Annotated in this window: 27 protein-coding genes and 13 tRNA genes (1 of these 40 only partly in view); 8 read left to right on the top strand and 32 right to left on the bottom strand. The window is 52.0% G+C overall.

Features of this window, described 5'->3' with window-relative positions; all coding sequences use genetic code 11:
- From ACN0YN_RS27680 to ACN0YN_RS27665, 4 genes are all read right to left on the bottom strand, one after another.
- The coding region (locus ACN0YN_RS27680) for a LamG-like jellyroll fold domain-containing protein (protein ID WP_417388188.1) at positions 1-8,829 on the bottom strand (8,829 nt) is incomplete at its 3' end.
- A gap of 418 nt (positions 8,830-9,247) precedes the next feature.
- Positions 9,248-9,736, bottom strand: a complete 489-nt coding sequence (locus ACN0YN_RS27675) for a sialidase family protein (RefSeq protein WP_417388187.1) — start codon at positions 9,734-9,736, stop codon at positions 9,248-9,250.
- Positions 9,737-9,967: 231 nt separating this feature from the next.
- A complete protein-coding gene (locus ACN0YN_RS27670; protein ID WP_417388186.1) occupies positions 9,968-11,767 on the bottom strand; it encodes a cation:proton antiporter in 1,800 nt (599 codons plus the stop codon).
- 176 nt (positions 11,768-11,943) lie between these two features.
- Positions 11,944-13,752 (bottom strand): hypothetical protein, encoded by a 1,809-nt coding sequence (locus tag ACN0YN_RS27665; protein WP_417388185.1) that lies wholly within the window; start codon positions 13,750-13,752, stop codon positions 11,944-11,946.
- A 347-nt stretch (positions 13,753-14,099) separates the two neighbouring features.
- On the opposite strand from ACN0YN_RS27665, the gene cls reads away from it, so the two are divergent.
- Positions 14,100-15,539, top strand: a complete 1,440-nt coding sequence (gene cls / locus ACN0YN_RS27660) for a cardiolipin synthase (protein ID WP_417388184.1) — start codon at positions 14,100-14,102, stop codon at positions 15,537-15,539.
- Between the two features lie 42 nt (positions 15,540-15,581).
- On the opposite strand, the gene ACN0YN_RS27655 is transcribed toward cls, so the two are convergent.
- From ACN0YN_RS27655 to ACN0YN_RS27615, 9 genes are all read right to left on the bottom strand, one after another.
- Positions 15,582-16,796, bottom strand: coding sequence for an anion transporter (locus ACN0YN_RS27655; RefSeq protein WP_417388183.1), 1,215 nt, complete (start codon positions 16,794-16,796; stop codon positions 15,582-15,584).
- A 107-nt stretch (positions 16,797-16,903) separates the two neighbouring features.
- The gene (locus tag ACN0YN_RS27650) at positions 16,904-18,328 is read right to left on the bottom strand and encodes a DUF1501 domain-containing protein (RefSeq protein ID WP_417388182.1); all 1,425 of its coding nucleotides are present in this window, start codon (positions 18,326-18,328) and stop codon (positions 16,904-16,906) included.
- A 2-nt stretch (positions 18,329-18,330) separates the two neighbouring features.
- Positions 18,331-20,568: a serine protease gene (locus ACN0YN_RS27645; protein ID WP_417388181.1), complete on the bottom strand. Its 2,238-nt coding sequence runs from the start codon at positions 20,566-20,568 to the stop codon at positions 18,331-18,333.
- Positions 20,569-20,659: 91 nt separating this feature from the next.
- Positions 20,660-22,906, bottom strand: a complete 2,247-nt coding sequence (locus tag ACN0YN_RS27640) for a DUF1549 and DUF1553 domain-containing protein (RefSeq protein WP_417388180.1) — start codon at positions 22,904-22,906, stop codon at positions 20,660-20,662.
- A gap of 452 nt (positions 22,907-23,358) precedes the next feature.
- Positions 23,359-24,462, bottom strand: a complete 1,104-nt coding sequence (locus tag ACN0YN_RS27635; protein ID WP_417388179.1) for a type III polyketide synthase — start codon at positions 24,460-24,462, stop codon at positions 23,359-23,361.
- Between the two features lie 29 nt (positions 24,463-24,491).
- Complete coding sequence (locus ACN0YN_RS27630) at positions 24,492-25,655, bottom strand: NAD(P)/FAD-dependent oxidoreductase (RefSeq protein ID WP_417388178.1); 1,164 nt, start codon at positions 25,653-25,655, stop codon at positions 24,492-24,494.
- Positions 25,652-26,359, bottom strand: coding sequence for a methyltransferase domain-containing protein (locus ACN0YN_RS27625; RefSeq protein ID WP_417388177.1), 708 nt, complete (start codon positions 26,357-26,359; stop codon positions 25,652-25,654). The genes ACN0YN_RS27630 and ACN0YN_RS27625 overlap by 4 nt, the downstream gene beginning before the upstream one ends.
- A 180-nt stretch (positions 26,360-26,539) precedes the next feature.
- A complete protein-coding gene (locus ACN0YN_RS27620) occupies positions 26,540-27,979 on the bottom strand; it encodes a DUF1501 domain-containing protein (RefSeq protein WP_417388176.1) in 1,440 nt (479 codons plus the stop codon).
- A gap of 72 nt (positions 27,980-28,051) precedes the next feature.
- Positions 28,052-31,198: a PSD1 and planctomycete cytochrome C domain-containing protein gene (locus ACN0YN_RS27615; RefSeq protein ID WP_417388175.1), complete on the bottom strand. Its 3,147-nt coding sequence runs from the start codon at positions 31,196-31,198 to the stop codon at positions 28,052-28,054.
- 319 nt (positions 31,199-31,517) lie between these two features.
- Here ACN0YN_RS27615 and ACN0YN_RS27610 point away from each other — a divergent pair, with 319 nt between their 5' ends.
- Together ACN0YN_RS27610 and ACN0YN_RS27605 are read left to right on the top strand one after the other, a co-directional pair.
- Positions 31,518-32,411 (top strand): LysR family transcriptional regulator, encoded by an 894-nt coding sequence (locus tag ACN0YN_RS27610; protein WP_417388174.1) that lies wholly within the window; start codon positions 31,518-31,520, stop codon positions 32,409-32,411.
- A gap of 167 nt (positions 32,412-32,578) precedes the next feature.
- Positions 32,579-34,018: a catalase gene (locus ACN0YN_RS27605; protein WP_417388173.1), complete on the top strand. Its 1,440-nt coding sequence runs from the start codon at positions 32,579-32,581 to the stop codon at positions 34,016-34,018.
- Between the two features lie 72 nt (positions 34,019-34,090).
- On the opposite strand, the gene ACN0YN_RS27600 is transcribed toward ACN0YN_RS27605, so the two are convergent.
- The 15 genes from ACN0YN_RS27600 to ACN0YN_RS27530 form a co-directional block, all read right to left on the bottom strand.
- Positions 34,091-34,867 (bottom strand): RNA ligase family protein, encoded by a 777-nt coding sequence (locus ACN0YN_RS27600; RefSeq protein ID WP_417388172.1) that lies wholly within the window; start codon positions 34,865-34,867, stop codon positions 34,091-34,093.
- Between the two features lie 28 nt (positions 34,868-34,895).
- Positions 34,896-35,459: a 2OG-Fe(II) oxygenase gene (locus tag ACN0YN_RS27595; RefSeq protein ID WP_417388171.1), complete on the bottom strand. Its 564-nt coding sequence runs from the start codon at positions 35,457-35,459 to the stop codon at positions 34,896-34,898.
- A 56-nt stretch (positions 35,460-35,515) separates the two neighbouring features.
- A tRNA-Ala gene (locus ACN0YN_RS27590) sits at positions 35,516-35,588 on the bottom strand.
- Positions 35,589-35,677: 89 nt separating this feature from the next.
- A tRNA-Leu gene (locus tag ACN0YN_RS27585) sits at positions 35,678-35,760 on the bottom strand.
- Between the two features lie 11 nt (positions 35,761-35,771).
- Positions 35,772-35,852: transfer RNA gene (locus ACN0YN_RS27580), tRNA-Tyr, on the bottom strand.
- 17 nt (positions 35,853-35,869) lie between these two features.
- Positions 35,870-35,947: transfer RNA gene (locus ACN0YN_RS27575), tRNA-Leu, on the bottom strand.
- 10 nt (positions 35,948-35,957) lie between these two features.
- Positions 35,958-36,032, bottom strand: a tRNA-Asp gene (locus tag ACN0YN_RS27570).
- 14 nt (positions 36,033-36,046) lie between these two features.
- Positions 36,047-36,120: transfer RNA gene (locus tag ACN0YN_RS27565), tRNA-Leu, on the bottom strand.
- A 42-nt stretch (positions 36,121-36,162) separates the two neighbouring features.
- Positions 36,163-36,233, bottom strand: a tRNA-Trp gene (locus ACN0YN_RS27560).
- Positions 36,234-36,269: 36 nt separating this feature from the next.
- Positions 36,270-36,344: transfer RNA gene (locus ACN0YN_RS27555), tRNA-Asn, on the bottom strand.
- A 36-nt stretch (positions 36,345-36,380) separates the two neighbouring features.
- Positions 36,381-36,456, bottom strand: a tRNA-Pro gene (locus ACN0YN_RS27550).
- A 9-nt stretch (positions 36,457-36,465) separates the two neighbouring features.
- A tRNA-Gly gene (locus ACN0YN_RS27545) sits at positions 36,466-36,536 on the bottom strand.
- A gap of 32 nt (positions 36,537-36,568) precedes the next feature.
- A tRNA-Thr gene (locus ACN0YN_RS27540) sits at positions 36,569-36,641 on the bottom strand.
- Between the two features lie 113 nt (positions 36,642-36,754).
- Positions 36,755-36,826: transfer RNA gene (locus ACN0YN_RS27535), tRNA-Lys, on the bottom strand.
- A gap of 71 nt (positions 36,827-36,897) precedes the next feature.
- Positions 36,898-36,970, bottom strand: a tRNA-Glu gene (locus ACN0YN_RS27530).
- Between the two features lie 497 nt (positions 36,971-37,467).
- Between ACN0YN_RS27530 and ACN0YN_RS27525 the strand changes: the two genes are divergently transcribed.
- Together ACN0YN_RS27525 and ACN0YN_RS27520 are read left to right on the top strand one after the other, a co-directional pair.
- Positions 37,468-38,826 (top strand): right-handed parallel beta-helix repeat-containing protein, encoded by a 1,359-nt coding sequence (locus ACN0YN_RS27525; RefSeq protein WP_417388170.1) that lies wholly within the window; start codon positions 37,468-37,470, stop codon positions 38,824-38,826.
- 267 nt (positions 38,827-39,093) lie between these two features.
- On the top strand, positions 39,094-39,420 hold the full coding sequence (locus tag ACN0YN_RS27520) for a hypothetical protein (RefSeq protein ID WP_417388169.1): 327 nt from the start codon (positions 39,094-39,096) through the stop codon (positions 39,418-39,420).
- 24 nt (positions 39,421-39,444) lie between these two features.
- Here ACN0YN_RS27520 and ACN0YN_RS27515 read toward each other — a convergent pair whose 3' ends face one another.
- From ACN0YN_RS27515 to ACN0YN_RS27505, 3 genes are all read right to left on the bottom strand, one after another.
- Positions 39,445-39,750, bottom strand: coding sequence for a hypothetical protein (locus ACN0YN_RS27515; RefSeq protein WP_417388168.1), 306 nt, complete (start codon positions 39,748-39,750; stop codon positions 39,445-39,447).
- Positions 39,751-39,778: 28 nt separating this feature from the next.
- Positions 39,779-40,111 carry a hypothetical protein gene (locus ACN0YN_RS27510; protein ID WP_417388167.1) on the bottom strand — a complete coding sequence of 111 codons (333 nt, stop codon included), beginning with the start codon at positions 40,109-40,111 and terminating at the stop codon, positions 39,779-39,781.
- 117 nt (positions 40,112-40,228) lie between these two features.
- The gene (locus ACN0YN_RS27505) at positions 40,229-40,870 is read right to left on the bottom strand and encodes a hypothetical protein (RefSeq protein WP_417388166.1); all 642 of its coding nucleotides are present in this window, start codon (positions 40,868-40,870) and stop codon (positions 40,229-40,231) included.
- A gap of 137 nt (positions 40,871-41,007) precedes the next feature.
- Between ACN0YN_RS27505 and ACN0YN_RS27500 the strand changes: the two genes are divergently transcribed.
- Entirely contained in the window at positions 41,008-41,310 is a 303-nt protein-coding gene (locus tag ACN0YN_RS27500) for a hypothetical protein (protein ID WP_417388165.1), read from the top strand.
- A 7-nt stretch (positions 41,311-41,317) separates the two neighbouring features.
- Here the strand turns inward: ACN0YN_RS27500 and ACN0YN_RS27495 are convergent, their stop codons facing one another.
- Positions 41,318-41,710, bottom strand: a complete 393-nt coding sequence (locus tag ACN0YN_RS27495) for a hypothetical protein (RefSeq protein ID WP_417388164.1) — start codon at positions 41,708-41,710, stop codon at positions 41,318-41,320.
- 244 nt (positions 41,711-41,954) lie between these two features.
- Between ACN0YN_RS27495 and ACN0YN_RS27490 the strand changes: the two genes are divergently transcribed.
- Positions 41,955-42,305, top strand: a complete 351-nt coding sequence (locus ACN0YN_RS27490) for a hypothetical protein (RefSeq protein ID WP_417388163.1) — start codon at positions 41,955-41,957, stop codon at positions 42,303-42,305.
- Between the two features lie 50 nt (positions 42,306-42,355).
- Positions 42,356-42,611, top strand: partial view of a hypothetical protein gene (locus ACN0YN_RS27485; protein WP_417388162.1) — the 5' portion only. It continues 134 nt past the right edge of the window; 256 of the gene's 390 nt are visible here — the first part of the coding sequence; its start codon is at positions 42,356-42,358; its stop codon lies off the right edge, out of view.

Genomic DNA, 42,611 nt, shown 5'->3' with positions numbered 1-42,611 from the left:
GCTGGTGTCACTGTCGGCTGTCAACGTCACCACTGCTGCAATGGTAGTATCGATGAGAGAAGTCGCCCCCAGATTCAAATCATTATCAGCCAGCAGGTCGATGGCTCCACCGTTAGTCTGGACGGTGCTGTTGACGTTGATATCGGAATCAGAATCCAGCGTGATGAAAGACCCGGTAGACTCCACAGTTTCCTCAACATCGATATCAGAACTTGAAAGCACGATGATTTCGCCGGCAGCTGTAATTCCTCCACCGAATGAGCCGCCACCGAGATTGACACTCAAATCACTATCAATGTAGAAACCGCCGGCGGCACTTCCACCGACAATGGTTCCTGCGAAGGTCTCCAGAAAATTCCCGCCGGTACCTACTCCCAAAAACCCACGAAATCGTGCGTTGGTGGTGACTGCATTATAACCCCCACCGTTGTTATCCAGAATCTCATCTGTGGTGGAAAGCACATCGATGGTGCCAACTGAGGCAATCAAAGAGGCCAGGAGAATAGATCCACTGGCAGTGATTGCGATATTTCCGTTGTTCGCATTCACTGTAGCCGTCTGGGTAATGGAATCCGCAGATTCTATTGAGATGAGATTATTTAAATTCTCAATCGCCTCAGCAATTATTAACTGTCCAGTTGCATAGAGGTCGATTCCGTTGTCTGCCTCAAGACCGACAACAGGACCAATTCCACCGATGGTCAGTGGTGTAGCGCCAGTGCTGTTGATCGTAATGATTCCGCCTGCATCGGCTTCGAGATTATTGACATTGATATCCAACGCATCGCCGGCTCCACCTACGTCAGCTGTTGCCGTCATAACTGCGGTCGCTGCGGACAGTTCATCGGCGGCACTCGATCCACCATCGGTAATTGAACCTCCAGTCGCGTTGATCACCGCATTACCGGTTGTGGTCACATCCTGATCAAAGACAACATTGCCACTATTGACAGCCAGATTCCCAGCGCCAATGTTGGTGGCGTTCGTCTGAAATGTCGTCGTGTCGTCAATACCTGCATTAACAGTCAGATTTGCATTAAATGTGCTGTCCAGCCCCTGGATATTCACGGCATCAATTCCACTGCCCCCCAGCAACTCGGTGTTAATCGTCACAGTGCCGCTCGGATGAGTAAACGTGACCGATTCACCCAGGGTGGAACCAATGGTCGATTTACCATTACCCGCAAAGCCATCGTCAGACAGGGTGATGACTTCAGCTCCTCCCAGGAAGCTGAAAATACGATCGGTAGCAGTAATATCATCCTGAATCGGTTCCAGACCGGTATAGGTAATGGTCGCAGTACCAGCACCATCAATGTAGATGCTGCCGTCATTCGCGCTGGTGAAGCGGTGCTCTACCGTCGTCGCATCGCCACCCAGAATCTGCAGACTGTCGCCTCCAGCGGTATTACCTTCTCCGTTGAAGAAGATACCGCCTGACGGATTGAACAGATCGGTTCCGGGAGTGGACGCAATATTGAAGTTGTCGATAATCAACGTGTCGTTGCCGTCACCACCATTGAAGGTGAAGTCGGTGATGGAATTGATGTTAATCACCGGACCAGGTACGCCACCGGAGACAATCTGGTACGTTCCGGCATTGAAAGAAGTCGCAGTGATCGTCAGCACGTCATCGGCAGCAGTACCCGTTACAGTGACACTGCCTCCCAGAGTCACCGTTTCGATTTCATCAAATGTGACAGCCTGGAAACCACCTGTGGCGGTGATCGTACCACTGTCGGTCCCCGTTGGCGTGTAATTGGAACCTTGCCCTGAAGGAGTGAGATAAATCAGTGAGTCGCCGGGAGACGCAGGTGCCGTCGGATCTCCCCCGTTAATGTCGATCGCAATATTCAGATCGGGAGAGACTTCAATCACATCTTCGCCGTCATCTGTATCGACAGCCAGCACATCGATATTCTGTACGCCGATCGTGACCAGCGTCGGATCGATTTCTGTCAGCAGCACAGGACCACTGGGGCCGATGGTCGTGGTATCAATGCCCGCTGTTCCGAATACAGTCACCAGATCCGTTGTAGCGGAACCACGACCGTCAATCAGGATCGGTCCTGTGATTCCGTCAAAGTCAATGGTTTTGGGGAAGCCGAGATCCAGAATCGTACCACTGCCTGTCCCCACTGCACCGGGAGTTGCTACCAGCAGATCATCGCCGGAAGCACGTCCTAATACGGTCAGCGAATCCGTACCTCCTGCGGAAGTGATATTCACATCGGGAGAACCATTACCCAGTTCCACACTGATAACGTCGGTATCTGTTCCCGTATTCAGAGTGATGGTTGAAGGGCTGTTGAAGTTAAAGCCCAAAGCTGCCAGTCCTGCACCAGCTACCGCACCCAATCCGGGACCAGTGCTGGAGATGGAAATCACATCCCCACTTGAGTCTCCTGAATCATCCAGAATCAGCTGATCCGCACCACCAGAACCGACGAAATTAAAGAGGGCCTGAACACCCTCGACGTTACCACCATCACTGGCAGTACCGCCATTACTGTCGATGATGACCTGATCAGCCTGAGTTCCACCATTCACGGTGATGTTTGATCCCGCTTGCAGAATTCCATTCAGGTTGGCCACACCACCCGCCGCATCTGGAGTACCACCTAATGTACTATCAATGGAGATAATCATAAATGCCGCAGAATTTAATGTAACTCCGGTTGCCAGATTCAAATTATCACCGGCTTGTAAATTGAGATCTCCACTTGTAGTGGTGATCCCTGCATTGACGTTGATATCCTGCCCTGCACTGACAGCATCAACGGCTCTCAGGTAACCAATTGTTTCTGCAGAAACAGCCTGAGTGACGGTCAACGCGCCGGTAGCAGTCACAAAAATGGTACTGCTGTTCGCTGTAATACCATCCAGACTATCCACGGAGCCAATTTCCAGATCACCAGTGTTGTCGAAGTTAAAGCCTCCATCTGTTGCACTGGCAGCCAGAGTATTGACAGTGGTCGCGATGTCGGTAATGCCACCAGTTCCAGCACGTAAGGCGACCCGATCAGCCGTAATCTGTGCATTCCCAGTCAAGTCATTAATGCCACCAGCAGAAGCAGTGACCCGCACCTCAGTGGTGGTGGTCACATTTAATGAGTTCACATTGGAAGCGGCGGTTAAGTCAATCTCACTGGTACCGGCGTCGATGGACCCGGCTGCTGCAAAGTGAATATTACCGAATGTTGAGTCAATATCCACACTACCCGTGGTCGTGAAAGCACCATTCACATTGACCTGACCACCAGTCAGGTCGAGCGCTCCCGATCCAATATCAACTGTTCCCGTGTTGATCGTATCATCAGTTCCCGCGGTTACTGTCAGGTTAGAGCTGAAGTTGCCATCAACACTATTGATATTCACGGTATCAGCGCCGCTGCCGTCGGTCGTTATGATGGTGATGCTGGTCAGGGTATTGTGATTAAAATTGACTGCTTCACCCAGGGTCGAACTGATCACAGACACATCGTCATTCGCGCCACCAAAGTCGCTGAGTGTAATGGCCTCTGCACCGCCGAGATAGCTGAAGGTCCGATTGCCTGCCGCGATCGTATCTGAAATTGGTTCCAGACCAGTATAAGTAATGGTTGCAGTAGTTTCACCGTTAAAGGATACGCTGCCGTCGTTGGCATTCTCAAAAGTATGTAAGACCGAAGTTGCGACTCCGCCCAGAATTTCCAGAGTGTCACCCGTTGTTTGACCACCTGTACCGCCATGATAGGTAATACCATTTACGGGGTTGACCAGTCCGCCTCCCGGGTTGGTAATGCGGAGGGTATCGTCGCCTTCCAGACCGTAGAACGTAAAGGAAGTGATTCCCGTCAGGATAACAGGACCTTCAGTGAATTCCCCTGGGCCACCTACATCACGAGTGAAGGTGAATGTCGCTTCATTCGCAGTATTGAAGGTGATATCCAGTAGATCGTTGTCATTGGTTCCATAGATCAGAATATCGCCAGTACCATAGTAACCGGGGAAGCCCTGGTATGCTCCGATATGGGGGAATGGGGTTGCCGGATCAATGGCAATATCAGAGGACAGGTAAGCAGCAGGCGAACCAAAGCCGATGCGATACTGTTCTGCCAGGGACTCAGTGGATATATAGAGAGGATCGCTGTCTTTGGCATACAGCAGATCCAGAGTCCCTGTCTGATTGCTGGGATCCAGAGTGAGGTTGGAATCCAGATCATTGCCGGTAAAGATGTTATTTGTCAGGTTGACACCGGAAGGAGCGATCACGCCAACTCCCTGAACCGGTGGCAATGCCGGTTTCTGTTGAAGCAGCAGATCAATGTTCGTTCCACCATCACCACTGACGACAGTCGTTCCAGCAGTATCATCCAGGTTCCAGTATGCAACCAGTCTGGGATCACCGTTCAGAGCAGAACCACCAACGCTGTTGCTTCTAATGAGATCCCGTTCTGTCTGACTCAGTACATCATCAAACCAGGCGATATCGTCCATCAGACCATCAAAATTCCGTCCGCCGCCCGCATCCTGCCCAACAGTGATCATCTGGCTGACGGTACTGACAGTTGTCTGCCAGAGTTCCATGCTCGAGTCAAAACCTGACCGATAAGCAACCTCAGTTCCATCTAAATAGATGTGCATTTCGGGACTGACACCACCATTGTAATTCCAGGTGTACTGCAGGTTTTGCCAGACACCAGTTGTACCACTCGCATTCCCCGACTGAATGACAAAGTTGTAATCAGGATTAGTGATTCGTTCCATTGTTCCAAAGAACTGTCCGCCACTGTTTTCCCGATACTGAAATTCAAACCCAACGCCATCCAGCCCTTCAAAGAACTGGTTACGGCGGCTCTGGTCATCCATATTCACCCAGAAGTTGAGAGTTCCGGTTTCTCCTACGTCGAAGTTCTCACTCTGGAACGTGGCAAAGTCATCGACGCCATCGAACTCAAGCGCTCCGCCAAACTTCCCGCCAGTTTCCTGAAATTCGGGACCAAACGGAGGAATTCCATCGGCAACAATATGCATGACGATGCCGTTTTTATTATCAACGGCTGTTGTACCGGAAGTCTCATCAAAGTCCCAGTGGGCAACCAGACGAGGATCAGCCGCAAGAGCAGCAACTCCGTTATTACGGATATTGTCCCGAGCTGTACTATCCAGTACAGCATTGAACCAGCCGATATCGTCCATCTTACCATCGAAGTATTTACCGGTACCGGCATCTTTCCCAACGGTGATCAGTTGGCTCACCGTACTGACGGTAGTCTCCCACAGTTCCATGCTCGAATCATAACCTGGCAGATAGGCAACCTCAGATCCATCGATGTAGATGTGCATTTCAGGGCTGACACCACCGTTGAAGTTCCAGGTGTACTGCAGGTTCTGCCAGACACCTGTTGTGCCATTCGCATTCCCCAACTGAATTGTAAAGTTGTCATCAGGATCGGTAACTCGTTCCAGAGTTCCAAAAAACTGTCCGTTACTATTTTCCCGATACTGGAATTCAAACCCCAGACCATCCAGTCCCTCAAAGAACTGATTGCGTCGGCTCTGGTCATCCATATTCACCCAGAAGTTAAGCGTACCGGTTGTACCAACATCAAACAGAGCACTCTCAAAGAAGCCGTAATCATCGACGCCGTCAAACTCGAGAGCCGTTCCAAAAACACCAGTTGCCCCCCAGAGAGGGTCGGTGGAAGGCTGTGGCCCCTCGTAAGTAAAACCGGTAAAGATGTTGTCAGTGATATTGACGGGACCTGAAATCGACAGGTCCGGGTCAATATAAACGCCTGCAGACTGCGCGTAATTTCCAGCCCCGTTTACGGTCGAGGCATCCTGCCAGTCAAATGTGTTGTGAATAATATTCAGGCCATCTGCCGTCATACCCTGGTTGGTAATTGTGACTGTGTAGTTTTGATCGCCGTCTCCCTGGAAATTCCCTGCCTGCAGACCATTGGCAAAGTAGTTGAAAGAGATTTCCCCACTGAAGGCAAAGTTATTGGGATCACCATCCGTTCCCTGTGGCCCAATCGCGATGGGCCCCCAGCGATAGTGATCTTCCCGGAATTCGTTGCGGGTAATCAGGAAATGCTCACCGCTGCCCCCATTTCCATCACGAATCGCTGCACGTGAAAAGAAACCTGCAAAGATGGAATCAGAGACTTCGAGATAGTCCGCATTCTGAAAGACAACCGCACTGCGGTAATTATCATCAAAGTACAGATTGTTTAAGGTTGTATGGTCAGCAGTCGTCGTGACTACATATCCCTGATAGTCAGTCGCTGATGTATGAATTTCCCAACCAAGCTGTGCGCCGGAAATAGTCACGTTGTTTGCAGTAATCGAAATCGCTTCGTCATAGTTGCCGGTAGGCGCGCCTGATTTACGAATCTCGACGACATCGCTGCCTTCCCCGATAATGGAAACTTCTTCGTTTACCAGCAGAGAACCATTTGTCAGATAGGTGCCCGCGGAAACGTAGATATTGCTACCAGTACCGGCAATGTTAACAGCATCCTGCAGATCTGCACCGCCGGCTGAGCCGAACACAACCACGGTATTAGAATCACCGGAAACGGCACCGATCAGATCACCGTCCAGGTCTACGGTTTCCGCATTGAATTCAATGCCAGCGGCAGTCACAGTGAAGCCAGTCTTCACTGCCACTCTTTCAGAATTGACTGTCAGCGATCGCCCGGCATTGAATGAAATTGAGGAGTTCAGATTGACAACATCATCAACTCCGGCTTCTCCATTGATTACCAGATTACCACTGAAATTAGCTGCCAGTGAATTGATATCAATGATGTCAGTACCATCGCCGGCATTGATTGTCAGGGTGCCTGTAGGATTATCAAATGTAATGGTTTCCCCGGAAGTGGATGTCACTGTCGTCTGTCCGCTGCCGGCGTCAGTGACTGTAATGGTTTCGCCAACACCGCTGTAGCTGAGGGTCACATTGGTGGCGTTGAGGGGAGAAGCAATCGGTTCCAGACCGGTATAGGTAATGAAATTGTTTCCGGATCCGTTCAGACGAACTTTTCCATCATGCAGATTATCAAACACATACTCGACATCGGTGGCTGAACCGGTCACTTCCAGACTGTCGAATCCACCACCACTTCCACCATCGTAGACAACGGAAATCCCAGCCAGCGCCAATGACGAATCGACGATCAGGTTGTCGTCTCCCGTACCACCATTAATGTAAATGGTACCTCCGGGTATGTCGCCCAGTGTAAAAGTAAAGGTGTGTTCGTCAACCTGCGTCGCACCGGCGGGCGCTTGCAGATAGGCTCCCGGATCGGTGATTGTGATCACGCCGCCTGCTTCGGAAATGGTGATGTTCGTATTGGAATTCGTGGACGAGTTAAGAGTGAAATCACTCCCGTCGAAGCTACCCACATTGTCAGGATCATTGAGAAGAGCATAGGCAAATGCACCACCCGTGTTCGTGTCCCCATGATCATGAGCAATCGCCCCCACAATGACTGAAGCATCACTGATATCAACTGACCAGCCAAATTGATCCCCAGAAGTATTATGCTGAGAGTCGATTCTGGCAACCGCCCCTGCCCAGCCTTCCTCACGGTCGAACAGGTAAGCAGCACCACTGCCTACTGAAGTAGAATCATCCAACCAACTCCCGACAATGATCCGGTCTCCACTGATGGCGACAGCATGACCAAAGTAATCAAATTCAGCAGGACTGGGTGAATTTAGCTCACCCACAATTCCCCAGTCTGCGGAATGATCTAACACATAGGCGACACCAACATCTTCGAGATTTTCAGTTGATTCCAGGTCGAAACCTTGAACTCCAACGACAGCGATACCTCCGTCAATATCAACAGAGATACCAAAAGCAGAACCGGCTTGAATTCCAGAAACTTTTTTCACTTCATCCCAGGTATCATCAGCTATACCAGCTCCATTTTCGACCCGCTCAAACAGATACACCGCACCTCGGTCGAGATCGACATGAGCCCCGATAATGATCGTGCTTGCATCGCCATCGATGGCGACTGAGTGACCGAATAGAGCATTGTCATCCTGAATCTCGGCCTTCAATTTATTGACTGAATAGTCATTCCAATCATTCTCTGTAGAAAACACATAAACAGCACCGGAATTGTCTAAGCCACCCAAATCATCAGTAGATGCGCCTACGACCGCGGTATCACCACTAATCGCGACAGAATAGCCAAACTGTTGATTAAAAGAATTTGCTAAATCAGCTGGTCGGGAAAGTGTTTTTCGAAAGTTCCAGACATCATCACTCAGGTCTTCCGGTGTACTGTTGGGATCCTCTTTCGTGAAAATATAAGCAGAACCAGGTGTTTCCCCATCAGCTGCTCCTACGGCTCCGACAATCAGTGTATCTCCATCGATATCCACAGTGAAGCCAAAGACATCATTCTCGACTGAAGGGTCTATGATCAACGGGGAGGTCAAGGTGGAGTGAAAGTCCCAGGTATCATCGCTTTGATCGAGAGGAGTACTACTATCATTACGGCTGTAAAGATAAACAGCTCCTGCATTATGGCGACTGATCGGATCTGCTAAACGTGCTCCTACTACCATCCAGTCTCCATCGACGGCAACATCATGACCTGCTTCATCATAATCATGAGGTGCTGTCCCTGCGGGTGCCAACAGTTCCCCCTGATCAAATACCGTCGTCAGCAGCGTGCGGTCTTCGAGCGCTTCTGTTGTAGAGATCTGATTCTTGACGATTGACTGCCAGCGTCTGCGGATGTCGCGGCGATCACGGGAACGAAAAACTCGACGTTTGCGGATACGGGAAGTGAGTGTGTTGAGCCAGTTCGTCAGTAGCATCCTGTCATTCCTTCGTAAGTGAATCAAAAGTCCCTGGGGATGAGATTATTTCGCCTCAGTCACTATTATTTTCCAACTGTCTAACGCACCGGAGTGACGTTTACAGTCCTGAACATCTCTGCTGATTTCTTCTAAACCACTGATAGCTCTCTATCTTCGTAGTCAACCTATTTTCAGTTAAAATAATAGAATTACCCAATCTGTGGAATAATTTCCACTACAATTTGGGGGCTATAGCATAATTTTAACAATTTGGGGGTTTTTACCAATAAATCCAGAATGTTGCCTTTTTTTAACATCTTACCTATACAGAACCGGGTAATTTCCAAGCCGTTTCAGAACGAAAAACACACAAAACCGGGACCGAAGCCGATCGTCAGGGTGCCATAACTTCCATGCCGAACATTCTTAAAAGACCTCATCCGTCATAAAACTGCCTGACCTGATACGTTCTAAGCGTAATTTCGGAGTCACGTTTCCAGCGTATGGAGCGTGAATAACAAGCGATCAAAGCCTCGTCTTTGAAAAATGTGAGAGAAGGATAAGCGGCATCAAAATCCGGTCGCGCATCAATGTCTTTGAAATGTCCCCAGGTATTGCCTTCATCCTGAGAAATCGCAGCCATCAAAGGTGTGCGAGACCAGTTCGAGGGAGATGCTGCATTATTCCAAAAAAACAGCAGACGTCGCTCATCCAGGGGAAAGATCAACTGGTGATCGTGCCGGGGATGCTCGGGTTGCCAGGGGCAGACGATCTGATCATGAGCGGGCTTCAGCAGACGACAATTGTCACCACGCGACTCCCCCTTCGCAGACAAATGCGATGGAACCAGCATCCCTGAAAAAGCCATTATCAGGGATGCGGTTGACAGGGATGATGTTAAAAAATCACGTCGTCGCATCGTCATGTTAGCCCGATTCCGTTACTGATGATGTACGCGAAAGTGATTCGATTGTAGCGGTGGGTTTTTCCAAGAGCGAGCAGGCTTTCCGCCTGGAATGATCAAGATTAATGAATTTTATTTTCACTATTTTTCGCCAGGCTGGCGAATGGTGAAAAGATGCATCTGGTTCAAAAAGACCATAAAATCAAGGAAATCTGCAACTTGTGACTGATGAGAAACCTAAGGCCCCCTGGCTTAAGCATCTTTCCTGGCGGCCAGTGCCATGATTTTCCAACCGGCTTTCGGTACAAAGTCGTGCTCGGCTGTAAAGACATGGACGGCTTCGTTGGGATCAATCGCAAACAGGGAAACGCGCGCCGCGCCCTGCTGTTCCTGATAGTCTTCATAAGTGAATTCATCTGTCAGCAGAGTGGTCTTCATCTCTGCCCCCTGATGCAGTAAATGCTCCAGTTCCTGATAGGTGACTGATTCCCCGAACAGAACCCGCCCACTGTACTTGAATGCCGTCTTCGCTTCTGCTTTGCCTGCAGTGGGCTGTGAATTGCGAATGGTAAAGATGTTCGCAGGGGCAAACTCCAGTCGATAATACTGGGCCGCCAATGCATTCAATTCGACCTGAGGCGACATTGCCAGCAGATTTCCGATGCCCATCAGATTCAGATTCCGCTCTGCATGTTCTGAAACCGGATTCCCCCAGTACGCAGCCAGACCTTTCAGCTTGGCTTCAGTGACAGAGGACCAGTTCTGATCCGTCAACAGTGTATGGATACCGTTTTTCTTTAACTCTTCGGCAATCACTTGAGCGACGGCATTGGCACCGACAATCAGGAAACCTTTGTTTTCCGGTTCAGCGACTTTGAGAAATCGAGCCAGCGGACCGGCGGTGGTACTCTGCAGCAGGACCGTTCCGATGATCACAATAAAAGTCAAAGGCACCATACGGGCCGCATCCTGATATCCCAGGTATTCCAGGCGAATCGAAAACAGTGCGGAGATGGCAGCAGCCACAATCCCGCGAGGTGCAATCCAGGACAGCAGATGCCGTTCATTCATACTCAACTTGGAACCCAGAGCACAGAGATGCACACTCACAGGACGGATCACAAATTGAATCACGGCAAAAACGGCCAGCGCAGGCCAGCCCAGATCAACGAACGCACTCAGGTCCATTCGGGCTGCCAGAATGATAAACAGCATGGAGATCAGCAGGATACTCAGGCTTTCCTTGAAGTCCAGGATGTCATCCAGTTCCAGCCCTTTCATATTTGCCAGCCAGATTCCCATGATGGTCACCGACAGCAGTCCCGACTCGGCTTCGAAGGCATTGGAAACCGCAAAGACCACACAAACCAGTGCCAGCGCAGAGATGTTATGCAGATAATGCGGGATCCAGTATTTCTTCAGGAAAAAGCCAAACAACAGGCCCCCCGCTGCGCCAAACAGCATGCCAATCAGCAGCATCTTTCCGAAGATCAAAAGGCCCGCAGCAAAGCCACCTTCGACTCCACCGGAGACAATAAATTCAAAGACCAGCACTGCCAGGATCGCCCCCAGGGGATCAATCAGAATTCCCTCCCATTGCAGAATACTGGCCACATTTTCTTTCGGGCGTACGGTTCGCAGGAGAGGCATAATCACCGTCGGTCCGGTCACGACCATCAGCGCACCAAACAGGAAGGAAACACTCCAGGAAAAGTCCAACAGCGTGCGGGTCGCCAGCGCAGTAATCATCCAGGTGATGAAGGCACCGATCGTAATCAGATTCCGGATGACCCGTTCCAGGCCGGGAATATTCTGAATTTTTAAGGTCAGACTCCCCTCAAACAGAATCACGGCAACCGCCAGAGACACAAAAGGAAACAGCAGGTCACCGAATAACTGATCCGGATTTAACCATTGCATCACCGGTCCAGCGATAATGCCGGCGGCCAGCAGGAAAATAATCGCGGGATATTTCACACGCCAGGCAACCCACTGGCACAGCATGCCTGCAAATAAGATAAATGACAGGGAAATAATTGCGTGTTCGCTCATGAAAATTCCAGCTGTTCTATGTTAAATCGGCCCCATTGCAGCAGGCCGTTTGTTTCATCTGTTTCTGACTCGGGGAACTGGTCGCGTCCATTAAATCTCATTTAGCCAGCGCAACATCGCTTGAATGAAGCGCCATCCTGGCTGAATCATTACAAACGCGACTCAAAATGCAAGGGTCAGTTCTTCTGATCAGGTTCGACACTGATCGCGGTTCCAATACCTGTTTTCCCGTAACCGTTCCCGCAGTAAAACAGTCGTAACCGCTCGCCTTCCCGAATGACGGAAGGGTATTCCACCATCTGACTCTCCCAGCCGGAACCGGTGGGCGTGAGCTGCAGATTATCCCCCGATTTTTCACCCCGGGTCCAATAGATGCCGTCATCCGATTCCGCGTAGCAGATACTATAATAGCCCCAGCGGGAACCAATTGCGGAATACCACATCTGAAAGCTGCCATCATCTCGCTGTAGAACAACCGGACCGGCGACCCCCACATTCTCATAGTCCCGCTCGGGATCACGCAGCATGATGGTCCCCTGCTTTTTCCAGTGGATGCCATCTTCAGAGACAGCCAGACAGATTGTTTTCTGCTGATTCAACGGATGCGGTTTACCAACAGTAGGACATCCTGTGTAATAAAAACGCCATTCTGTCGCACCATCACTTCGCGTCACCTGAATCACCGAACCACCGGCTATGCCGATTGCATCGGGAGTTCCCGGTTCACCACTCCGTGCCAGGACCGGCTGCTGACTGAAACGGGACCAGTTTTTACCATCGGCACTGGTTGCCAGACCAATTCCGGGGAAGGAACTGAGGCCTGTCCCCTGCCCGCTGTTTCCGGTGTAGTATAAATGCCAGCGATCCTTCGCCATTCGAATCGCATGGGGAAGAACACACCAGCGTGCATCAAAACTGCCTGGCTGACCGGTCTCAAATAAGGGTCCCCTCCGTTCCCAGTTTGTGATGTCATCCACGTTCGCTGTCGCAATATCAATTCGATGCAGACCTTTATCATCACCGCCTGCATAGAACATCTGGTACTGGTTTTCCTGTCGGACGACCCAGGGGTTCATACAGCGTGTGGAATCAAAATTTCCCGCAGCCCGTGGGGGGAGAATTGGATTTTGTGCCTCACGTTTCCATTGAATGCGATCCCGCAGTGCACTGAATTCCGCTGAATGGGTCAGCCTGAGTTTTACAACCTCTTTAGAACGACGGATGATGCCAAAGAAAGTTCCAATGTCGCTCTGATCCCAGGCAATGCCCTGCCCGGCGATCGGGGCAGATATTGTTTCCACGTGCTCCAGAATTCCATGAGCCTCCGGAACTTTCAGGACGTAGACTTCCCCATGATCGTGGCCTGTCGCATATAACAGCCCATTGGGTCCAAAGGCCCCGCCCGAATTGCTGTTGGGCAGAAACCGTTTTACGACGGAATCGGGAAATGTCCATTCCGCTTCTGGCTGCCAGTTGTCATCGTAGCAAACCAGGCGGGTCTTGCGGACGTTTTCGATCTGACCATAAAACGCATAGCAGACCCACCACTTGCCGGCTCGTCGATCGACCCAGTTGATGGCTCCTGCTGTCTCCGGAAACGTCAATGTTTCCAGATGCTCCAGTGTCTCCGGTTTGAAAACTTCGATCGTATTCTTGAGCGGACTTTTCGGCCAGTTGGAATGGGCACAATACAGTTTCCCCCCCGTCACAATCCCACTGTTTAAATGACGTATATGGGAGTCTTGCGGCCCCTTCCATTTTGTGAGTTGCTTGCCAGTCGCTTTATCATAACGGGCCACATCCCGACTCGAGATGGCATAGAATGAAGTTTCATCAACGGCAACCGCCTGATGCGCTTCGGAAGCTTTAAATCGGTTCAGTTCCCGAAACCCGCGTACCGGTTTCTCATTTGCCTGGATCGATGATATCTGACAAAGGAGAATGAACGTAAATATCCAGAAAGCTGGTAGGGGAAATTTTCGCAAGAGATCTTCAACCTGTTCAATGTGACACGAGACGCAAATTCGTTCGATTAGAATTCAAGGCTGGAATTCCCCACCCGAAATCAATCGCTTCACGGTTTTCCTATGATATCCGGCATCACCGGTATTGTCTAAGTTCAGCTGCCTTGATCCCGAAAACATCGCGCATGGATTTTGCTGAATTGATCAATATCGTCCGACTCTGCATACAAGCAGTTTTCAGATAGTCGCTTCCGTAAGAATCCGTATCTTGAACTGAAACTGTCAATGCGGTAAGTTGACCTTTTCTGATCCTGATTCTTCAAGACTCTCACTCGCTGGACCCGATCCGCTTTTGCAGGGAACATTCAATGGACGTCGCCACAATAGCGGTACTGATTCATATTTCGATCGAAATTCTGGTCATTATGCGCGTCATTTTAAGGCCGCATCGTCAACCAGCATCGCGATTGGCCTGGATCGTTGTCGTCGTCACACTGCCTGTACTGGGTATTCTCGCCTACCTGCTGCTGGGAGAAGTCAATATTGGACGCCGCCGCGTTGCCCGCATGCAGAAAGTATTCGAACGCCTGCCAAAACTAAGCTGCACAGTTTGCCCTGAAGAAGATTTTCATACTCAAATCCCAGAGAAATATGATCATCTCTTCCGCGTTGGCTGTTCCATCAGTGGCTATTCACCCGTGGACGGGAATATGGCACAACTGATGGCGGATTCGAATTCCACGATCGACAGGATGGTCGCAGATATTGATGCAGCTCAGGAACACGTGCATCTGTTGTTCTATATCTGGTTACCGGATAATAACGGATGCAAGATCATGGAAGCATTGAAACGTGCGGCTGCCCGGGGTGTCCAATGCCGTGCCATGGCCGATGATCTGGGTTCCCGGCTCCTGATTAAGTCTTCCCACTGGAATGATTTGAAAGCTGCCGGAGTAAAAACCGCAGTCGCCCTGCCCATTGGAAACCCTCTGCTCCGTCCCTTTGTAGGGCGAATTGATCTGCGTAATCACCGTAAAATTGTGGTGATTGATCACAGCATCACCTATTGTGGCAGCCAGAACTGTTCCGACCCGGAATTTCGCGTCAAACCCAGATATGCCCCCTGGGTCGATGCCGTCATACGGTTTGAAGGACCAGTGGCGCGTCAGAACCAGCATCTGTTTGTCAGTGACTGGATGACGCAGGTTGACGAAGATCTGTCACATCTTTTAGACATTCCCATCCCCCCTCGTGAGACCGGATTTCCAGCACAGGTCGTTGGTACCGGCCCGACGGTTCGCTTTTCTGCGATGCCCGAGATGTTCGAATCTCTGATCCATTCTGCCCGCAGAGAACTGGTGATAACCACCCCCTATTATGTTCCAGATGAATCGATGCAGGATGCCCTCTGTGCCACAGCATATCGTGGCGTTGATACGAAAATCATTTTTCCGGCCCGCAATGACTCCCGGATTGTCGGCGCAGCGAGCCACAGCTATTACGAAGAACTGCTGGAAGCGGGTGTGAAAATCTATGAATACGAAAAAGGCCTGCTGCATACCAAGTCACTGACGCTGGACGGTGAAATCACCCTGATCGGTTCTGCAAACATGGATCGACGCAGCTTTGACCTGAACTATGAAAACAATATCCTGTTTTTTAACCCTGTCTTGACAGAAAATGTCCGGGAACGTCAGCAGGAATATCTGGCATCATCCAGAGAAATCACAGCGGAAGCTGTCGCGAACTGGAGCATCGCCCGCCGCTTCTGGAATAATACCATTGCGATGCTGGGACCGGTTCTGTAACCCGCATGAACGACGTTCTCTGGTTTCGTACCTGTTTTCAAATCAAGAGAACAGTTGAAGCCAGAACCAGGCCACCAACAAACTGATGATTGTCACAGGCACCCCGACGCGGGCATGCGTGCGGAAGTCGATCTTGACGCCTGCCAGTCGCGCTGATTCAACGACAATGATATTGGCCACACTTCCCACAATAATGAAGTTCCCCGCCAGCGTACTGCTGATCGCCAGCAAAGGTCCCATCTCACTGCCCTCTGTCATCGGCAACAGCAGCATAATCGCGGGCACGTTCGAAACCAGGTTACTCAAAATCGCAGTTGAGAGAAACAGCGTCCCAGGATCCTCCAGGGAGATTCCAGCCGCATGAGTTCGCGCCATAATCCAGTCCATCCCTCCAGCCAGTTGAAAGGCCTGATTCACAATAAACAGGCTGATAAACAACACCAGTAGTGGCCAGTCCACCAGCCCCATGACGTTGCGCGAATAAAAGGTCCGGCTGAACAGCAGAATCCCAGCCGCTCCCAGAGCCAGTAATTCACGAGGCCAGGGAGCCAGCATGAACCCCAGTACCAGCAGAGTTAATACGATCAGTCCTTTTCCCGTCTGCCAGGAACTAAACGCATTCTCGCCATCATCTGCAGCGGCTTCCGACTCAAGGGACCATTGCCTCTGATACTGGAAGACGAGTACCCCCCAGACAACGATCAGGCCCAGCAGACAGATCGGAAGCGCAATCAGCAGATAACCATTGAAGGATATATGTAAAGATTCGCCAATCAGGATATTCTGCGGGTTCCCGATCAGGGTCGCTGCACTTCCGATATTGGCAGCACATGCCAGCGCGATCAGAAAGGGAACCGGATTCAGCTTTTTTCGCAAACAGAGTTGAGTCAGGCTCGGCGTCACCGCCAGGCAGACGACATCATTGGTCAGAAAGGCACTCAAAGCACCGCCAAAACCGATTACAGACGCCAGCAGTAAAGAGGGAGACAGATCGTGATTCACAATGCGATTGGTAATGCGACCATAAAAGCCGCCCAGCCGGAGCTGTGCCGATATCACCATCATGCCAAACAGCAGAGCCAGCGTAGGCACATCGATTGATTCCAGAGCCTGCTGCTCAGTCAGGCATCGTCCTGCCAGCAAAATGATAGCGCCCAGTAAGGCTGCTCCCGTCCGATCCACTTTTAATCCAGGAATTCCCCCCAGCAGCATACTGAGATAGACGCAGATATAAATCGCGATAATCAACGCATTCATTGCAACGGTGGGACTCTGTCCGGGATCAGGGATACGGGGCGCAAAACAGGCGCAGATTATAAGCCAGTTGTACAACCGCGATCAACTGGCTTACATCGCAGCCCCGCTTATCCCATCAGTTCCGGAATCGGTTTGCCCTGATCGGCAATGATCGGAGTGGGACGACCGTTGAAGTCTTCGATAAACACACTCGACGAATCAATGCCCAGATGATGATAAATGGTCGCCAGGAAATCACCCGCACCACAGATCCGTTCAATGGAATCTTCGCCCAGCTTGTCACTCGCACCGATAAAGCGACCGGTCTCGATACCACCACCGGCCCAGATATTAGAAAATGCACGTGGCCAGTGATCTCGGCCCGGCTGTTTAGTGCCGGCAGGTGCACTCGCATTGCCTGCGCCGGTACTGGGCTGGTAATTGACTTTCGGAGTACGACCGAATTCACCGGTGACCACCACCAGCACTCGTTCATCCAGTCCACGGTCGTAAATATCTTCAATCAAAGCAGAGACAGCCTGATCGTATGCCTGTGAACGGAACCGCATGGCATCGAAGACATGGTGGTTTACGGCATGATCGTCCCAGTTTGACACGCGGCCACAAAGCGGACCACTCAGGCTGGTCGAAATCACATCCACGCCCGCCTCTACCAGTCGACGTGCCATCAGCAATTGCTGGCCCCAGGTATTGCGACCGTAACGATCACGGGTGCGGTCATCTTCCTGACTCAGGTCAAAAGCATCTTTTGCTTTGGGATTCGTCAACAGAGTCATGGCCTGGGTTTCGAATTCGTCCAGCGCCTGCAGTTCCCCCGCCTGATCGAACGAACGTTCCAGGGTATCAAGCTTCTCACGCAGAGTGGCCCGACGATCGAGCTGTTTCACTTCAGCCTGATTCGACAGTCCGATATTGGGGACCGTAAAGTTCGGTTTGTTCGGATCACCTGAAACAGTAAAGGGACCGTAGGCATCTCCCAGGTAGGCACCGCCTACACGCTGTGAAGAAAAGTTGATGCCCACGTACGGCGGAAGCGGATTTTTACGCGGACCTTCTTTGGAACGCAGATAATTGGTAACGGACATCCAGTCAGGATACTTGGGAATTTCCTTGTCGCGACGATCGGTATCGCCGGTCAGCATTCGCAGTGTTCCCGCCGGGTGCCCGGGGCTGTCATGGCGCATCGAACGCAGAACAGTGAACTTGTCTGCAATTTTCGCCTGCATCGGCAGCAGTTCTGTGAAATTCATTCCCGGAATTTTCGTCGGGATCATGCCGAAAGGACCACGGTATTCAATCGGCGCAGCGGGCTTGGGATCGTACGTATCGATGTGTGAACAGCCACCTGGTTGCCAGACCATAATTACAGCGGTCTTTTTCTTTTGATTGGGCAGAGGACTCGCTGCCTGCAATCGCAGAATTCCAGGAAGACTGAGCGAAGCAAAACCCGCCAGGCCCATTTTGAGGAAGCCACGGCGTGTTTCAGGACCCGGACACGGATGAACGGTAGATGCGTGAAAAGGATCTGTCATCACTATTTCGCCTTCTTAGCTGGATTAACACGAATGGTAATGGGCTTGGAAAAAATAATATCAACGATGTCTTTGGGTTTTGCTTTGGCAGTCGCCTGCTTTAATTCTTTATCGGCTTTTGCCACAGCAGCCTGAGCAGTTTTTACTTTCGCAGCCGCCTCTTTTGCCGCCGCATCTCCCTGCTTCTGCAGTTTTTCTGCTTCGGCAGATAAGGTCGCTGCTTCCTGCTGTGCCTGCTTCAGTTCTGTTTCAGCCAATGCAACCGCATTCGGGTTTTCTTTATACTTCACGACGGCATAGCCGCCGAATGCAATTTTGTATTCGCCGGGAGGAGTTTTCAGAGTCGCCAGATCCAGCACTGCTTCGGACGCATCCGCTTTTAGCGGTGCATCAAAGGCTTTATTTCGATCAAAGCCTTCTCCGTAAGTTTTAAGAGTTATATTGGCTCCCGAGAATTCGCTGCGGCGAGCATGCTTGAGCGGAATTGTCAGCTTTTCACCTTCCGTCACTTCCCAGACTTTTTCTTCTGCAGGAGCGATGGTGATCGGTGCCTGTTCTGAAGTGCTGACCGAGACGGGAACATCCGCCATCAGACGCGGACTGGGAACCTCACTCCAGGCATTTTTCACAGGCCACTGCATGGATGCCAGAGCACACGGACGAGTGACCACCTGATCGTTGATCGTTGCCCGTCCGAAGAATTTCGCACTGGTTAAACCACGCGGAGCACCTTCCGCTGCTGAGATCAGCATTGTGCCCCGTGATTTTCCCTTACCAATTTTCAGTCCGGTGGCAGTCACTCCCTCTGGCAGGTTTTCCATGAACAGTTCAATTTCGCCGTCGAAACCATCACGTCTGACAACGACCACTTCCAGAGGCATCGTGGCTCCGCCTCGCAGAGCGATTGGTTTGGAAAGGGCATTCCGGTCGCCGTTCCGCAGATTCATATGCAGCGCCCAGCCCACCAGAGCAAAATCAGGAGCCGCTTTGCGAATAATCAGTCGATAAATATTTTTCGCATCATTACGTGTTCCACCAAACAGATCACGGATCTGCAGATGATGCACGCCGTCCTGCTTAATCTCGACTTTGCCGATGATATCTGAGGAACCGGCATTGTAAGGAGGGCCATCGTACGAGTAGCCGTTACTGGATACTTTCACGGGACTGGCAATGTCACTCAGTTCAACCAGGTCGGTAATTTTCGCATCTGCCCTTGTTCCACTGACATGCTGCACAACAATGGATGGATCGGTCGGACGTCCCAATCGCTCTGATGCGACTTCGACCCACCAGACTTCCCCTTTCTTAGCGGTAAATTCGAACGTATCAACGTCTGCTGCAGGAAAGAAGCTGCCGCTGATATCGCAAGGCAGAGTGATTTTCTGTGCTTCCGCGTGTGCATTATTTGGTTCTACTTCCGGCTTGAGCGATTCGTTAGTGAGCCCGGCAGGAGGCCATGAGAAAGCGCTGACTTTTTTGATGGAAGGCATGCGGGGCACAATCTCATCCCGGGCCACGTTCTTCAAGGCCAGTCGATAAAAATGATAAGGGCCGCCATCATAAGTCAGGCCGTGCACCTTAACCACGTATTTGCCCGTTTCAGGAACTTTAAAATCTAGCATGCCCCCGCGTCGTTCCACGACCAGATCCATGCCACGCTCATCGGCGATGATGACGACGGGATTGAGTTTGGAATCGATGCCTTTTGCGGCACAGTCCACAATCACCCGTTGATCCTTGCCGGCTTCGAATGTGTAGTAATCGATCTTCTGGCGAGACATCACTGCATTGCAGATCGAATTCAGTTCCAGCTTCTTTGCCGTTTCCAGTGTCGTATTTGCGGCGGTCTGTGAAACTTCCGGCAGGCGACCGACATTAAACGCACGACTGGAGGAAACACCAAGACGTGTCATGACGCGGGCTTCGTGAACTCCAACGGGACAGTCTTTGCCGATAGTCACAGTATATTTATTGGGAACCGGCAGTCCGTCTTTTCCCAGTGTTGGGGTGGCAGTGATTTCCGGATGTGAGAAGCTGAGTTCATCGGCATCATCGATATCTTCACCGGTGATCGTCACCTCAAACGTGGTCCCCGCCTGACCGCCCATCGGCATGGTCGTCAATAACCGGGGTGCAGGTAGACAGACCAGTTGTGCCTGTGCGGTTGCAGAAACCAGGCAACTCAATGCCAGGCAGACCCCCATCATCAACGAGAACTGCAGTCGAAAACTCTTCATTTTTCCCGGCCTCTATTTTTTACTGGTTATGGTTTCGATTTCGTGAGAGAACCTGCTATTCAGCAGCGTGACGAATCTTCGTCTCGATTCATTAGTGATTAAACAAAAACTCTTTGGTATTCATCAGAGCCCAGATCAGGTCCTGATAGTCTTTGGAAGTCGGTGTTTTCTTCGTATCCGGTTTCACTTTCGCTTCAGGATCTGGTGTCGTTAGAAACTGCACCGCTGTCTGTAATTCTTCAGGTCGCGGCTTACGCGCAAATGCGGTCAGATACAGCTCATTCACTTTCTCTTCAACAGACTTATCTTTCGCTTTGGCTAATTCCGCAGCCCGCCCATTCGCATTTGCCAGTTTGGATTTCATCTCCGAGGAGTTAATCAGATGCAGGCTCTGAGCCAGACTGGAAGACTGCACCCGCTCACATTCGCAGACACTGGCACTGTTGGGACGACCAAAGACTTTCAGAAAAGCCGATGCGTTGGTGTAACTGTTGTCCGGTAAGGCAATCGCACGGGTCCCTGGCGGCAAATTGGCAAACGCCGTTGTTGAGCCAGCCAGTTGATCGACTGAATCCAACAGGACTTCAGCCTGCAGACGACGTGGATAGAACCGCGAGTAATTCTGGCGATCCTGCAGATTGTATTCGTTCGGCATCGAACTCAGTTGATAAGTGTGTGACTGAGTAATCAGCTTAATCAGTGCTTTCAGATCAAAGCCTGACTGGATAAAGTGTTCTTCCAATGCAGCCATCAGTTCCGGATTGGAAGGAGGATTCGTATCCCGGATATCATCTTCCGGTTCAATCAGGGCCTGTTTGAAAAAGTGTTTCCAGTAACGGTTCACCAGTGCTTTGGCAAAAAAGGGATTGTCTTTGGAGCTCATCCAGTTGCCTAACCGCAGACGGGGATCTTCATCGGCTGAGATCTCGCCAATATCATCCCCCAGCGCTACTGGTTTCAGCATCTCGCCAGATTTCACATTCTTGGCCTGCGCGACACCCCGCTGATGAAAGATCAGGTCTTCTCCCTGCGTTCCGGTTGGCTTGCGACCAATCTGTGAGAAGAATGCCGCCAGACTGTAATAATCGTCCTGGCTCCAGCGTTCGAATGGATGGTGATGGCATTGAGCACATTGCATCCGTACTCCCAGAAACAGCTGAGCAATATCTTCCAGCTGATCTTTGGGATCTTTGACACGTTTATACCACGCAACAGGCGGATTGCTGACGACGGTTCCTGTCGCTCCCAGCAGTTCGCGCACGAGTTGATCATAGGGGACATTCGCCAGCAGACTGTCTCGAATCCAGGCATGAAAGGCAAAGTTCGAAGTAATATCATTGGCGGCATCGCGGCGGTTCTTCAGCAGCGGTGTCCACTTGGAGGCAAAGTAGTCCGCATAGTTGGGACTTCGCAGCAGACGCTCCACAAGCTCATCCCGTTTTTTCGGATCAGTGCTCGCCAGGAAGGTTTCGGTTTCTTCCTGTGTCGGAAAGCGACCACAGATATCGAGAGTCACGCGGCGCAGGAATGTCTGGTCATCACAGACCGGTGAGGGAGGAATGCCCAGTTCCTTCAGGTTGGCAAAAACATGACGGTCAATCATGTTCTTTTCCGAAGGCACTTCCTGAATGGGGGCTCCCAGTGGAATTGCTGCTGTGAAAACCGCGATCTTGCCCTGATAGCGAACCATCACTGCTACTTTGCCGGGAATGTCATGAACTTTGACGACCCCTTCCTCGGTCGCTTCCGCCATGGATTTAATGTTTGACTCATATAATGCGACCTCGGTCACATCGCGAACGCTTCCATCCGAATATTTAGCGATCGCCTTCAGCTGTTGGGTTTCCCCCATATTCACCACGCCACGTTCCGGCTGAACTTCGACTGATTCCAGCGTTGGCTCATTTCCGGTTGAATAGCGGGCACCTTCTTCAATCCAGCGACGGATGACTTGATACCCTTCCGAATCGCGCGGGAGACGGATTCCGCCCCCATGGGGATTTTCATTGGAAGCTTTGGTCAGCAGCAGGCTTTTGGAAGGTACCGAAGGGAACAGTCGACGCCCCTGGGCTTCCTTCACCAGGCTTTCATAATCATCCAGAGGTTCAAAACCGAGCAGGGATAACTGAAAACCATTCTGTCCCCCACCGGCCTTGGCGTGACAGACCCCCATGTTACACCCTGCTTTTGTCAGGACGGGTACCACATCATTGACGAAACTGACGGGAGAGGTTTTTTCTTCCGCCTGTAAGAGCCCTGCAGAGTTGCTGAGAAAAATCACAGGCAGGAAGCAGAGAACGAATAGACGTGTTGAAGCAGCGTAATGCAATGTATTCATGTCGATTCTGATTGAGGTGGGAAGGTTTTGTGGTGGGCATACTAAAATAGCGCTATCTCTATATATAATATATATAAAACCATACAGATGCGATTCGCAATTGTCAATAATTAAGTTTCATTTAGCATGAACAGACATATTCACACGAACACCAGTCAGGTCGTAAGATACTACAACTTAACTCTAAGTCACTCTTCAGTCGTGTCAGCATGGTTTTTTGCATTTCACGCGCAAATTGTGCGTTTTAATTATTTCTGATCCCCTTGCTTCAGGCTTGGTAAGCTAGAGCGCATCACATTTAACCATAGCGTCTCTCAATCTAATATACTCGGTCCAAAAGGACCTGGAGACGCTACAGTAAAACTGGACACAGGCTAAGATTGCGCTGCTAAAACAACGGATCGCCATAAGTTCAGGTATCTTGTTTTCCCGTCTGCTGCAGTCCAAAACAGCTATTTCACCAGAGCTGCTTCGATCGTCAGACCGGGACCAAAGCCGAGCATCACACAGGGACGTGCTGCCTGAGCTGCCTGCAAACGCTGCAGAATAAACAGCACCGTAGGCGAAGACATGTTTCCGAACTCGGAGAGGATCTCGCGCGAAGGTGCCAGCTTTTCTTCCTCGAAACCCACGGCTTCTGCCACCGCGGTTAGAATTCTTGGACCTCCCGGGTGAATGGCCCAGCTGCCAATCGCTTCAATACTCGTTCCCTGTGAGGCCAGCCACTTCTCCAGCCAGGGGCGTAAGCGGGATTTGATCAGATCCGGAATCAGTGGCGACAGCGTCATTTCAAATCCATGGTCTCCAATCCGCCAGCTCATCATCGCTTCAGAATCCGGGACGACCGTCGAGCCTGACGCGACTAATTCCCAATGGTCGCCTGTCTGATTTCGAGACTGCTTACCAACGACTGCCGCTGCTCCATCTGCAAACAGGGCATTGGCCACGATCTTATCAGGACACCAGCCATACTGCTGATGCAGGCTGCAGAGCTCGACCGCACAGACCACCACACAGGCATTCGGATCGTTATCGGTAAACGACTTCGCCACGCGCAGACCGTTCAAAGCGCCGTGGCAGCCCATAAAGCCGATATGCGTCCGTGAAACATCAGGCGAAAAACCAGGTTGCTTTAAGACATGCAGATCAAAACCCGGGGCACTGAAACCGCTGCAGGAAACAGTCACCAGTTGAGTCACTTTCTCAGGATCAACGTTGGCCGAATCCAATGCAGCCTGGACGGCTTGCGTCGCCAGTACAGCCGCATGCTTTTCATATTCCTGCATGCGAATCGATGTCGCCGGTCCCAGATCAGCGGGAGACTCGGCAGGCTGATAAAACGTCTGTCTGACCGCTTCTGCACCCGAGCTGTTTTCCAGAACGACGCTGTGTCGGGATTTCACTCCCGCCCGGCGATAGAGCACAGGCAGCAGACGTCGCTGCTGCTCTGTCGTATCGACATGACAGGAGAGCGACAGTGCATGAACAGCCGCCTCCGACTGCCGAATCGAATGCTCTGGATTTGTAGTACCAATTCCCAGGATTTCAAAACTCATAAATACTCTTCAATTACTGTCAAAATTCTTCAATGATTCAAGCGGGCGACAATCGGCCGGGCCATTCCCGGAAACAGATGAAACAGTCGCAACCCCCAGCCCACAGCAATAGGAGAACGCAATAACCGCGTCAGCCAGCGACACCAGAATAAACGCCCGTCCGTCAAGGCATAATGGGTGCTCAACCATTTCTGTTCCACCGCGGAATCCCAATGGCGCAGCCCTTCCGGCACCAGTTGTGCGACGGCGACACCTTCCGTGATCGCATTCGCCATCCCTTCGCCGGTAAACGGTTCCAGATAGCCGGCGGCATCCCCCAGTACAAACAACCGTTTACCAACCGGGCGCAACGTTTTGCGGGTGACGGGCAATGTTCCCTTGAAACTGCTCTCGGTCATTTCAGGTAATACGGGGGAACCCGATTCTCTCAGAATCTGCAGCACCGCATCTGCAGGACCGGCACACTGTTTGATAAAATCGCGATCGATGGCCGCCGCCAGATTCAGGTTCTCTCCCTCCACACGGACCAGCCCTACGTATCCGGATCGGTGAATCGCCATGTGAATCAGACCCGCCGGATAAGATGAATCCTCATTCGCTGCGAATGCGGCACCGACGCCAATCCGGGAATCTGCAGCCACCTGCATGTCAAAACCCGGACAGTTCTGCAGACTGGGATGACCTAATCCATCTGCCGCCAGAATGACTTTTGCAGAGGCCGTTCCCACAGTCTGCCCTTGAGCACTGAGGACAACCGACCGTAGTCCGGTCTCTTCAGCGTCGTTCAACAGAGTTGCCGTAGTATCCTGCAGGAAATCCGCTCCGGCTTCGATTGCAGACTGAACCAGACGTGTGTCGAAAACTTCTCGAGTAATCGCCAGACCACCCGGCAAGGTGACGGAAGTTTCGCGTCCCTGATATTGCATGCGAAACTGATTTAAAGGCACCGCACCGGTCGAATCCAGTAACTGCCCCAGTCCGATCTGTTGTAATGCATCGATTGCCCGCTGATTGAGACAGCAGCCACAGACTTTGTACCTGGGAAACGTTTTGCGTTCGATCAACAGTGTCCGTAACTTCTGCTGTGCCAGCTGTCGGGCCGCCACCGCGCCCGCCGGCCCCGCGCCAATGACGATCGCATCCCAGTTCTGCCCGCAGGCTGCTTCGCGATTCAGTGAACTGGCCAGAGTCATACGCGACTCCACTTCAGTAACCAGCGTTGAGGCCAGTGACGCGTGATCTGAAAACCATCTAATCCGGCCTGTTTTGCCAGTTCTTTTATTTCATTCACCGTAAATGCGCCGGCGACCGAGAGCGGACCATCCGTGTGCACGACAGGTGAGCGGGTTAATAATCGACAGGCGGTCCACGCCAGACAGTAACCGGCACGTGACCGGCATAAATCATTCACCAGCAGCAGCTGTCTGGTCGACTGTGCCATGATTTTCAGGAGTTGCTGTGCAGGTTCCTCATCCAGATGATGCAGAAACAGCGAACACATGACGACATCGTATTTTTTATCCAGCGATTCCGTGAGCACGTCGCATTCAAAAAAACGAACCTGCTCCTGACCTCGATCTGCGGCCTGCTGAGTGGCATACCGGACAGCAAAGGGACTGATATCACAGCCATCGACTTCAACCGGAATTCCCGCGCGTTCCGCACGGGCAGCGATACTGAGCGCGACATCACCGCCTCCACTGGCGATATCAAGTATCTGCAGCGGCTTGCCTGTTCGGCTTTTCGCTAACTCGAGAATGGCAGGCCACACAATGGCATCACTGCGACTCCACCAGTTAATTCGCCCCAGCCCCGCTAAGGCGTGACCATGTTCCCCTTCAGACAACCCGGGCTGATCCATCAATTCCGGTTCTCTGTGTCGGATTTTTAAATTCATATTCAGGTCAATTCGAGTCGATCCATCATCTCAATCCGAATACGGGCTGAGGTGTGAAGATCCCACCACTACTAAAATCACAGCACTTCCCAGAGAGGGATCATCCTGAAACAGACATTGATATTAAGACGTGATACAGTCTATCAGGCTCAGCCTCCTGATTGAACAGATCAGAGCGAACTACGCCAGAATGTCAGAGACAATACGTGCAGGTCTGCCATTCGTAATGATCTGTTCCTGCCCATTGTGATGATAAAGCAGCTGCTGATAATCAATACCAAACAACCGCATGACTGTCGCCTGGAAATCGTTGGGAGTCACCACGTTTTCTACCGCTTTGTGCCCGAACTCATCGGTTTTACCAAAGGTCATTCCCCCTTTGATTCCGCCACCGGCCAGCCAGATACTGAACCCCTGACCGTTATGGTCGCGTCCAGCGCTCTTGCCATCACCGTGTTCCTGTGTCACAGGCAGTCTGCCGATTTCGCCTCCCCAGTGTACCAGCGTGGAATCGAGCATGCCCCGCTGCTTCAGGTCTTTTACGAGAGCCGCTGAAGGTTTATCAGTTCGAGTGCAAATCGCAGGCAGCCCCGTCGTGAGATGGCTGTGGTTATCCCAGGGTTGACCTCCCAGAAACAGTTGCACGAACCGCACCCCACGTTCGACCAGGCGGCGGGCAATCAGGCACCTGGTTCCGTATTCCTTTGTTTTGGGATCATCCAGACCATACATCTCCTGCGTCGCTTTGGTCTCCTGAGAGAGATCCAATGCTTCGCGGGCAGAGGTCTGCATCCGCGCTGCCAGTTCATAGCTGGAGATACGCGCTTCCAGATCCGATTCGTGTGGATGCTGTTCGTAATGCCGTTTATTGAGAGTCTGCAGCAGCTCCAGATTCTGTTCTTGCAGAGAGCCCTGCAGATGCGCCGGCGCATCGAGATTTAAAATTCGTGGCTCCTTGGGTCTCAGCACGGTCCCCTGAAACAGAGAAGGCATAAAACCGTTGGACCAGTTCGTGACGCCATCTACGGGCAATCCGCCCGGATCGGTCAACACCATATACGCCGGCAGATTTTGAGATTCCGATCCTAACCCATACACCAGCCACGAACCCAGATTGGGACGTCCCAGAACTCCGGGAATCCCGCCATGAAAATAACGAATCGAAACTTCGTGGCCATTCGCCCCCGTATGCATGGATCGAACCACACAAATGTCATCCACGATCTCTGCCAGATGAGGCAACAGCTCTGAAAGTTCAGTTCCACACTGCCCGTGCTTCTGGAATTTCCAGGGACTTCCCAACAGCTTTTTGCTGGCCTGCTGCACGAAGCTGTATTGGATGTCACCTTTGAAATCGGTCCCGCTGAATTTGGTCAACTCCGGTTTGGGATCGGTCAGATCCATATGCGCCGGACCGCCATGCTGGAACAGTGAGATCATGGCTTTCGCCTGGGGTGCAAACTGTGCCGCTTTCGGAGTCAGATCAAAGTGAGGTTGCTTGATCGGAATATTTTTGGGCCGTGCCAGAAGTTGATCCTGCTGGAGCAACCAAGCCAGCGCAACGGTTCCAATGCCCATCGCGTTTTCTGCCAGAAACTGTCGTCTGCTGAATTGAGTCATCTGTTATCTACCAGAAAGAAGGAACTCGAATGCATTCGAGAATCGAACGAAGTCAAAACATCTCATTTAATCTTAATCGACATATAAAAATTCATTGGAACTCATCAACGCCTGGCACAAATTGGTAATGACCTGACGGGCCGGCGTCACTCCCTGGGGAAGCTGGTCTGGATGCTGTTGCAGGTAGGCCAGCTGGTTTCCAATAAATCGGGTCACCAGTTGAAGTTCGTCTGGTGCAGGTTGTCGGCACAGGGTGAGCTCAAACGCATAAGCTGCCTGGGCAGGCAGACTTTTCTGCTCTGGTTCCGGTCCCCGAAATTCCGCGGCGGAATTCCATTTGAGTTCTCCTCCCTGCTCGTTCTTCAGCGATAATTGAATGCCCCAGGAAAAAGAATCAAAGCTGACATCGTTCTGTTTACAATCAGTAATAAAATCGATCGTATCCCCCTGTTGAACGGCGAGGGAACTGACGGCGGTATCAACGGACTGATTCTTAACATCCCACTGGCCAGCAGGCCCGGTGCGACTCGAAAGCACCAGCCCCCGTACTCCGTTCCCCTTGTCACTGCCATGCTGCAGTTTTCCGGTGAAAGACAGTGTTCCTGCAACAGGCGCTGTCCAGCGACGAATGGCCACGTATTGACTGGCAGGATGCCCGCCTCCCGCATTCAAGGTCACCCAACCCAGAGCAGGATCCGGAAGCTGGGGACCGCCCTGCCAGCTGGAACCCGTCCAGTGAGGCAGCGCGGTAAAACTCAGCTTCGGAGCTGACGTCTCCGTCTCATCCAGTTTTCCATAGCCATAACTCCACACCGGCCTGATGGAGGCAGGCAGTTCAGGCAGTGATGCCAGCATATCCGGCTTGAGTTCCGGAGCCTCCCGCGCCAGACGATCCGCCAGCTTCGCAGATTGCGACAGAATGAAACTGCCATTCATCAGCATCAGGGACTGCGTCGCGACCGTCGAATTGGAACGCCGCTCACAGTTAATCTCCATCACAGGCGCATCAAAGGTCTGCAGCATTCCCACCGGTTGACTGCGCCGCGCCTGAATATACAGACTGCGACGAAGCTGATCGCCAGAGACAACCACCTGGCCGAAATCGTCTTCTTTAATTCCAACCGGGGCACCAAACAGTTGAGGATCCAGCACGCCGGACGCAGCCAGCATGCGATCGCGGAGTGTTTCTGCTTCGAGGCGGACGATGGGTTTTCGCCAGTAATAATTGTTTTCCGGATCAATGGATTCCTTACTCGGATCCGGGGCACCTGCCTGACGATAAGCGGTCGACAGCATGATGGTGCGATGGAATTTCTTGAGATCCCACCCCTGCTGCATGAATTCGGAAGCCAGCCAGTCGAGTAATTCCGGATGCGTGGGAGTCGATCCCAGCTTGCCGAATTCTCCCGGCGTACTGACGATGGCCCGGCCAAAGTGATGCAGCCAGATCCGGTTCACCAGCACACGTGCCACCAGCGGATGCTCTCCATTGGTCAGCCAGTGAGCGAATGCCAGCCGACGACCGGTTGTCGGCAGCGTATTGTCGTTCACCGGAAATTTTTTGCGTTCTCCCTCCGGAGAAGCGACCGTTAATGCAGCAGGCTCAATCACCTGTTTGGGTTGACGGTAATCGCCACGATGAAACAGCTTCGTCACCGGCTGATGATTGGCAGGTTCCATGGCCACGCGCAAAAACTCTTCGACCTTTTTTTTGCTCCGGATGTCCGCGATCTGTTTATCAAATTCCTTCAACTCCTCTGCCGCTTTGGGCAGATACTGATACAAGACCCCCGGTGAAATATTCACGCTCGGATTTTTCTTGAGCAGTTCCTGCTGCTCGGGTGTCCTTTTATCTGCGGCAGTCTGGTAGGCCGCTTTTAGCTGGTCACGTAAAGGCTGCTCATATTTCTTCAGCTCCGTTTCCAGCGCTTCGGCCATATAGGCTGCCTGCTTTTCGGTTTTCTGAGCGACGACTTTCTGGACCTCGGCTTCGATCTCAGCCGCTTTCGCTCGATCAGCGGCTGTATAGAGTGAAACCTGTCGCTGTGGTGGGGTCTGCCACTGCTGCCAGTCAAACGCCGGTTCAAAGACAGCCCGCATCGCGAAGTAATCCGACTGTGGAATGGGGTCATAACGGTGATCGTGGCATTGCGCACAAGCCACGCTGACCCCCATCAACGAACTGCTGACAATCTTCATCGTATCTGCAATGACCTGATTGCGGGCTTCGGGCGTATTACTGCCACTCCCCGTTCCATCGGCGGCCATGCGTAAGAACCCGGTCGCCGTCAGCAGTTCAATCTGTTTTTCTGTCAGATCGCCTTCGCGCTTACCGGCCAATTCATCGCCGGCCAGTTGCTCAACGATAAACTGATTGAAAGGTTTGTTTGCATTCAAAGATCGAATCACATAGTCCCGGTATTTCCAGGCCCAGGGACGCACGACATCATTGACGGTATAACCTTCGGAATCAGCATACCCCGCAACATCCAGCCAGTGACGCGCCCAGCGTTCGCCATAATGAGGCGACTGTAACAGTTCATCCAGATAGGTTTCGTACCAGCCGGCAGACTGATCTGCCATCACACGACGAATCTGTTCCGGACTGGGCGGCAGCCCCAGCAGATCGAAACTGGCTCGCTTGATCAGCGTCAGCCTGTCAGCATCGGGAGAAAACGCCAGACCTTCCGGCATGGCTTTCAACAGCAGCGCATCGATGGGTGAACGCACACCGTGCCGGCTCTTCAATTCTTCTGAAACCTCTGGCCTTTTGACAGGCTGAAATGCCCAGTAGGCGCGCTCTTCAGGTGTGATCCCCAATCCCGCTTCTATTTTGTCAGGCTCGGGTCGTGCCGTTTTCGCGCCGGCTGCGATCCAGCGTTTCAGAGTTTCAATCTGATCCCCGGGCACCCGCGCTTCTCCGGGTGGCATATCGCCGCTTTCAATGCGTTCGATCAGATAACTTTCGTCCGGTTTCCCGGGAATGATCGCTGCGCCCGATTCCCCCCCTTTGGCCATGAAACGGACCAGACGCAAATCGAGGCCCCCCTTCATTTCTTCGGCGGCGCCATGACAGTCAAAACAATGGGCGCGGAAAATGGGTCGGATGTGCTCCTCGTAGGTCAGCTGTTCCGGCTTGCCCGTTTCTGCAGAAGCGGTGGTCGCCAGAGCTGTGAGCAGTAGCAGAATGAGGCAAATGCGGTTCAATCCAGTCGTCATTGAATACTCCGTACGAGTGAACATGGTGGGAACTCGCTTACGCAAGGCGGGGACTCTCTTTATTAATAGTAATTCACAGGCGGGTAACATGCAATGATTTTGATATGTTCATCTGATCTTTCCCTTCCGTAAATATCGACACAATGCCTGACCAGAATCAAATCTCAACGTACTATTATACCATGATTTAAGCGACACATCCCCGAAAGAATTCCATGTTCGACCCAGATTCTGGTTCCACTACGCTTCCATGCATTTCATTTATGGACATTGCACCATACAATACAATTATTACATCGCATCACAGAAAGAAACATCCATGGAAGTCGATCAGTTACGCTATTTTCTGAGGGTTGCGGAACGGGGAAACTTCACCCGGGCCGCCGAAGAACTGATGATCTCTCAACCGGCCCTCAGCCGTTCGATTCAGAAACTGGAAGAAGAACTGGGCCAACCCGTCTTCGAGCGTAAAACCCGCTCCGTGGCATTAACGGAAGCGGGCAAGCTGCTGCAGTCCCGTGCCCAGCAGATCCTCTCACTGATTGCGGACACCAAAGCGGAAATTTCAGACGATGGCCAAAGCGGCCAGATCCGTGTCGGTGCCATTCCCACGATTGCCCCTTTCTTTCTCCCGGATTTATTACGCCAGTTTTCTGCAGAGTTCCCCAAAGCATCGCTGATTGTTCAGGAAGACACGACCGATCATTTACTCAAACGCTGTACCCAGGGTGAAATCGATCTCGCCATCATCGCCCTGCCGGTCCCGGCCAAATATCTGGAAGTGGAAGAACTGTTTGAAGAAGAACTCTTCCTGGTTCTGCCTCCCGATCACCCGCTGGTGGAAAAACCTCAAATCCGCCTGAACGATATTAAATCGTATCCGTTCGTTCTACTGGATGAAGCGCACTGCCTGTCAGACAATATTGTTTCCTTCTGTCGTCAACGTTCGTTTCATCCTGTTGCCGTTGAGCAGACCAGCCAACTGGCGATGGTGCAGGAACTTGTCTCACTATCGCATGGAATTTCCATGATTCCACAAATGGCGCGACGACTCGACAAAACAGATCGTCGCGTTTACCGCTCCATCAGTGGAAACCGTCCTACGCGAAAGATTGCTGTCATCTGGAATCCTTATCGTTTCCAGAGTCGACTGCTGCTGGAATTCAGGAAACGACTCCACGAATATTCTCAGACGCAGTGTTCACAGAAATAAAATTCGAACACCATGCACGCGAGACATGACAGGTATCAACGGATTGCATTAGACATCCTGACTTCAGCTCCATATAGTTATGCGAGAGGCCCAGGCGAAGCTCTATACCCCTGCCTCAATCAAATAGAAAACGATGTGATCCTGCAAAATTTCAAGGAACTGTTACCATGACCGACAAGCCAACGCTGACCACAACCGGCGGTGCCCCCGTCCCCGACAATCAGAATTCCCTCACTGCCGGACCGCGTGGCCCGGTCTTAATGCAGGATTACCAGTTACTCGAAAAACTGGCGCATCAGAATCGGGAGCGAATCGCAGAGCGGGTTGTGCATGCGAAAGGCTGGGGTGCGCATGGAACCCTGACGATCGAAAATGACATCAGCAGGTACACGAAAGCGAAAGTGCTGCAGCCAGGCAAAAAAACGGAAATGATCGCCCGCTTCTCAACCGTCGCCGGTGAAGCCGGTGCTGCGGATGCCGAACGGGACGTACGTGGCTTCGCCCTCAAGTTCTATACGGAAGAGGGAAACTGGGACCTGGTCGGCAATAACACGCCGGTCTTCTTTGTCCGCGATGCTTATAAGTTCCCCGATTTCATTCACACCCAGAAACGGCATCCCAAAACGAACCTGCGGTCTCCCACCGCGATGTGGGATTTCTGGTCGCTCTCTCCCGAATCACTGCATCAGGTGACGATTCTGTTTTCGGATCGAGGTTTACCGGTGGGCGTCAGAAATATGAACGGTTACGGCAGCCACACTTACAGTCTGATCAACGACCAAAACGAACGTTTCTGGGTCAAGTTTCATTTCAAAACCCAACAGGGTCATCAGCACTGGACCAACGCCGAAGCGGAACAGGTGGTCGGAAAGACCCGCGAAAGCACACAGGAGGACCTGTTCTACTCCATTGAAAAGGGTGACTTCCCCAAATGGAAGTTTCAGATCCAGGTGATGCCGGAAACGGATGCCGACCTCACCCCCTATAATCCATTCGACCTGACGAAAGTCTGGCCGCACGGCGATTACCCCTTAATCGATGTAGGAACGATGGAACTGAATCGCAATCCCGAAAACTATTTCGCGGAAATCGAACAGGCGGCCTTCTCCCCTTCGAATAAGGTACCCGGCATTGGTTATTCACCCGACAAGATGCTGCAGGCCCGTGTCTTCTCGTACGCCGACGCGCATCGTCATCGCATTGGTACCCACTATGAAGCACTGCCTGTGAACGAACCAAAGTGCCCCGTGCATCACTATCACAAAGATGGTGCGATGCACTTCAAATCGAACGGCTGCCCCGTGGACGCCTATTACGAACCGAACTCGTTCAACGGTCCCGTCGAACGTCCCGACGTCGCCGAGCCGCCACTGAAGATTTCGGGCGACGCAGCCCGCTATGATCACCGCGAAGGCAACGACGATTACTCACAGCCCCGCGCCCTGTTCAACCTGTTCGATGACGGACAGAAGTCGCGACTGTTCTCCAACATCGCCGCCGCCATGCAGGGCGTACCCCAGGAAATCGTCGACCGCCAGCTCAAACACTTCGAACTGGTCGACCCCGCGTATGCTGCCGGCGTGCGGGACGCGTTGAACGCTTCCTGATTGTGAGCCGTCTATTTAAATAGAAACTCCCCTCCCGACAGTTTGCGTCGGGAGGGGAGTTTTCTTTGCCAGCTACTTTTTACCAGCAGCCCGTTTCTGATGCCTCTGGTAATCTTCGAAACGGATTTTGGCAATCCGGCTGCGGTCTGCAGTACGCACCACCAGTCCTTCGGGTCTGCCTCCGGCATCTGCGTCCAGGGCAACCAGCGTCGCGGGAAGCATTGATTCCAGCCACGCATGCGTTTCCGGAATGGATGTCGGCAGCGGTTCCCGAAGTTCGATTCGCGGCGTCAGCTCCAGTTCCAGAGACGCAGACAGATCGGCCAGTTCCTGTTCCTCTAGAAACGACTGTCCGCCGTTCTCGCGCCAGGCGGCAATCGCTTCACGGCTGGCGTCCAGATGCTCCATCGCGATGCGGCTCACATCGAACACACGATAGCCAAACGCGCGCTGGCTCGTGTACTGTTTCGCAGCCGCCGTCGTTTTACCACCGTACGTTTCCAGATAGACGACGGTGATGACATCCGCGGGCGCAGAAACCGTCTCGATGATCCGGTCGGCAGTCGGTTTGAGCGTCTCCACAATGCCCAGAGCGGGGTTGTGAATCAGATCGCCCCGCGCATGCAGCAGTTCTTCGCGGCTGCCGATCAGGTAACAACCATCGGGCATCAGAATGATGCGGCTGTTGGTGCCGTCCACTTTTTCCGTCGCGATCAGCGGCTGCCCATCGAAATCGACAGTCTGTTCCAGCAATGCTCCCCGTTCTCCCAGCGCATGATACGTGGGGATTGATGGGTACTTCGTCGCACTGTTCAGTTTCGCCAGATCCAGTTTGCGTGTTGATCGCATATTTTTCCTCTCATTTGTATTTTCGCTATCATTTTTCCGGCACAGCAAAAACGACATCCGAACGCATCGCGTACTTGATGCCCGTCTCCACCATGTTGCCTGAATGATAGAGTTCGTGTGGAAAGATCACGGCCAGTCCGGTTTCCGGCACGACCTGATTGTGATCAAAAGTGGTTTCCCCACCCGTATACTCGTTGTTGAGATAAAACAGCACCGTGTAAAACGTTCGACGGGTTTCGCTCCATTCGTAGGCAAAGTCTTCATGCCGACGGAACTGTTCGCCGGGCAGATATTTGTAACAGCGCAGCATTTCATTCAGACCGCATGGCTGAAACGTCGCCAGGGGTAAACTCAGGTGCGGATACGGCGTGAATCCATCCGTATAAACTTCTGTCAAAGCGGGAACATGTTGCTGCAGACGCTGCCAGTAAGTGTCTGCCAGTTCCTGATCCGTAAAAACGCAACGGGCGCGGACCACGCGATCACGATCGCCGGAGAGCTGTTCTTTAAAACCCTGCGTTTCCAGACGTTCGATGAGCGCAGCACATTCCGTCGCGCTGAGGAAGTTTCTCACCTGGATAATGCGTCTCATCGGTCTCTCTCAATTCCCTGTCCTGATCGCAGGATTGATTGTCATAGCCAGAAAAGTGGACCGGATGGGAATCGAACCCAACACACCGACTTTGCAAGAGTCAGTCGCCCCCAAGGTACATGCCAGCCCGTAAGTAATAAATAGCAGAGCCCGGAATCGAACCGGGTATTCCAACCTTATGAGAGTCGGCCGGGCACCTGCCCCTCTGCGTAATGTAATAGCCAAGGCGAGATTCGAACTCGCAATCCCTGAGGGAACGACTTTCTGAGAGTCGCGCGTCTACCAGTTTCGCCACTTGGCCATAAGTAAAAGTGCGTCGGGACGGAGTCGAACCGCCACAGCTGAAAGCGGGTGGGTTACAGCCACCTGGGCTCGCCAATGCCCAGCCAACGCATGTGTCTTCAATCCAGTAGCACGGGCGGGAGTCGAACCCGCAGACCATCACGAAATTTTAAGTTTCGTTGCTTTACCAGTTTGCATACCGTGCCTTATAAAAAGCGTCCCCGATGGGATTTGAACCCACGATCTCCTGCGTGACAGGCAGGTGAGCACTCCAGACTACTCCGCGAGGACGTAATGAATTTCAATAGCTCGAGTGGGATTCGAACCCACAGCATCTCTGGTTCTAAGCCAAAGTGGTCTGCCAGTTGCCTACCGAGCCGGACAAATGGTGTCACGGATAAAAGGTAACACCGTAATTAAGCACGCCCCCAGGGATTTGAACCCCGATCGACCGGGTTGGAACCGGTCATGCTGCCGTTACACCAGAGGCGTCTGTTTTGAGAAAGAAGACGATGCCTTCCACTCAAGCTGCGGTGGCAGGAATCGAACCTGCGTCAAGACGGTTAACAGCCGCCCACCCGTACCAGCACGAGTACCACCGCATTATTATTTTTCTTTCCTCATCCACTTTATAAGAAGTCAGGGTGGCTGGATTTGAACCAGCGATCTCGTGCTTCCAAGGCACGCGGGTTAGACCAGACTTCCCCACACCCTGTTTAAAAAGAGCACCCAGCGGGGATCGAACCCGCACTTCCGCCATGGCAAGACAGTAGGCTACCGTTACATCATGGGCGCAAATTTGTTGTTTCAGTTGTTTCCGTTGCCAGAGCACCAGGCGGGATTTGAACCCGCATAACCGCGTTACAAAGGCAGCGTCTTACCAGGTTAGACGACCGGTGCGTTTGACTGTGTCCAGTTTTACTGTAGCGTCTCCAGAGCCAATTGGATCGAGTATATTAGATTGAAAGACGCTATGGTTATATGTGATCCGCTCTAGATCTTTCATTTCAAAATGGGGCCGGAGGGATTCGAACCCTCACCTGGCTGGTTAAAAGCCAGCAATGCAGCCGTTACACCACGACCCCGCATGGAAGTGGGGGCCGTGCGTTTAGAACAAAACAGATCCAGCATGATTAATACTCCTTTCAATTTTTAATGACCCGTGTGGGAGTCGAACCCGACCTGACCGGCTTGAGAAACCGGTGACCTCACCCGAAGTCGAACGGGCCTTGTTTCAGTACGTACCTCAAGCGTCATGCAGACGAAGCGGCACTTGTGTGTTTAAAATTCCAATTGAGTTTTGTGAAGACGCAAAAAAACCCGCTGTCTGATGACACCGGGTGATTTCAGAAGACTATAGATCAACCAGGTGTTAACAGCGCAAATTGAGCGCGAGCATATCTTCAGCCGGGAGGCCGGCTTTGGGATTGCCTGCGGGTTTGCCGTTGAAACTGATTGTCCACAGATAAGAAATCATGGAAGATAATATTCCGTTTTTGAATGTGATTAAAAATAAGCCAACGTGTCTGTCAGTTGTACTGACTGTTAACTAAGAGGCGTTTCCCTAAAATCGGTTCGCAGTTTTTTGAGAAATCTCTATATCTTTATCTTTTCAGATGCGCGAGGGGAACTGATTATTTCATTGTTTTTCTCAATTCTGAAGATTAACCTGAAGAAAGACAAAATCATCCAGCAAGTCCCTCTGCTTTAGAACAGGATCAGATCTTTGTTTTCACTCAATCTCCTCAAGATGTTTCCCCTCGCTGTTCTGCTGGCATTCTTACCAGCGGGCACCCTGTCCGCTGCCGATTATTATGTTGCCACAACAGGTAACGACCAGAATCCGGGCTCACTGAATCAGCCCTTCCGCACCATCGCGCGTGGCCTGAATTCAGCACGACAGCCAGGTGACAATGTCATCGTCAGAAAAGGAATGTATCCGCAGTCACGCACGTTGAATCTCGCCAATCCGGGAGCCGCTGACAATTACATTACTCTGAAGGCTTATCGTGATGAAGAAGTCATCATCGATGGCAGTAATTTACCGGAAAATGCGACACTGATTGCCGTCCTCGCCCATCACATCCGCATTCAGGGTTTCACGGTTCGAAATTCACAAAACATTGGCATCTCAATCTGGGGGCCGGGCACGCGCGTGCATGCCGTCGAAGTCACGGGCAATCGTGTGCATCATTGCCAGAACAGTGGCATCTATGCCGGGTTTAACAGACTGAGTGATCCCGTTCGCGATCTGCTCATCGCCGACAATATCATTTCCGAATGTTCGCTGATGAATGAAGGGGGACGATTCAGCCAGTGGAGTTTCGGCGCGGGAGCAGGTCTTTCCAGAAACGTCACCCTGAGAAACAACTCGGTTTCCCTCTGTTATGGTGAAGGCATCGGTCTGTATCTTTCCAATAAAGGAACCATCGAAGGGAACACGGTCCACGATAATTATTCCGTTAACATCTATCTGGACAACACGACCAACACACGCGTCAGTCGAAACCTGGTTTATTCGACCGGGGATAAACGTTTCTATCGTTTTAATCAACCGGCGTCTGGAATTCAGATTGCCAATGAAAACTACCCCGGATTCAACAATCCCAGTTCAGACAATACCATTGTCGGAAATATTCTGGTCAACAATTTTCATGCGATTTATTCAGGCAGTTATCAGCGGGGAGGCGGATTGAAACGAACTCTGATCGCGCATAACACGGCCTGCGGTTCGACAGGCTCTCTACTCCACATCGATGCCGACGGGGGACATGATCGATCGCGATTTGTGAACAACATCTTTCTACAGACTGGCAGAGCCCCCCTGACCGATGTGAAGGGCACGAACGATCAAATTGAGTTTGATCACAATCTCTGGTTCGGCGGAACTCCCCAACAGGTTGTCCTGGGAACGGGTGACATTCGCGCGAATCCCCAATGGAAAAAAACAGGAGGGTACGAGATTGAGGACTACGATCTGCTTCCGCTCTCCCCCGCGAAAAACAGGGGAATCAGATTGAATGAGCTCTCCTCGTTTTATCCCGATCAATCTGCTTACTCGACGGTAAATCTGGGTGCCCGCTAAGTCGCTCTTTAAAACCAAGCCTGAGTACGAATCACGCAACAACACCCGAGTTTGTATACGAAGCTCAGGGACATAGCGTAGACGACAATACTTCCGACCATGATCATCATCCAACATATCACAACTCTCTGGACCAAAAAATCGCGAGGGATGCCTGCCGCGGAGAAAAGGAACGCCGTTCCGCACAGGCTGCTCTTACCTGTTGCGCCTCAGCCCCTGCCACCGGTATGCGTGCATCAAGTCAGCGCTGAAGAAAATGACTTTCAATTGAAACAGACAACACAGTTCCCCGCCTCAGAGGAGCAATACTGGTCATTCCAGTTTCAACAGCAGGGAGATCAACTGGAAGTGGCATTTACATACAGCAGGACCGAGCACGGTACTCCAGACCGGGGATCCTGCACCCGCCCGCTGTTCAGTCTGAAGCTGAACCAGACGGGAACCTTCTCAATCAATGGCCGATTTTCTTCATATCAGGGCCCGTATTATCAATCGCATACTGTCAATCTGGGCTTCGTCGATCGCTTTCACGACAATCTGTTTCTCACCCAGGCTCCGGATCACAGCATCGATTTGCGCGCTCATCTGTTTTAAAGACTGTTTCCTTCCGCACGTAATCTATACCTGGTCAGGCCAGTCAAATCGTCGCAGGCCCTGCTCGCGCATCTGCTTCAACTTGCGGTAAATAAGTGACCGGCCAATCTGCACTTCCTTCGTATAGAAAAAGAACTCCCATTCCGGGGGATCACCGGATTTCAACAGTTGTTTGAATTTTTCGATACGCGGGGACGACAGTTTCCCGGCTGCGACTTCCTCTCTGGCTGAGATTTCAGCTGACACCCAGCGTGAGAGCGCCGCAGCAAACCGGCGTGCTTCTGCATCAGAAAGATCACTCAACATCAGGCTTTGAGAAAGTGTTGTCACCAGGATCTCTCCAGAAGAAAAAGTCAGCTCACCGTATTGCCAGCAGAGGCACATTGCCATAAGGAAACTGTAATACAATCAGCGCCATCGCGGTCGCGTATTCGTCTCCGATGTTGGCGTCGTGCCAGGCGCCACTGGTCGACTGCTGTGCGAGCAGTTCATCGCGGACGATCGGATACCAGCGATCCCAGGCCGGTTTCCCCGCCTGCCAGGCGGCGTGTGTCGCGTAGAAACGTCCGTAGAAATGGTACTCGGCCAGTTGTCCCGGCGAAAGTTCCAGCGGAGGATGTGGCTGCTGTAAGTATTCCCGTCCGCGCTGTACTGCGGGATCCTCTCCCAGCCCGGCACAGGTGAGTGCCACCACCGCGGCTGCCGAGCGGGGAAACAGTGATTCGGGGGGATCATCCAGCCGATAACGGAATCCGCCGTCCTCGTTCTGCGCCTGCTTGAGAAATTCGACACTCCGCTCAATCGCTTCCTATGGTACACCGATGCCCGCCTGCCGTGCCGAGAACAGCGCCAGCAGCTGACAGGTGGTGATCGACACATCCGCGTCTTTCGGGTCAGACGTATAACACCAGCCCCCCTGCCCGTCCTGCCGATTCAAAATCAACTCTGTCGCCGCTTTCAACGTATCGCGGACACGCGGGTCGTACGACTCGCCGAAGACCTGTCCCAGGAACAGCGTCGCAAATCCGTGACCATACAACGTCGCATGCGTGCGGACTTCCTGTTCCACGATAAATCCATTCTCCTGTGCCCTGCCGACCAGATAACGAATGCAGTCCTGAATCGCGCGACGATACGAGCCGGTCATGCCACGATGAGACAGAAACGCCGTCCCCGCCAGTGCGCAGACACCGACGTTCCGCGCATACGAACCCCGGCTGCCAAATCCGCCATCCGCCACCTGCCGGGAAGCGAGCCATTTCAAGCCGCCTTCGATGGCCGCCTGTGTCTGCGGTATGACATGCTCAGGGATCGCAGGAAAGCCTGCCTGAACCGGAGTGCCGCGCCACCAGTTTCGCAGTGCCGTCAAAGTGCTGACAAACACCGCGCCCAGTGCGCTGCGGCGGGAAAACTCCGGTTCTTTTTGCGAGGCAGATTCGACTTTTGACATACTCAATACTTTCAGCAGAACAGTTCAGGTCTGTCTCTATTCTATACGTGCGGGTCACTTCACATCAAAATTATTTGATGGAAATTCAGCAGTCTTCGAATCTCTTTGATCGAAAAGACTCAGTCGGGTATGATCGTATGAGTTTTAAGCCCGTGATGAGCGGAAAGGTAACGGAATTGTCCTGTACATTGGAAACGACAATGCTGAAACATTGGCTGCTCTGTTTTCTGTTTTTCCTGGTAGCCCACAGCATACTTCCCGTCGTCACTGCTGATGAAGAGACGCCTACAATCCGGTTCCTGAAAACCTGGGGAGTACCGGGATCTCAGCACATTCAGCCTGATGGAATATACCGACGAAATGGTCACCATCGGCGACCATCAACGACACAAACTCCGCCTGACGAAGGAAGGACTCTGATTTGCCCCCCCTTCATTTAAAGCTCACTTACTGTTTTCCACTGCGAAGAGTGTAGACACAACTGTTACATTGAGCGACTTGAGTGTATGTCAGATGAAACGCCAGCCAGTCGGGATTCAGCTCGCACGGAAGTCCGGTGTAAGTCGCATGGGGGAATTTTAAACTGAGATGCCCCCTTTCATTGAGACCGTAGCTACCGGTCGCAGATTCCTTTGATAGAGAATCCGCTTCGTCGTCGAGGGGATTCCAGTTGTCCAGAATCCGTACATCGAGTTCGACCACATTGTTGGAGCGAAAGATCAGCACTTCCTCGTACAACACGCAGAAAAAAATACCACCTGCGTGCAGATCGGTAGTTGCCAGTGGTCCGCGGGTATATTCAGCATCGAGGGTAATCTGAGAGAGCGGGTTAACGGCCATAAGGGAACTCTGCTGAAAAGGAGCGAAATATGGGTTCAACTTTCTCTTGAGACAAATATAGGCAAACTCAGGTTCGACTGCTATCATACCCGCGACATCAGATCCCCCCGTCAAGATTGCCAACTGCCCATACCATCGCCAATCAGGCACGACAAGAGTGGAATAATGCCGACTTCCACCAGGTACTTGATTCCGCCCTGACAGGAAAAGTACCTCCATTGTGGCCGAATTAGCAGCATGATCTATGACACTTCCTGATACGAAATACGACAATGAATCACTCAGATCCCATCCTATTCTGAGGCACTTTCCGACCCTGTTACATCGCTGGCACGGCGGTCGTGCCCGGTTTTACGATCTCACGGACAGCCACCGCAGTCTCACCATCCGCGTGGAAAAGTCAGGCGTAAAAGGGAATCTGCACCTCACATTCAGCCCGGTCCATATCTGTGGTCCGGTGGAATGGTCTCACGCACATCTGGAAGTGAAGCTCAACGCCGACGGTTACTATGTCATCTATGACCAGGAGGCCGACGTCACCATCATTTCTGATGGCGGCATTGAAATCGCTGAGAATGTGCAACCGGTCTATTGAACCCGACAACCTGCAACAAAATTCCAAGAGTGGGGGTCACAGAGAAACAGATGAGCGTGCGAGCGCGGATCCGAAAAAAAGAATGGCGGAGATTCCGCCGCGTTTATGGCGCGGGTGAATTTCAGGCAGGACGCTTGAAAATCGAACCAGTGCATCAGATTCCGGAGCGGATTGAGACCGGAGACGAGTTTGATTTCTGGGTTCACAATGGAACCGACCTGTTGCTGATCACCCTGGAAAATCAGCCTGCAGCACGCATACATTATGTCCGCGAACAGTGGCGCGACCACCTCTCCATCCGGGTGC

Origin of the sequence: Gimesia sp. (assembly GCF_048260065.1) — a bacterium.
Taxonomy (GTDB): domain Bacteria; phylum Planctomycetota; class Planctomycetia; order Planctomycetales; family Planctomycetaceae; genus Gimesia.
This window is presented reverse-complemented; position numbering and strand designations above follow the sequence as displayed.

What these genes read in the sequence shown, in the direction of transcription:
- ACN0YN_RS27595 (WP_417388171.1), bottom strand. Translation starts at nt 35,459, where the DNA reads ATGAGACGCATTATCCAGGTGAGAAACTTCCTCAGCGCGACGGAATGT.
- ACN0YN_RS27490 (WP_417388163.1), top strand. Translation starts at nt 41,955, where the DNA reads ATGACACTTCCTGATACGAAATACGACAATGAATCACTCAGATCCCAT.
- cls (WP_417388184.1), top strand. Translation starts at nt 14,100, where the DNA reads ATGGACGTCGCCACAATAGCGGTACTGATTCATATTTCGATCGAAATT.
- ACN0YN_RS27670 (WP_417388186.1), bottom strand. Translation starts at nt 11,767, where the DNA reads ATGAGCGAACACGCAATTATTTCCCTGTCATTTATCTTATTTGCAGGC.
- ACN0YN_RS27505 (WP_417388166.1), bottom strand. Translation starts at nt 40,870, where the DNA reads ATGTCAAAAGTCGAATCTGCCTCGCAAAAAGAACCGGAGTTTTCCCGC.
- ACN0YN_RS27605 (WP_417388173.1), top strand. Translation starts at nt 32,579, where the DNA reads ATGACCGACAAGCCAACGCTGACCACAACCGGCGGTGCCCCCGTCCCC.
- ACN0YN_RS27500 (WP_417388165.1), top strand. Translation starts at nt 41,008, where the DNA reads ATGAGTTTTAAGCCCGTGATGAGCGGAAAGGTAACGGAATTGTCCTGT.
- ACN0YN_RS27615 (WP_417388175.1), bottom strand. Translation starts at nt 31,198, where the DNA reads ATGACGACTGGATTGAACCGCATTTGCCTCATTCTGCTACTGCTCACA.
- ACN0YN_RS27630 (WP_417388178.1), bottom strand. Translation starts at nt 25,655, where the DNA reads ATGACTCTGGCCAGTTCACTGAATCGCGAAGCAGCCTGCGGGCAGAAC.
- ACN0YN_RS27600 (WP_417388172.1), bottom strand. Translation starts at nt 34,867, where the DNA reads ATGCGATCAACACGCAAACTGGATCTGGCGAAACTGAACAGTGCGACG.
- ACN0YN_RS27635 (WP_417388179.1), bottom strand. Translation starts at nt 24,462, where the DNA reads ATGAGTTTTGAAATCCTGGGAATTGGTACTACAAATCCAGAGCATTCG.
- ACN0YN_RS27655 (WP_417388183.1), bottom strand. Translation starts at nt 16,796, where the DNA reads ATGAATGCGTTGATTATCGCGATTTATATCTGCGTCTATCTCAGTATG.
- ACN0YN_RS27640 (WP_417388180.1), bottom strand. Translation starts at nt 22,906, where the DNA reads ATGAATACATTGCATTACGCTGCTTCAACACGTCTATTCGTTCTCTGC.
- ACN0YN_RS27625 (WP_417388177.1), bottom strand. Translation starts at nt 26,359, where the DNA reads ATGAATTTAAAAATCCGACACAGAGAACCGGAATTGATGGATCAGCCC.
- ACN0YN_RS27620 (WP_417388176.1), bottom strand. Translation starts at nt 27,979, where the DNA reads ATGACTCAATTCAGCAGACGACAGTTTCTGGCAGAAAACGCGATGGGC.
- ACN0YN_RS27610 (WP_417388174.1), top strand. Translation starts at nt 31,518, where the DNA reads ATGGAAGTCGATCAGTTACGCTATTTTCTGAGGGTTGCGGAACGGGGA.
- ACN0YN_RS27675 (WP_417388187.1), bottom strand. Translation starts at nt 9,736, where the DNA reads ATGACGATGCGACGACGTGATTTTTTAACATCATCCCTGTCAACCGCA.
- ACN0YN_RS27495 (WP_417388164.1), bottom strand. Translation starts at nt 41,710, where the DNA reads ATGGCCGTTAACCCGCTCTCTCAGATTACCCTCGATGCTGAATATACC.
- ACN0YN_RS27650 (WP_417388182.1), bottom strand. Translation starts at nt 18,328, where the DNA reads ATGACAGATCCTTTTCACGCATCTACCGTTCATCCGTGTCCGGGTCCT.
- ACN0YN_RS27645 (WP_417388181.1), bottom strand. Translation starts at nt 20,568, where the DNA reads ATGAAGAGTTTTCGACTGCAGTTCTCGTTGATGATGGGGGTCTGCCTG.